The organism is Micromonospora peucetia, assembly GCF_900091625.1.
GTDB lineage: Bacteria > Actinomycetota > Actinomycetes > Mycobacteriales > Micromonosporaceae > Micromonospora > Micromonospora peucetia.
On record NZ_FMIC01000002.1, the window covers coordinates 2058927 to 2116383 of the forward strand.

Annotated in this window: 54 protein-coding genes (2 of these 54 only partly in view); 24 read left to right on the forward strand and 30 right to left on the reverse strand. The window is 70.9% G+C overall.

Annotation, left to right across the window (positions count from 1 at the left end):
* Both gyrA and gyrB read right to left on the reverse strand, forming a co-directional pair.
* Nucleotides 1-1711, reverse strand: the 5' portion of a protein-coding gene (gene gyrA, locus GA0070608_RS09655) for a DNA gyrase subunit A (RefSeq protein ID WP_091625363.1). The gene continues 809 nt to the left of window position 1, outside the view; the window shows 1711 of its 2520 coding nt (coding positions 1-1711); its start codon is at nt 1709-1711; its stop codon lies off the left edge, out of view.
* Nucleotides 1712-1841: 130 nt separating this feature from the next.
* Nucleotides 1842-3788 (reverse strand): DNA topoisomerase (ATP-hydrolyzing) subunit B, encoded by a 1947-nt coding sequence (gene gyrB, locus GA0070608_RS09660; protein ID WP_091625367.1) that lies wholly within the window; start codon nt 3786-3788, stop codon nt 1842-1844.
* 506 nt (nt 3789-4294) lie between these two features.
* Between gyrB and GA0070608_RS09665 the strand changes: the two genes are divergently transcribed.
* Nucleotides 4295-4849 (forward strand): hypothetical protein, encoded by a 555-nt coding sequence (locus tag GA0070608_RS09665; protein ID WP_091625371.1) that lies wholly within the window; start codon nt 4295-4297, stop codon nt 4847-4849.
* Here GA0070608_RS09665 and GA0070608_RS09670 read toward each other — a convergent pair.
* Nucleotides 4834-5310, reverse strand: a complete 477-nt coding sequence (locus tag GA0070608_RS09670) for a MarR family winged helix-turn-helix transcriptional regulator (protein WP_091625376.1) — start codon at nt 5308-5310, stop codon at nt 4834-4836. The two genes, GA0070608_RS09665 and GA0070608_RS09670, sit on opposite strands and share 16 nt — an antisense overlap.
* 81 nt (nt 5311-5391) lie before the next feature.
* Between GA0070608_RS09670 and GA0070608_RS09675 the strand changes: the two genes are divergently transcribed.
* A complete protein-coding gene (locus GA0070608_RS09675; protein ID WP_091625381.1) occupies nt 5392-5619 on the forward strand; it encodes a hypothetical protein in 228 nt (75 codons plus the stop codon).
* 3 nt (nt 5620-5622) lie between these two features.
* Here GA0070608_RS09675 and GA0070608_RS09680 read toward each other — a convergent pair whose 3' ends face one another.
* The 5 genes from GA0070608_RS09680 to dnaA form a co-directional block, all read right to left on the reverse strand.
* The gene (locus GA0070608_RS09680) at nt 5623-6261 is read right to left on the reverse strand and encodes a DciA family protein (RefSeq protein WP_091625384.1); all 639 of its coding nucleotides are present in this window, start codon (nt 6259-6261) and stop codon (nt 5623-5625) included.
* Nucleotides 6251-7384: a DNA replication/repair protein RecF gene (gene recF, locus GA0070608_RS09685; RefSeq protein ID WP_091625387.1), complete on the reverse strand. Its 1134-nt coding sequence runs from the start codon at nt 7382-7384 to the stop codon at nt 6251-6253. Before recF ends, GA0070608_RS09680 begins: the two co-directional genes overlap by 11 nt.
* A gap of 17 nt (nt 7385-7401) precedes the next feature.
* Nucleotides 7402-8274, reverse strand: coding sequence for a phosphogluconate dehydrogenase (NAD(+)-dependent, decarboxylating) (gnd, locus tag GA0070608_RS09690; RefSeq protein WP_091625390.1), 873 nt, complete (start codon nt 8272-8274; stop codon nt 7402-7404).
* Between the two features lie 40 nt (nt 8275-8314).
* Nucleotides 8315-9448: a DNA polymerase III subunit beta gene (gene dnaN, locus GA0070608_RS09695; RefSeq protein ID WP_091625393.1), complete on the reverse strand. Its 1134-nt coding sequence runs from the start codon at nt 9446-9448 to the stop codon at nt 8315-8317.
* A gap of 807 nt (nt 9449-10255) precedes the next feature.
* Entirely contained in the window at nt 10256-12091 is a 1836-nt protein-coding gene (gene dnaA, locus GA0070608_RS09700) for a chromosomal replication initiator protein DnaA (protein ID WP_091625398.1), read from the reverse strand.
* A 635-nt stretch (nt 12092-12726) separates the two neighbouring features.
* Here dnaA and rpmH point away from each other — a divergent pair.
* The 8 genes from rpmH (at nt 12727) to GA0070608_RS09740 (ending at nt 19013) form a co-directional block, all read left to right on the forward strand.
* Entirely contained in the window at nt 12727-12864 is a 138-nt protein-coding gene (gene rpmH, locus GA0070608_RS09705) for a 50S ribosomal protein L34 (protein ID WP_088959667.1), read from the forward strand.
* Between the two features lie 36 nt (nt 12865-12900).
* On the forward strand, nt 12901-13317 hold the full coding sequence (rnpA, locus tag GA0070608_RS09710; protein WP_091625403.1) for a ribonuclease P protein component: 417 nt from the start codon (nt 12901-12903) through the stop codon (nt 13315-13317).
* Between the two features lie 44 nt (nt 13318-13361).
* A complete protein-coding gene (gene yidD / locus GA0070608_RS09715; RefSeq protein WP_218107637.1) occupies nt 13362-13601 on the forward strand; it encodes a membrane protein insertion efficiency factor YidD in 240 nt (79 codons plus the stop codon).
* A gap of 3 nt (nt 13602-13604) precedes the next feature.
* Nucleotides 13605-14588 (forward strand): membrane protein insertase YidC, encoded by a 984-nt coding sequence (gene yidC / locus GA0070608_RS09720; RefSeq protein WP_091625410.1) that lies wholly within the window; start codon nt 13605-13607, stop codon nt 14586-14588.
* Between the two features lie 215 nt (nt 14589-14803).
* Nucleotides 14804-15394: a Jag family protein gene (locus tag GA0070608_RS09725; protein WP_091625413.1), complete on the forward strand. Its 591-nt coding sequence runs from the start codon at nt 14804-14806 to the stop codon at nt 15392-15394.
* Between the two features lie 166 nt (nt 15395-15560).
* Nucleotides 15561-16319 (forward strand): 16S rRNA (guanine(527)-N(7))-methyltransferase RsmG, encoded by a 759-nt coding sequence (rsmG, locus tag GA0070608_RS09730; protein WP_323135715.1) that lies wholly within the window; start codon nt 15561-15563, stop codon nt 16317-16319.
* 276 nt (nt 16320-16595) lie between these two features.
* A complete protein-coding gene (locus tag GA0070608_RS32560; protein WP_091625417.1) occupies nt 16596-17903 on the forward strand; it encodes a ParA family protein in 1308 nt (435 codons plus the stop codon).
* A gap of 27 nt (nt 17904-17930) precedes the next feature.
* Nucleotides 17931-19013, forward strand: a complete 1083-nt coding sequence (locus tag GA0070608_RS09740; RefSeq protein WP_091625420.1) for a ParB/RepB/Spo0J family partition protein — start codon at nt 17931-17933, stop codon at nt 19011-19013.
* 356 nt (nt 19014-19369) lie between these two features.
* Here the strand turns inward: GA0070608_RS09740 and GA0070608_RS09745 are convergent, their stop codons facing one another.
* Entirely contained in the window at nt 19370-19549 is a 180-nt protein-coding gene (locus GA0070608_RS09745; RefSeq protein ID WP_091625424.1) for a hypothetical protein, read from the reverse strand.
* Nucleotides 19550-20758: 1209 nt separating this feature from the next.
* Between GA0070608_RS09745 and GA0070608_RS09750 the strand changes: the two genes are divergently transcribed.
* Both GA0070608_RS09750 and GA0070608_RS09755 read left to right on the forward strand, forming a co-directional pair.
* Entirely contained in the window at nt 20759-21475 is a 717-nt protein-coding gene (locus GA0070608_RS09750) for a hypothetical protein (protein WP_091625429.1), read from the forward strand.
* A gap of 129 nt (nt 21476-21604) precedes the next feature.
* The gene (locus GA0070608_RS09755; RefSeq protein WP_091634743.1) at nt 21605-22342 is read left to right on the forward strand and encodes a VOC family protein; all 738 of its coding nucleotides are present in this window, start codon (nt 21605-21607) and stop codon (nt 22340-22342) included.
* A 221-nt stretch (nt 22343-22563) separates the two neighbouring features.
* Here the strand turns inward: GA0070608_RS09755 and GA0070608_RS09760 are convergent, their stop codons facing one another.
* Both GA0070608_RS09760 and GA0070608_RS09765 read right to left on the reverse strand, forming a co-directional pair.
* Entirely contained in the window at nt 22564-23562 is a 999-nt protein-coding gene (locus GA0070608_RS09760) for a D-alanine--D-alanine ligase family protein (protein WP_091625433.1), read from the reverse strand.
* Between the two features lie 7 nt (nt 23563-23569).
* A complete protein-coding gene (locus GA0070608_RS09765; protein ID WP_091625438.1) occupies nt 23570-24883 on the reverse strand; it encodes an aminotransferase-like domain-containing protein in 1314 nt (437 codons plus the stop codon).
* Nucleotides 24884-25177: 294 nt separating this feature from the next.
* Here GA0070608_RS09765 and GA0070608_RS09770 point away from each other — a divergent pair, with 294 nt between their 5' ends.
* Nucleotides 25178-25858, forward strand: coding sequence for a GNAT family N-acetyltransferase (locus tag GA0070608_RS09770; protein WP_091625441.1), 681 nt, complete (start codon nt 25178-25180; stop codon nt 25856-25858).
* Between the two features lie 34 nt (nt 25859-25892).
* Here the strand turns inward: GA0070608_RS09770 and GA0070608_RS09775 are convergent, their stop codons facing one another.
* The 7 genes from GA0070608_RS09775 to murJ form a co-directional block, all read right to left on the reverse strand.
* Nucleotides 25893-27056, reverse strand: a complete 1164-nt coding sequence (locus GA0070608_RS09775) for an N-acetylmuramoyl-L-alanine amidase (RefSeq protein ID WP_091625444.1) — start codon at nt 27054-27056, stop codon at nt 25893-25895.
* 150 nt (nt 27057-27206) lie between these two features.
* Nucleotides 27207-27530, reverse strand: coding sequence for a thioredoxin (gene trxA, locus GA0070608_RS09780; RefSeq protein ID WP_091625449.1), 324 nt, complete (start codon nt 27528-27530; stop codon nt 27207-27209).
* Between the two features lie 33 nt (nt 27531-27563).
* Nucleotides 27564-28517 carry a thioredoxin-disulfide reductase gene (gene trxB, locus GA0070608_RS09785; RefSeq protein ID WP_091625453.1) on the reverse strand — a complete coding sequence of 318 codons (954 nt, stop codon included), beginning with the start codon at nt 28515-28517 and terminating at the stop codon, nt 27564-27566.
* 180 nt (nt 28518-28697) lie between these two features.
* Entirely contained in the window at nt 28698-29822 is a 1125-nt protein-coding gene (locus tag GA0070608_RS09790; protein ID WP_091625458.1) for a hypothetical protein, read from the reverse strand.
* On the reverse strand, nt 29819-30622 hold the full coding sequence (sigM, locus tag GA0070608_RS09795) for an RNA polymerase sigma factor SigM (RefSeq protein WP_091625462.1): 804 nt from the start codon (nt 30620-30622) through the stop codon (nt 29819-29821). The genes GA0070608_RS09790 and sigM overlap by 4 nt, the downstream gene beginning before the upstream one ends.
* Before the next feature lie 43 nt (nt 30623-30665).
* Entirely contained in the window at nt 30666-32267 is a 1602-nt protein-coding gene (locus GA0070608_RS09800; RefSeq protein WP_091625466.1) for a protein kinase family protein, read from the reverse strand.
* A 461-nt stretch (nt 32268-32728) separates the two neighbouring features.
* The gene (murJ, locus tag GA0070608_RS09805; RefSeq protein ID WP_091625469.1) at nt 32729-34477 is read right to left on the reverse strand and encodes a murein biosynthesis integral membrane protein MurJ; all 1749 of its coding nucleotides are present in this window, start codon (nt 34475-34477) and stop codon (nt 32729-32731) included.
* A gap of 132 nt (nt 34478-34609) precedes the next feature.
* Between murJ and GA0070608_RS09810 the strand changes: the two genes are divergently transcribed.
* Complete coding sequence (locus tag GA0070608_RS09810; RefSeq protein WP_091625474.1) at nt 34610-36070, forward strand: CCA tRNA nucleotidyltransferase; 1461 nt, start codon at nt 34610-34612, stop codon at nt 36068-36070.
* Between the two features lie 114 nt (nt 36071-36184).
* Here GA0070608_RS09810 and GA0070608_RS09815 read toward each other — a convergent pair whose 3' ends face one another.
* The 4 genes from GA0070608_RS09815 to GA0070608_RS09830 are packed head-to-tail and all read right to left on the reverse strand — an operon-like array spanning nt 36185 to nt 39945.
* Nucleotides 36185-37702 carry a flotillin family protein gene (locus tag GA0070608_RS09815; RefSeq protein WP_091625477.1) on the reverse strand — a complete coding sequence of 506 codons (1518 nt, stop codon included), beginning with the start codon at nt 37700-37702 and terminating at the stop codon, nt 36185-36187.
* A gap of 29 nt (nt 37703-37731) precedes the next feature.
* A complete protein-coding gene (locus tag GA0070608_RS09820) occupies nt 37732-38253 on the reverse strand; it encodes a hypothetical protein (protein WP_176733674.1) in 522 nt (173 codons plus the stop codon).
* Nucleotides 38254-38293: 40 nt separating this feature from the next.
* Complete coding sequence (locus GA0070608_RS09825; RefSeq protein WP_091625485.1) at nt 38294-39433, reverse strand: TolB-like translocation protein; 1140 nt, start codon at nt 39431-39433, stop codon at nt 38294-38296.
* Nucleotides 39430-39945 carry a SigE family RNA polymerase sigma factor gene (locus GA0070608_RS09830; RefSeq protein ID WP_091625490.1) on the reverse strand — a complete coding sequence of 172 codons (516 nt, stop codon included), beginning with the start codon at nt 39943-39945 and terminating at the stop codon, nt 39430-39432. Before GA0070608_RS09830 ends, GA0070608_RS09825 begins: the two co-directional genes overlap by 4 nt.
* Before the next feature lie 156 nt (nt 39946-40101).
* Here GA0070608_RS09830 and GA0070608_RS09835 point away from each other — a divergent pair, with 156 nt between their 5' ends.
* The gene (locus tag GA0070608_RS09835; protein WP_091625494.1) at nt 40102-40581 is read left to right on the forward strand and encodes a methylated-DNA--[protein]-cysteine S-methyltransferase; all 480 of its coding nucleotides are present in this window, start codon (nt 40102-40104) and stop codon (nt 40579-40581) included.
* Between the two features lie 34 nt (nt 40582-40615).
* Here the strand turns inward: GA0070608_RS09835 and GA0070608_RS09840 are convergent, their stop codons facing one another.
* From GA0070608_RS09840 to GA0070608_RS09855, 4 genes are all read right to left on the reverse strand, one after another.
* A complete protein-coding gene (locus GA0070608_RS09840; protein WP_091625498.1) occupies nt 40616-41146 on the reverse strand; it encodes a hypothetical protein in 531 nt (176 codons plus the stop codon).
* Between the two features lie 56 nt (nt 41147-41202).
* Nucleotides 41203-41865 (reverse strand): hypothetical protein, encoded by a 663-nt coding sequence (locus tag GA0070608_RS09845; RefSeq protein WP_141719433.1) that lies wholly within the window; start codon nt 41863-41865, stop codon nt 41203-41205.
* Between the two features lie 144 nt (nt 41866-42009).
* Entirely contained in the window at nt 42010-43089 is a 1080-nt protein-coding gene (locus tag GA0070608_RS09850; protein ID WP_091625507.1) for an inositol-3-phosphate synthase, read from the reverse strand.
* Between the two features lie 23 nt (nt 43090-43112).
* Nucleotides 43113-43751 carry a PadR family transcriptional regulator gene (locus GA0070608_RS09855; RefSeq protein ID WP_091625510.1) on the reverse strand — a complete coding sequence of 213 codons (639 nt, stop codon included), beginning with the start codon at nt 43749-43751 and terminating at the stop codon, nt 43113-43115.
* Nucleotides 43752-43925: 174 nt separating this feature from the next.
* Between GA0070608_RS09855 and GA0070608_RS09860 the strand changes: the two genes are divergently transcribed.
* From GA0070608_RS09860 to GA0070608_RS09880, 5 genes are all read left to right on the forward strand, one after another.
* Nucleotides 43926-44393 (forward strand): DUF5318 domain-containing protein, encoded by a 468-nt coding sequence (locus GA0070608_RS09860; protein WP_091625514.1) that lies wholly within the window; start codon nt 43926-43928, stop codon nt 44391-44393.
* A 196-nt stretch (nt 44394-44589) separates the two neighbouring features.
* Nucleotides 44590-47490 (forward strand): transglycosylase domain-containing protein, encoded by a 2901-nt coding sequence (locus GA0070608_RS09865; protein WP_091625518.1) that lies wholly within the window; start codon nt 44590-44592, stop codon nt 47488-47490.
* A 129-nt stretch (nt 47491-47619) separates the two neighbouring features.
* Nucleotides 47620-49185, forward strand: coding sequence for a glycosyltransferase family 87 protein (locus tag GA0070608_RS09870; RefSeq protein WP_091625523.1), 1566 nt, complete (start codon nt 47620-47622; stop codon nt 49183-49185).
* 59 nt (nt 49186-49244) lie between these two features.
* On the forward strand, nt 49245-49469 hold the full coding sequence (locus GA0070608_RS09875) for a hypothetical protein (protein ID WP_091625527.1): 225 nt from the start codon (nt 49245-49247) through the stop codon (nt 49467-49469).
* Between the two features lie 583 nt (nt 49470-50052).
* Nucleotides 50053-50397, forward strand: a complete 345-nt coding sequence (locus GA0070608_RS09880; protein ID WP_091625531.1) for a hypothetical protein — start codon at nt 50053-50055, stop codon at nt 50395-50397.
* 145 nt (nt 50398-50542) lie between these two features.
* On the opposite strand, the gene GA0070608_RS09885 is transcribed toward GA0070608_RS09880, so the two are convergent.
* From GA0070608_RS09885 to GA0070608_RS09900, 3 genes are all read right to left on the reverse strand, one after another.
* Complete coding sequence (locus GA0070608_RS09885) at nt 50543-50956, reverse strand: BTAD domain-containing putative transcriptional regulator (protein ID WP_091625535.1); 414 nt, start codon at nt 50954-50956, stop codon at nt 50543-50545.
* A gap of 535 nt (nt 50957-51491) precedes the next feature.
* The gene (locus tag GA0070608_RS09895; protein ID WP_245715750.1) at nt 51492-53906 is read right to left on the reverse strand and encodes a poly-gamma-glutamate biosynthesis protein PgsC/CapC; all 2415 of its coding nucleotides are present in this window, start codon (nt 53904-53906) and stop codon (nt 51492-51494) included.
* Nucleotides 53903-54694, reverse strand: coding sequence for a deoxyribonuclease IV (locus tag GA0070608_RS09900; RefSeq protein WP_091625541.1), 792 nt, complete (start codon nt 54692-54694; stop codon nt 53903-53905). Before GA0070608_RS09900 ends, GA0070608_RS09895 begins: the two co-directional genes overlap by 4 nt.
* A 638-nt stretch (nt 54695-55332) precedes the next feature.
* On the opposite strand from GA0070608_RS09900, the gene rpsF reads away from it, so the two are divergent.
* The 4 genes from rpsF (at nt 55333) to rplI (ending at nt 56992) form a co-directional block, all read left to right on the forward strand.
* Nucleotides 55333-55623 (forward strand): 30S ribosomal protein S6, encoded by a 291-nt coding sequence (gene rpsF, locus GA0070608_RS09905; protein WP_091625544.1) that lies wholly within the window; start codon nt 55333-55335, stop codon nt 55621-55623.
* A gap of 81 nt (nt 55624-55704) precedes the next feature.
* Nucleotides 55705-56250, forward strand: coding sequence for a single-stranded DNA-binding protein (locus GA0070608_RS09910; protein ID WP_176733675.1), 546 nt, complete (start codon nt 55705-55707; stop codon nt 56248-56250).
* 41 nt (nt 56251-56291) lie between these two features.
* Nucleotides 56292-56531, forward strand: coding sequence for a 30S ribosomal protein S18 (gene rpsR, locus GA0070608_RS09915; RefSeq protein ID WP_007073789.1), 240 nt, complete (start codon nt 56292-56294; stop codon nt 56529-56531).
* A 14-nt stretch (nt 56532-56545) separates the two neighbouring features.
* Nucleotides 56546-56992, forward strand: coding sequence for a 50S ribosomal protein L9 (gene rplI, locus GA0070608_RS09920; protein WP_091625548.1), 447 nt, complete (start codon nt 56546-56548; stop codon nt 56990-56992).
* 93 nt (nt 56993-57085) lie between these two features.
* Here rplI and GA0070608_RS09925 read toward each other — a convergent pair whose 3' ends face one another.
* Nucleotides 57086-57457 carry the final stretch of a hypothetical protein gene (locus GA0070608_RS09925; RefSeq protein ID WP_091625551.1) on the reverse strand. 978 nt of this gene lie beyond the right edge of the window, so 372 of the gene's 1350 nt are visible here — the last part of the coding sequence; the start codon falls outside the window, past its right edge; the stop codon is at nt 57086-57088.

Here is a 57457-nt window from a genome sequence, read left to right on the forward strand (position 1 = left end):
AGAAGTGGCTGACGATGTCGTCCTGCCGTAGCGTGGCGCCGCTGACGCCCTTGCCACCGCGCCGCTGGGAACGGTAGAGGTCGACCTTGGTCCGCTTGGCGTAGCCCGTGCGGGTGATCGTGACGACCACGTCCTCGCGGGCGATGAGGTCCTCCATGGAGACCTCGCCCTCGAACGGCACGATCTTGGTCCGTCGCTCGTCGCCCCACTTGGCGATGATCTCGCCCAGCTCCTCGGAGACGATCCTGCGCTGCCGCTCGGGCTTGGCGAGGATGTCCTTGAGGTCGGCGATCTCCACCTCCAGCTTGGCCAGGTCGTCGAGGATCCGCTGCCGCTCCAGCGCGGCGAGCCGGCGCAGCTGCATGTCGAGGATCGCGGTCGCCTGGATCTCGTCGATCTCCAGCAGCCGGATCAGGCCCTGCCGGGCGTCATCCACCGTGGGCGAGCGCCGGATCAGGGCGATCACCTCGTCGAGGGCGTCCAGCGCCTTCGAGAGACCGCGCAGGATGTGCGCCCGCTCCTCCGCCTTGCGCAGCCGGTACGCCGTCCGCCGACGGATCACGTCGATCTGGTGCTCGACGTAGTAGCGGATGAACTGGGCCAGGTTGAGCGTGCGCGGCACCCCGTCGACCAGCGCCAGCATGTTGGCGCCGAAGGTCTCCTGGAGCTGGGTGTGCTTGTAGAGGTTGTTCAGCACCACCTTGGCGACCGCGTCGCGCTTGAGCACGAGCACGATCCGCATGCCGGTACGCCCGGAGGACTCGTCCCGGATGTCGGCGATGCCGGCGAGCTTGCCCTCCTTGATCAGCTCGGCGATCCGCTCGGCCAGGTTGTCCGGGTTGACCTGGTAGGGCAGCTCGCTGACGACCAGGCAGGGGCGGCCCCGCTTGTCCTCCTCGACCTCCACCACGGCCCGCATCCGGATCGACCCGCGCCCGGTGCGGTACGCGTCCTGGATCGCCTGGGTGCCCACGATCAGGCCGTGGGTGGGGAAGTCCGGCCCCTTGACGATCCCCAGCAGCGCCTCGAGGGTGGTGGCCTCGTCCTCCTCCGGGTGCTCCAGGCACCACTGCACCGCCGCGCCGATCTCGCGCAGGTTGTGCGGCGGGATCTTGGTGGCCATCCCGACCGCGATGCCCTCGGAGCCGTTGACCAGGAGGTTCGGGATCCGCGACGGCAGGATGGTGGGCTCCTTGGCCCGGCCGTCGTAGTTGTCCTGGAGGTCGACGGTGTCCTCGTCGATGTCCCGCAGCATCTCCATCGCCAGCGGGTCGAGCTTGCACTCCGTGTAGCGCATCGCGGCGGCCGGATCGTTGCCGGGCGAGCCGAAGTTGCCGTTGCCGTCGACCAGCGGGTAGCGCAGCGACCAGGTCTGCGCCATCCGGACCAGCGCGTCATAGATCGCCGAGTCGCCGTGCGGGTGGAACTGACCCATCACGTCGCCGACCACGCGGGAGCACTTCACGTAGCCCCGGTCCGGCCGGTAGCCGGAGTCGAACATGGCGTAGAGGATCTTGCGGTGGACCGGCTTGAGCCCGTCCCGGACGTCCGGCAGCGCCCGCCCGACGATGACGCTCATCGCGTAGTCGAGGTAGGAGCGCTGCATCTCCACCTCGAGCCCGACCGGTTGGATGCGGTCGTGCTCGACGACGGCGGCGACGGTCTCCGGGGCCTCGGGCTCGTTCGGTGTGGACTCGGGGATATCGGTCACTGTTAACCCTTATCAGACTCAGAGTCGTTTTCGTGCTGTGGATAACGGCTGTGGATACCGGCCATGCTGTGGATAACCCTGTGGATGGGCGGGCGGGCCGGTGGATGGCCGGCCAGCCCGCCGAGACCCGTCAGATGTCCAGGAACCGAACGTCCTTGGCGTTGCGCTGGATGAACGAGCGGCGCGCCTCGACGTTCTCACCCATCAGCACACTGAACAACTCGTCGGCGGTGGCCGCGTCGTCGAGCGTGACCTGACGCAGCGTACGCGTCGCCGGGTTCATCGTGGTCTCCCACAGTTCGGGGTAGTTCATCTCGCCGAGGCCCTTGAAGCGCTGGATGTCGTCCGGCTTCGCATTCGGCTTCTTCTGCTGGCGCAGCGCGATCAGGCCGTCCCGCTCCCGGTCCGAGTACGCGTACTGCGCGTCGTCGCCCTTCTTGTTCCACTTGATCTTGTAGAGCGGCGGGGCGGCCAGGTAGACGTGCCCCAACTCGACCAGCGGACGCATGAAACGGAAGAGCAGCGTGAGCAGCAGCGTCTGGATGTGCTGGCCGTCCACGTCGGCGTCGGCCATCAGCACGGTCTTGTGGTAGCGCAGCTTCTCGATGTCGAAGTCGTCGTGGATGCCGGTGCCCAGCGCGGTGATCAGCGCCTGGACCTCGGCGTTCTTCAGCACCCGGTCGATCCGGGCCTTCTCCACGTTGAGGATCTTGCCCCGGATCGGCAGGATCGCCTGGGTACGCGGGTCCCGGCCCTGCTTGGCCGAGCCGCCGGCCGAGTCGCCCTCGACGATGAACACCTCGGACTCGCGCGGGTCGGTGGACTGGCAGTCGGCCAGCTTGCCCGGCATCGAGCCGGACTCCAGCAGCGACTTGCGCCGGGCCAGCTTGCGCGCCTGCTGGGCGGCGATCCGGGCCCGGGCGGCCTGGGACGCCTTCTGGATGATGATCTTCGCCTCGGCCGGGTTGCGGTCGAACCAGTCGACCAGCCACTCGTTGCAGACCCGCTGCACGAAGCTCTTCACCGGGGTGTTGCCCAGCTTGGTCTTGGTCTGGCCCTCGAACTGCGGGTTGGCCAGCTTGACCGAGATGATCGCGGCCAGCCCCTCGCGAATGTCCTCGCCGGAGAGCTTCTCGTCGCCCTTGAGCACCTTCTTCTCGGTGCCGTAGCGGTTGACGACGCTGGTCAGCGCGGCGCGGAAGCCTTCCTCGTGGGTGCCGCCCTCGTGGGTGTTGATCGTGTTGGCGAAGGTGTAGACCGACTCGCCGTACGACTCGTTCCACTGCATGGCGATCTCGACCGACATGCCCTCCTCCTCGGCGCCGAACTCGACCACGGTCTTGTGGATCGGGTTCTTCGAGGCGTTGAGGTGCCGGACGAAGTCGGCGATACCGCCCTTGTAGCAGAAGGTGACCTCGCGCTGCCGGCCGTCCTCCTCCTCCGGGACCCGCTCGTCGAGCAGGTGGATGGTGAGGCCCCGGTTGAGGAAGGCCATCTCCTGAATCCGCCGGTAGATCGTCTGGAAGTCGAAGTCGACCGTCTCGAACACGTCCGGGTCGGGCCAGAAGGAGACCGCGGAGCCGGTCCGGTCGGTCGACTCGCCCTTGTCCAGCGGGCCCGGCTTGGAGTTGTGGTACTGCTGCCGCCAGACGAAGCCGTCCTTGTGGATCTCAACCGCCATCCTGCTGGAGAGGGCGTTCACCACGGAGACGCCGACGCCGTGCAGACCACCGGAGACCGCGTACGCCTTGCCGTCGAACTTGCCACCCGCGTGCAGCACGGTCAGCGCCACCTCGACACCCGGCTTCTTGAGCTTCGGGTGCAGGTCGACAGGGAAACCCCGGCCGTTGTCGGTGACCCGGACCCCGCCGTCGGCGAGCAGCACCACGTCGATGGTGTCGCAGTGGCCGGCCAGCGCCTCGTCCACGGCGTTGTCGACGACCTCCCACACCAGGTGGTGCAGACCGCGCTCACCGGTCGACCCGATGTACATACCGGGGCGCTTCCGAACCGCCTCCAGCCCCTCGAGGACGGTGATCGACCCGGCGCCGTACTCCTGCTTGTCCTGCGCTGCCACCTTCGGCCACTTTCTCGCTCCGTCCGCACCTGGTGGCGCGTCGGGCGCGGGTTCGGCGGACAGGACGCGACGTCGACGCGCAGACCGGCACCGGGCACAATCTCCGGGGTACGGGTCGAACGCGCCGGTCGCCGCGGTTGCCCGCGGATCGCGATCGGCTCAACCCGGCGTGGACAATGATCGCGGGCCCGCTCCGGGCCCGTGTCTCGTCGCTCCGCACCGGGTCTTCGTCTCAGTGTCAATCTTACTGTGCGCGGGCGACAGAACCACCACTCGGCACCCCTTGCGAGACGGCTGAGACCGACGTAGCCGGCCGAACCGCGCCGCCCACGACTCCCCCTACACGCCAGGGGACAATCGGGGGCGCCGCCGCCTGACGGTCGGTGCCGGTCGGGCAGCCGGAGACGACACCCGCCACGCCGCAGGCCCGGCCTTGATCTTTTCCGGCCGGAACCGGACGATCGAGCCGATACGAACTATCCGTGCTCTCGAAGAGGTGACGCCAGATGGGGCTGGACAACGTCGCGGTGCAGTGGCCGCGGACCGGCCGCTTCTACGATCCGGTCGCGCCGGCCGAGTTCGTCGACTTCGGCGACATCGTCGAAATGCCCCGCATCTCCGCGCCCACCGCGGCGCTCGCCGAGCTGATCGCCAAGACCGGCACCGTGCGGGCGACCGCGTACACCGAGTTGGTGGATCTGCTGCTCGGCCTCGAGGGTGTGCTCTACGCCACGGACGCGGCAGCCGAGGACGAGGACCCGGTGATCGACCCAGACGGGTGCGGCTGGGTCGCCGGCGGCATCGAGCGGTTCGTGACGGGCCACCGCCCGCACGGCGAGGAGGTCTCCTTCGACTCGGTGAGCCAGGTGCTGCGGTCGCTGCTCGCCGACGGGCGGCTGGCCGAGCAGCAGCTGCGCTGGCTCGACAGCCGGCTGGACGCGCTGCGCGACGAGAGCGGCGCGGCACCGCAGTGGAACTTCACCTGCGCCGAACTGGCCGTGCTGGCCGCCTTCTACCGGCGCTGCGCCGACCGCGGCTTCGCCGTCTACGCCGACGCCTGAGCGGGACCGGCCGCGCCGGCTCGGTTGGCGGCGGCGATGACCCGGGTCAGCACGGTGTGCAGGTGGCGCAGTTCCTCGACCGGCATGCCGAGCCGTTCGACGATCGCGGGCGGAATCTGCTCGGCGCGCTCCCGCAGCGCCTCGCCGGCGGCGGTCAGCGTCACCGCGAGGCTCCGCTCGTCGGCGGAGTCCCGCTCGCGCCGGACGTAGCCGGCCGCCTCCAGGCGCTTGAGCAGGGGCGACAGCGTGCCCGGATCGAGCTGGAGCAGGCGGCTGAGGTCGCGCACGGACAGCGGCGCGTGCTGCCAGAGCGCGAGCATCACCAGGTACTGCGGGTGGGTCAGCCCCATCGGCTCGAGCAGCGGCCGGTAGACGGCGACGACGCCGCGCGCGGCGACGGAGAGCGCGAAGCAGACCTGTTGTTCCAGCGCCAGGGGATCCCCGTCGATCGGGTCGGTCACGGGCGGCCTCCTCGTCGTCATTGCGAGCCTACCAACGATTGGTGTACTAATGATTTGTACACCAACAGAAAGGGCCGGGCGATGAGCGAGGACAAGCCGACCCCGAAGGCCCCCGGCGAGGGCGGACGCCTGATGGCCTTGGCCTTCCGACGCTTCGCCGGCCCGCCGGAGGTGCAGGGCGCGGTGCAGGGCGGCTCGAACCAGGCCCGCGAGGCCTGGAAGCAGGACCTGGAGCGGCGCAAACAGTGGAGCCGCGAGCAGCGGGAACGCAAACGCGCCGAGCGCGAGGCCCGACGCGACGGTCACTGACCGTCAGCCGTAGGTGTCCCGGGGCCCGCGGCCACGAACCCGGCGCGGCCCCTTTGACCAGGACGGCGCGGCAGGGCCGTGGATGTGCAACTTGCGCACCACGTTGTGGCCGACCTCGCTGGCGATCTGCTTCAGCAGCGAGCCGGCCAGCAGCCGCAACTGGGTGGCCCACGCGGTCGAGCGGGCCTCCACGGTCAGTTCGCCGTCCTCCAGCTTCACCGGCCGGCTGTGCTGGGCCACCTCCGAGCCGACCACCCGCTCCCAGGCGCCGAACACCGTAGCCTCGGCCGCCGGTTGCTGCCAGCCGCGCGCCTTGACGAGCCGGTTGAGCACCGCGCCGAGCGGCTGCGGATCGCGCGGGTCCGGCCCCGGGCCGGAGTATCCACGCAGGCGCCGCTGCTGGCCGCCCTCGCCGTCGCCGCCATCCCCGCCGGGGTTACGCCGACGCGTGCGGGCCGCCGCCTCCCGGCGGGACCTCGCCGCGTCCAGCACCGCCCGGGCCAGTTCCGGCCCGTTCGCCCCCGCCGCCTCGCCGCCCGCCGCGCCGTCGGAGTCCCCACCGGGCTTCCCGCCGGAGCCGCCGGGCTTCCCGCCACCGCGCCCCGGGCCGAGACGGGCCGGAGGAAGCTGCTCATCCGACACGGCGCACCGCCCCCTCGGCCACGGCGTACCGGGCACCGCGCAGGGAGACCGGCACGTCCTCGTCGACCGCACAGGTCACCAGCAGCTGACTCGCCCCGCCGACCAGCTCCGCCAGCCGCTCCCGCCGCCCGGCGTCCAGCTCGGCGAAGACGTCGTCAAGCACCAGCACCGGCTCGATGCCGTCGGCGCGGAGCAGGTCGTAGCCCGCCAGCCGAAGGGCCAGGGCGTACGACCAGGACTCGCCGTGGCTGGCGTACCCCTTGGCGGGCAGCGGGCCCAGGGTCAGCGCCAGCTCGTCGCGGTGCGGGCCGACCAGGGTGGTGCCCCGCTCGACCTCGGCGGAGCGGGACTCGACGAGCGCGGCGGTCAGCGCCTCCGTCAGCGCCTCCCGGTCGGTGGTGGGCTCCGCCAGCTCCACCGACGGCCGGTACGCCATCGCGGCGGCCCCCCGGCCCGCCGCCACCGCGTCGTACGCCTTCGTCACGTGCGGGCCCAGCGCGGCGACCAGCTCCAGCCGGCCGGCGAGCAGCTCCGCCCCATGCCGGGCCAGGTGGGTGTCCCAGACCGCCAGGGTCGACAGGTCCCCACCCCGCGACCCGCCCGTCTTGCGGGCCAGGTACGCGGTGCGCAGCAACGCGTTGCGCTGCTTGACCACCCGCTCGTAGTCGGCCCGCACCCCGGCGTACCGGGGCTGGCGGCTGACCAGCAGGTCGTCGAGGTAGCGGCGGCGCTCGGCCGGGTCGCCCCGGACGAGTTCCAGGTCCTCCGGGGCGAACAGCACGAGCCGAAGCGCGCCGAGCACGTCCCGGGCCCGGCGGGCCGGCGAACGCCCCAGCCGGGCCCGGTTGGCCTTGCCCGGGACGATCTCCAGCTCGACCAGCAGCTCACGTCCCTCGTGGGCCACCGCGCAGCGGATCACCGCCGAGAAGGCGCCCATCCGGACGAGGGGGGCGTCCGTGGCGACCCGGTGCGATTCCAGGGTCGCCACGTAGCCCAACGCCTCGACCAGGTTCGTCTTGCCGACGCCGTTGGCGCCGGTCAGGACGTTCGCCCCCGGCTCCAGGTCCACGCCGACCCGCTCGTACGAGCGGAAGTCGACCAGTTCGAGCCGGCGGACGTACACAGGTGTGTGGATTCCCGTCAGCGCTTGTGGACGGCGTGCCCGCCGAACTGCTGGCGCAGCGCGGCGACGGCCTTCATGGCCGGCGAGTCGTCCTGGCGGGAGGCGAAGCGGGCGAAGAGCGAAGCGGTGATCACGTTCAGCGGCACGGCCAGCCGGACCGCCTCGTCGACCGTCCACCGGCCCTCGCCGGTGTCCTCCGTGTAGCCGCTCAGCTCGGCCAGCTCCGGATCCTCGTCGAGGGCCCGGTCCAGCAGGTCGAGCAGCCAGGAGCGGACCACGGTGCCCTCGCGCCAGGACTTGAACACCCCGGGCACGTTGGTTACCAGCTCGGAGGCGGCCAGCAGCTCGTAGCCCTCGGCGTAGGCGTGCATCAGGCCGTACTCGATGCCGTTGTGCACCATCTTGGCGTAGTGCCCGGCGCCGACCGGCCCGGCGTGCACGAAGCCGAACTCGCCTTCCGGCTTCAGCGACTCGAAGATCGGCATGAGCCGGTCGACATGCTCCTGGGCGCCACCCACCATCAGCGCGTAGCCGTTCTGCCGGCCCCAGACGCCGCCGGAGACGCCGGCGTCGAGGTAGCCGATGCCGCGCTCGTTCAGCCGCTCGGCGCGGGGCGCGTCGTCGCTGAACCGGGAGTTGCCACCGTCGATGATGATGTCGCCCTCACCGAGGACGTCGGCGAGCTCGTCGATGGTCGCGTCAGTGACGCCGGCGGGAACCATGACCCAGATCGCCCGGGGAGACTCCAGCTTTTCCGCAAGCTCCGCCAGGGTCGCGACATCGCTCAGCTCCGCGTTGTGGTCGAAGCCGACCACCTCGTGCCCGGCGGCGCGCAACCGCTCACGCATGTTGCCGCCCATCCGGCCGAGCCCTACCAGGCCGAGCTGCATGTGTTCCTACCTCCGTGCGTCGGGGTCTTCTCGGGTGCGATCAGCGGGAGACGCGGATCGGCATGATGAGGTACCGGTACCCGGGGATGACCTCGCCATCCTCGCCGGAGGGCGAAATCACCGCGGGCTTGAAGGCATCGACGAACGAGAGCACGGCGAACTGGGCCCCCAGGTTGGTGAGGCCGTCGATCAGGTACTGCGGGTTGAAGCCGATGGTCAGCGGGTCACCGGTGAAGGTGGCCTCCATCGCCTCGCTGGCCCGCGCCTCCTCGGTGCCGCCGGCCTCGACCACCAGGCCGTCGGCGCTGAAGCTGAGCAGCACCGGGGTGGCCCGCTCGGCCACCAGGGCAACGCGCTTGACGACCTCGATCAGGGTGCTGACCGGCACCCGCGCCTCGGCGTTGTGGCTGGTCGGGAAGAGCGAGCGCACCGGCGGGTAGTTCGCTCCGTCGAGCAGCCGGCTGGTGGTGCGCCGGGTGCCGCCGGCGAAGCCGATCATCCCCTCGCCGGCCGCGCCCTGGGAGAGCGCCATGGTGACCTGGCCACCGATCGGGCCCAGCGCCTTTGCGGTGTCGTTCAGGGTCCGGGCCGGCACGAGGGCGTTGACGCTCACCTCGGGGTCGTCCGGGTTCCACTGCATCTCGCGCAGGGCCAGCCGGTAGCGGTCGGTGGCGAGCATGGCCAGCGTGCCGCCGGAGATCTCGACGCGTACGCCGGTCATCATCGGCAGCGTCTCGTCGCGGCCGGCGGCGATGGCGACCTGGGCGACGGCCGCCGCGAAGGCGACGGCGTCGACGGTGCCGGCACTCTCCGGCATCTCCGGCAGGGACGGGTAGTCCTCGACCGGCATGGTGGGCAGGGTGAACCGGGCGCTGCCGCAGACCAGTTCGAGGTGGGCGCCGACAGCGGCGATGTCCACCGGCTTGGCGGGCAGTGCCTTGGTGATCTCGGCCAGCAGCCGACCGGAGACCAGGGCTGCGCCGTCGGCGTCGCCCTGCACCTCGACGGTGACCTGGCTGGAGACCTCGTAGTCGAAGCCCGAGACCTGCAGGTTGCCGTCGGTCACCCGCATCATCACGCCGGCGAGCACCGGCACGGACGGCCGGCTGGGCAGGCTCTTCGCGGTCCAGGCCACGGCCTCGGCGAGCGCGTCGCGCTCCACTCGGAACTTCATCAATGCCTCCGCGTCGACGTCAGCGACAACTCTCTCATGCCGACCGCTGCCTACCGACCCGCCTGTCCGTGCGGGTACCCATCGCACCTTAGGGCGCGTGGGCATCGGCTGTGCGCCCGACCCCGTGCTCTTCCCCGGTGCCGGAGAGCCGTCCACGACGGCGTTCCGGCCGATCCACAGGAAGTCCAACGGTGATGATTGGTTTTTGTTGTCTTAGAAGAGATAACTCGTCATCTTCATCGCACCTGTGCAAACTGTGGAAAACCGGCGTCTGCGCAGCTCAGACAGCTTATCCACCGGTGGTTTAGCTGTGGATAAGCAGGGGTATAACTCGGGCCCCCATCCACAGGCTGTCGTCGTCCACAGGCTGTCCACCGTTGTCCACAGGCTGTCCACCGGTTGTCCACCGACTTTCTCCCCAGTTCTGTGGACAGCCGGAAGCCGCGCAAACGGCGTTATCCCCAGAACCTTCAACAGGTCTCCCACAGGCGAACCGTCGCCTGTGGACAACCACCCGGTTTCCCACAGGCGTCCACAGCCTGTCCCCAGGGTTTTTCCACAAGCTGTGGGTAACCGAGAGGTGGGCAGACGGTAGTTTTCCACAGGTTGTGGACGACGAGTTGTGGACAACGATCCGGGCGGTGGACGGACACGGCTCAGATGTTGTGGTCTCCACCATGTCGAGGGTCAAGCGCCGGGCCGTCGGGAACGCCAGAAACGCTTCCGTGGCGGACGAAAAAACGCCCGGCCGATGGTCCGGCCGGGCGCGTCGGTCGCCCCTCTCCGCCGTGGGCGCGGGCGTACGCGTCAGGTGTTCTGCTTGATCCGGTTGGTCAGCTCGGCGATCTGGTTGTAGAGCGACCGGCGTTCGGCCATCTGCTGACGGATCTTGCGGTCGGCGTGCATGACGGTGGTGTGGTCCCGGCCGCCGAAGGCCTGCCCGATCCGGGGCAGTGACAGGTCGGTCAGCTCCCGGCACAGGTACATGGCCACCTGGCGGGCGTTCACCAGCACCCGGGAGCGGGAGTGGCCGCGCAGGTCCTCCAGGCTGACCCCGAAGTAGTCGGCGGTGGAGACCATGATCTGGTCGGCGGTGATCTCCGGCCCGGTGCCGTCCGGGATGAAGTCCCGCAGCACCTCCTCCGCCAGCGACAACTCGACCGTGGCGCGGGTCAGGCTGGCGAACGCCGTCACCCGGATCAGCGCACCCTCCAGCTCCCGGATCGAGTTCGACACCCGCGAGGCGATGAACTCCAGCACGTCCGGCGGGGCGTAGAGGCGCTCCTGCGCCGCCTTCTTCTGGAGGATGGCGATCCGGGTCTCCAGGTCCGGCGGCTGGATGTCGGCCAGCAACCCCCACTCGAAGCGGGTACGCAGCCGGTCCTCCAGGGTAGCGAGCTGCTTCGGCGACCGGTCGGAGGTGATCACGATCTGCTTGTTGGCGTTGTGCAGCGTGTTGAACGTGTGGAAGAACTCCTCCTGCGTGCGCTCACGGTTCTCCAGGAACTGGATGTCGTCGATCAGCAGGATGTCGACGTCGCGGTAGCGCCGCTGGAACGCACTGGTCTTGTCGTCCCGGAGCGAGTTGATGAAGTCGTTGGTGAATTCCTCGGTCGAGACGTACCGGACCGAGCGCGCGTTTCCCAGCGTCGTGGCGTAGTGCCCGATGGCGTGCAGCAGGTGCGTCTTGCCCAGCCCGGAGCTGCCGTAGATGAACAGCGGGTTGTACGCCTTCGCCGGCGACTCGGCGACCGCGACGCTCGCCGCGTGGGCGAAGCGGTTGGACGAGCCGATGACGAACGTCTCGAACATGTACTTGGGGTTGAGCCGGTTGCCACCGCTGTCGGCGCCGGGCATCCGGCGGTCGTCCCGGCCACCTGTCCGGTGATCCGCGCCACCCCGGCCGGGGCCGCTGTCGGTGCCGGTGTCGCGGGGCATGGCCCGGATCACGTGCTGGTCCCGTGGAGAGTCGGCGTCCTCGCGGTAGCGGGGCTCGTACCCCCGGGCGTCGGCCGGCGGGTCCAGCCGGGAGGCATGCTCGTCGTAGCCCCGACGCTCGGCCGGGTGCCGGACCGGCGCCGACCGGTCACCCCGCGGCGGCTCGGCGAAGGCCGTGCTGAAGAGGGCCTCCTGCCCGCCCCGATCGCCCGGCCGGTGCCCGTCGTCGTCCGGCGACGAGGCGTCGGGCCGCCGCTGGGGGTGCGCCTGCTCGGGGATGTGTGGCGGCTGCCCCGCGTCGAGGGCCGCGCCGTCCCGGTGCCCGACCATCCCGTCGAAGCCCGGCGGTGCGTCGGTGTAGTCGAGCGGCCCGCCGTCGTGGTTGGCCGGCCCGGTCTCGGGCCCGCTGCGATAGACGGTGCCCGCCGGGCGGCCGGAGCCGCCCTCGGGCAGGCGTACGGTCACCGCTACCTGGATCGGCCGACCCAGCCGGCGGGTGAGCGCCTCCGTGATCGCCGGGCGCAGCCGGGACTCGATCACGTCCCGGGTGAAGGCGTCGGGAACGGAGAGCAGCGCGGTGTCCTCGACGATGGCCCGTAGCCGGGTCAGCCGCAGGTACGCCCGCTGCTGCGCGGAGATGATCTCGTCGGCGAGTTCGTCGGTCGTCGCTGTCCACACCGCGGCAAGGTCGGTCGTACCGGTCACCGTCGTGCCACCCCCTCGCCTCTGCTCCGCCGACGCCGCTGTCTTCTCCGGTCGGCCGTCCCGGGCCCGGCGCGTTCGCGCGGGTGGAAACGACACCCACCGGGCGACCGACCGGTCCTCGTCCACAAGTTATCCACAGCCTGTGTACGCACCGATTGTGGCCGCCCGCCGGACGCGGGTCGGACCTGCCCCCTGCCTGAACGGGCGCTGAAGCGGGTTCATCGTGCCGAACGATTCACTACCTTGTCCGGTCTTGGCCGCCGGCGACGACCGGACTTTTCGACGCTGACCGCAATCGGGCACGGTAACAGCGTTGTCCGCGCGCCATCAACCGGTGACGCGCGGCGACCCTTGTCAACATCAGCGAAAACCGCCGCTTCGGTCGCCGGTGGGGCCCGGCGTACCGCCCTGCTGGGGGTGTTTGACGGTGGTTGTCGCCCTGCGTAGGCTGAAATGGCTGCTCTCTCGCCCTCTGCTAGGGTGATGGGTGCTTGCTGTCCGCGGTCGCTTCCCTGCATCGCCGAGGTCCCGCTCCGCCGGGCAGCACCGATCGGGGGCCACCGCCGAGGTGGCCTGGACCACCACACGATCCCGGCGACCCCTCGCCCGGGGCGTACGAAAACGGAGAGCCTGACGTGAGCAAGCGCACCTACCAGCCGAACAACCGCCGCCGCGCGAAGACCCACGGCTTCCGGCTGCGCATGCGCACCCGTGCCGGCCGCGCCATCCTTTCGACCCGTCGCTCCAAGGGCCGCACCCGCCTGTCGGCCTGAGGCCGACACGGTCAGGTCCGGGGGACGTGGACAGTCGTGCTGGCGGCCGCACAGCGACTGCGGCGTAGCACTGACTTCGCCGCAGCGGTCCGGGGTGGTCGACGTGCCGGCCGTGGTGCCGTCGTTGTCCACCTGAGCCTGCCGACGACCCCCGACGCCACGACAGCAACCTCGCCGGAGCCGGCGCGGAGCACCGGGACGGAGCAACCCTCCGGACCGGCCCGCGCCGGCTTCGTCGTGTCCAAGGCCGTCGGGAACGCCGTGGTCCGCAACCGGGTCCGGCGTCGCCTGCGACACCTGGTCCGTGAGCGGCTGACCGGTCTGCCCGCGGGAAGCACCCTGGTCGTACGGGCGTTGCCCGCCGCGGCCGACGCGTCGTACCCGCGACTCGGCACCGATCTCGATGCGGCTATCGCCGCGGCGACGGCGCCCCGCGGACGGCGGTCCCGGTGACCGCCGGACCGACCGGGCCACGGCCGACGACGATCGGTGCCCGGGTGCTGAGCGGGCCCATCGTCGCGTACCGTCGGTGGATAAGTCCGGCTCTGCCGGCCCGCTGCCGGTTCTACCCGTCGTGCAGTGCCTACGCCCTGGAGGCGGTGGCGGTGCACGGCGCGATCCGGGGAGCGGGCCTGACGGCCCGGCGGCTGTTGCGCTGCCACCCCTTCCACCCAGGTGGACACGACCCGGTGCCTGAGCCGGGCGACCGCCGCCGTGCCGATGCGACTGGAGCCTGAGAATTGAGTCTCGACTGGATCTACTACGCGATTTCGTGGATCCTGCTGGCCTGGCATGGGGCCTGGGACGCCATCCGGGTGCCGGACACGGCGGTAATCGGCACGAACTGGGCCTGGATCCTCGCCATCGTCTTCCTGGTGGTCACCGTCCGGGTGATCCTGTTCCCCGTCTTCGTCAAGCAGATCAAGTCGCAGCGCGCGATGCAGGCGCTCCAGCCGCAGGTGAAGGCGCTGCAGGAGAAGCACAAGGGTGACCGGGAGACGCTCCAGAAAGAGATGATGGAGCTCTACCGGAAGGAAAAGGCCAACCCGCTCATGGGCTGCCTTCCGATGTTCCTCCAGATCCCCGTCTTCCTGGGCCTCTTCCACGTGCTCCGCCGGCTCGACCCGGCCAACGGGGGCAAGACCCTCTACGGCTGGACGGTCACCCAGTTCGAGAGCGCCTCGGCCGCGAAGCTCTTCACCGCACCGATCGCCGGCAAGTTCGGCTCGACCGCCGACGAACTGGCCCGGCTCGGTGCCAACGGCACCACCGTGAAGGTCATCGCCGGCATTCTGGTGCTGATGATGATGGGCACCACCTACCTCACCAGCCGTCAGATGATCCTCAAGACCGGCTGGGCCGAGGACCCGCAGCAGCGGATGATCCAGAAGCTGATGCTCTACGGCATCCCGCTGTCGCTGCTCATCTCCGGCGCCATCTTCCCCATCGGTGTGATCATCTACTGGGTCACGAACAACCTCTTCACCCTCGGCCAGCAGCAGTGGGTGCTGCGTAAGTTCCCGCCGCCGCCGACCGCCACCAGCAAGCCGGTCACCTCGACCCGCAACCCCGTGCAGCCGGCGAAGTTGGGCGGCCTGCTGGGCCGCGGCAAGCCGGCCCCCCAGGCCCCGGCCAAGCCGGTCGCGCCGAAGATCGCCGGCCCCAAGCCGGGCGCCAAGCCGGCCAACCCCAAGAAGGGCCGCCCCGCCAAGCGGCAGGGCTGAGAACCTCCGGGCCGCCGTCGGGACACCGGCGGCGGCCCGTTCCGCACTGTGCAGCCGCCGTACGGCCGGCGCCGGGCGGAACCGCCGCGTGCGACGCGGCCCACGGGCGAGACTGCCCGTACGACAGACGTGCCCGTGGGTACCGGCGACCTCCCGCCGGCCCCGGGGAACCAGCGGACCCGACGGTCCGGCCGAGCGAGTACGGAGATGAGACCGTGACCGACACCAGCACCCCCCAAGCCGACCAGTCCCTGGACGACGAGGGGACCGAGCCGACCGCGGTGAACGGCGACACCGCGGAGACCGACGAGGAGTCGGGCATCCGGGAGAAGAAGACGGTCGGCGAGAGCGAACTGTTCCGGCAGAGCGAGATCGCGGCCGACTACGTCGAGGGCCTGCTCGACATCCTCGACTACGACGGCGACATCGACGAGCTGGTCTCCGGCGGTCGCCCCGTCGTCGAGGTGGTCGGCGCTCGGCTGCAGAACCTGGTCGGTCAGCGCGGCGCCACCCTGGAGGCGCTCCAGGAACTCGCCCGGCTGGCCGTCTTTCGGCAGACCGGTACCCCGAGCCGGCTGCTGCTCGACGTCGGCGGCTACCGGGCCACCCGCCGCAAGGAACTCGCCGCAGTCGCCAAGAACGCCGTGGAGAAGGTCAAGGAGCACGGTGAGCCCGTGCGCCTGGAGCCGATGTCCGCGTTCGAGCGCAAGTGCGTACACGACGTGGTCAACGCGATGAGTGGCGTGGAGAGCGAGTCCGAGGGCGTCGAGCCGACCCGGCGCATCATCGTCCGGCCGGCGGACTGACCGGGTGACCCACGACGACACCACGGCCGGTGCCGTGGACGGCCCGGGTGGCACGCCGCCCGGGCCGTCCCCTGTCCGGCCCGAGCCGAACGTGACCCCCGCCGCGCCGTCGCCGGCCGCGGATTCTGACGCCGCGCCGTCGCCGGCTGCGGATGCCGACGCCCGGCTGGCGCCGGCCGTCACCGAAGCCACGCCCCCGCCGGCTGTTGCGGTGCTGCCGCCGGAGCTGGCAGGTGCGGCACGCACCCTCTTCGGCGACCGGATCGAGTTGGCTGCCGCGTACGCCGAACTGCTCGCCACCGACGGCGTGCTCCGTGGCTTGATCGGCCCGCGCGAGGCGCCGCGGATCTGGGATCGCCACCTGCTCAACTGCGCGGCGGTGGCCGAGCGGATCCCGGAGGGCGCGACGGTGCTCGACGTCGGTTCCGGGGCCGGGCTGCCCGGCCTGGTGCTGGCCATCGCGCGCCCCGACCTGACGGTGACCCTGATCGAACCGCTCGCCCGGCGCACCTCCTTCCTCATCGAGGCGGTGCAGCACCTCGGGCTGACAAAGATGGTCCGGGTGTTCCGGGGGCGGGCCGACGAGGCGGCGAACGGGTCGACAGGCGTCGGCCCGTTGAGCGGTGACGTGGTGACCGCGCGTGCCGTCGCACCGCTGGACCGGCTCTCGACGTGGTGCCTGCCGCTGGCCGTGCGCGGCGGTCGGCTGATCGCCCTCAAGGGCGCGTCCGCCGCCGACGAGGTCGCCGAGCACGCGCAGACCGTGGCCCGGCTGGGCGGCGGTGAGCCCGAGGTGCACCGCTGCGGCGAGGGAGTGATCGATCCGCCGACGACGGTGGTGGAGATCGTGCGGGAGCGGATGGTCGGGCCGGGTCGACCCAAGGCCGCCAAACGGTCGGGTGGCGGCCGGCCCCGGCGGCGCTGAGTCCCTGTCGGAGTCCACGCCGGATGTCCGGGTGCCGGCTTCCCGTCCGGCGGTTGTGTCGTTGAACCGGTGCGGGTGGGCGGAAGGATGAGAACCCGACGTGGACCGGCTGCGCCCGTGAGCCGTAGGCTGGCTGCGCGTCGATAGTGTGGAGCGGGCGGCAACGGACGTTCACCGGTCCCGCCGCTCCCGCCGGGCCGCACGCTCCGCGGTGCGATCGCGTGCGGCCAGTTGACGCGGTGCGGACCGACCATCCGAAGCGGGCAGGGATGACAGGTGCATGACGACGGCAGGTACGACGATCCACGCGTGACCGGGTCGACGGGCGACCCGGTTTCACGTGAAACCGACTACCCGAGCTGGGCGCCCGACGGGCCGCCCCGCGGCCGGTCGACCCGACCGCCGGATCGTGATGCGGCAGCCCGGCCGGACGGTGTTGCGCCGGAGCCTCCGGCGCCGCGCGTCACGTTCGACGGGCCGCGCCCCGGCAATTCGCCCGGCGGTCGGGCGACCCCCATCCGGCGCAACGCCTCGACCTTGGCCCGGTTCGAGTCTCCCGTGCCGCAGCAGCCCATCCCCGACTCGGTGCCGGGCTCGACCCCCGAATCCGTTCCCGTCACGGACACGTCCGCGTCCCCGGCCGGCTCCCATGGGGCCGCCGCCGCCAAGGCCGCGTACGTTTCACGTGAAACCCCGACGCGCGAAGAGGATGACCCACCGTTGGCTATGGAGGCGATGCGCGCCGTGCAGATCCTGAATCCGAGTGGCGAGGTGACAATGCCTCGGCCGGAACGGACCCGGGTCATGTGCGTCGCGAACCAGAAGGGCGGCGTGGGAAAGACCACGACCACCGTGAACCTTGCGGTGGCGCTCGCCCTGCACGGCAACCGCGTGCTCGTGGTCGACCTGGACCCGCAGGGCAACGCTTCGACCGGGCTGAACGTCCCGCACCACACCGGCGTGCCGGACGTCTACGACTGCCTCATCAACAGCGTTCCGCTGGAGGAGGTCGCCCAGGGCGTCGAGGGCATCCCCAACCTCTGGTGCGTACCGGCGACGATCGACCTTGCCGGCGCGGAGATCGAGCTGGTGTCGGTGGTCGCGCGCGAGTCCCGGCTGTCCCGGGCGATCGACGCCTACCCCGGCCAATTCGACTACGTCTTCATCGACTGCCCGCCCTCGCTCGGCCTGCTCACGGTCAACGCGCTCGTGGCCGCGCAGGAGGTGCTCATTCCGATCCAGTGCGAGTACTACGCGCTGGAAGGGCTGAACCAGCTGATCAACAACATCAACCTGGTCCGTCAGCACCTCAACCCCAAGCTCGACGTCTCCACCATCCTGCTCACCATGTACGACCGGCGTACCCGGCTGGCCGACGCCGTCGAGCAGGACGTGCGGAACCACTTCGGCGACAAGGTTCTCCAGGCGGTCATCCCCCGCAACGTCCGTGTTTCGGAGGCACCCAGCTACGGCCAGTCGGTGATGACCTACGATCCGGGATCGCGGGGGGCGACGAGCTATTTCGAAGCCGCCCAGGAGATCGCCGAGCGTGGCGTCAAGGAGCCGGTGAACCGGAATGCGTAGTGCGGAACAGTCGCTGGGAGGCGTGGCATGAAGAACCGTCCTCGGGGCGGTCTGGGACGGGGCCTTGGGGCGCTCATCCCGACCGGGCCGGCGCCGACCGCCGTGATCGAGCCGATCACCCCCGCCGAACCGATCAGCACGGCTGAGACGTTGGCGGCCGACGTCGTCGCCGGCGCGCAGACGGCCGCCGACGACGGCGCCGGCGCGCAGACCGAGGCGGCGGCAACGGCCGTGGTGAGCCCGGCCGTTGCGGCGCAGCCCGAGCCTCAGCCCGTGCTCAGCCCGGTGCCGGGTGCCAGGTTCGCTGAGATCCCGGTCGACGCGATCGTGCCGAACCCGAAACAGCCCCGCCAGGTCTTCGACGAGGACGCCCTGGAGGAGCTGAAGACCTCGATCCAGGAGGTCGGCTTTCTCCAGCCGATCGTCGTACGGCAGCTCGACGACGAGAAGTACGAGCTGGTCATGGGCGAACGGCGCTGGCGGGCCGCAGAGGCCGTCGGGCGGGAGAACATTCCGGCGATCATCCGGGACACCCGCGACGACGCCATGCTCCGCGACGCGTTGCTGGAGAACATCCATCGGGCGAACCTGAACCCGCTGGAAGAGGCAGCCGCCTACCAGCAGCTGCTGGACGAGTTCGGCGCCACCCACGAGGAGCTCGCCCGACGCATCGGGCGGAGCCGGCCGCAGATCTCGAACACCATTCGCCTGCTCAACCTGCCGGCGCCGGTGCAGACGCGGGTCGCCGCAGGCATCCTCTCTGCCGGGCACGCTCGCGCGCTGCTGAGCCTCGACGATTCCGAGGCGCAGGAACAGCTCGCACTCCGCATCGTCGCCGAGGGGATCTCGGTCCGCGCGACCGAGGAGATCGTCGCGCTGGCCCTGAGCGATGGTACGAGCACGAAGGAGGCGGCCAAGCGCCGTCCGAGGCCGCACGCCCCCGCGCTCACGGATCTGGCCGACCGGCTCTCCGACCGGTTCGACACCCGCGTGAAGGTGGACATCGGCCGGAGTAAGGGCAAGATCACGATTGAGTTCGCGACGGTCGACGACCTGGAGCGGATCGTCGACCTCATCGGCGTCGGCCAGGAGGAGGAGCCGGAGGCCTGACCTCCGTCGGCCCGGTCGGCTGTACGACCGGGTTCGGTGCCGATGTGAACGGCAGTATCGCCGGCCGCGTGACCCCTCAGGTCACGCGGCCGCTTCGTGTGCTGCGGGTCGAGGCGCCGGTAGCTCATCAGGTGAGGCGACTCGTCCGAGCCCCGCTGGTGATTATCGTCCAGTTGACTCTGATGCGTCATGACTGTCCAACGCGGGTGGTGTGCCGGTGGCCGAGGGCCGCCGCAGCGAGATTGGCCGCTCGCACAGGGCAACCGAGTTGCGACCCGGCACGTCGACCGTTCTGACGTGCCGGAAGCCTTGACCGAGGTAGTAGCGGTGCAGGGCGGCGTTGGCCTTCCAGGCGTTCAGTCGCAGGTAGGCCTCCTCGCCTGGGCGGCCCGCCAGGCCGCCTCGTGCAGCATCCGGGCACCGAGTCCCTGACCGTTGTAGGACCGGCCCACGGCGAGGTGGCGGACGTGCAGCGGTACGTCCAGGCCGCCGGAGGCCGTCCAGAATTCCTCGTCCGGGTGTACTTGCGGAGCCATGGGAAGCAATCCGGTGTTTCACGTGAAACCCAAGGCGTGGATCAGGGGAATTCGGGAGCCCTCGCCGCCGTTTCCCGGTCGCCAGGTGCAGGGCGGCCGGTTTCACGTGAAACCCGTCCCGCCTGTGCACCCGCCGGTCTGTGCGGTCCTGATCGCGGCGTGGGTCGTTCGACCCGCGGGTGAACCCACGCCGGCCTCCCTCCCGGCGAACAGGGGCCCGCAGGGCGTCGGAGTGGAGGCCGGCCTCGGCGAGTTGGAGCCGAGCGCCGTCATGGCCCCCTCCGGTATCACGGCACCGCCGCGACACCGCCGCCGTTCTCGGAAGCCGGGGCTGGGCGGGCGCCCCGCACGTCCCACCGTTAGACGCCCTCAGAACGTCGTGCCGGCGCGTTGACGTCCCAGCCGTGACGGCACCACGGTCGTTGGCGTCCAGCGTGCCCAGGGCCGTACCGCCGGGCTTCTGATTCGCTTGGCGCCCTGGCGCCGTGAGAGAACCTGGTTCGTCTGGGGTCCCACCGCCTCGACGGCGGCCGTCCCCGGTGGTCGGGCGCTCTCTCCGCAGGTGCGCGGTTGGTGCCAGCCGGACGCGTGCGTCGCGGTGAGGGTGACCCCGAACAGGTCGGCGACACGAAGATGCGGAACCCGCTGTCGCCCGGCGCGACTGGCACCGCCCCGTGACCAGGGTGCAACTTCGGTGCCCGACGGCGTGAGTGCAACTCTGGCGAAGATGCTCCGCCACCGCTACCCGTCGGTGGCGGAGCGACATGCGGCCAACCGTCGTCGCTGGCCCGCCTGTCCGGTCTCACCCCTGCCCCGACTTGCAGGCGCCGACCCGCAGGTTTCGCCGACCCGACCTCCAACGATTCCCGAGCTGCGGGGCATCAGCGGTGGCTGGCTGGCGAGGGCGAAGCCTGTCGGTCGCGCCTCTGGTTTCACGTGAAACCGGCGCCTCCGACTCGACAGAGAATTTGGGAGGCGGGCCCGAAAGTTATCCACAGGGGTTATCCACAGGGTCACCCCGTTTCACGTGAAACCCCGCGTGGAACGGGGTGCCAGCCTGTGGATGACGGCATGTGTTCGGGGTCTCATCGGCCTGTGGATACCTGTGGACAGAGTTGCTCTCCGCCCCGTATCGCGGCCGGAGTGACACCGCTCCGTCGATCGTTCGGGGTAGGGACAGCGGTGCCGGAACCGGTTAGTGTCAGCGTCGTGCACGACACCCCTCCGTTAGTTCCGGACTTCACCCAGTGGCCGTCCTTTCCCTTCGAGGGCGACCTTCGTGTAAGGCAACTCGATGACCCGGTCCCGGTCGAACCGCCGCGTAAGGGCGAGGGGCACCGGGAATGCACGGCCTGCAAGGCCCCCGACGACGCCTACATCTGGGTGGGTGAGCGATGGCGGGTACGCGCCATGGACCGCCCCACCGGGCTGCCGATGGTGCTGATCCTGGAATCCCGTTCGCATCTGGATCTCGGAGACCTGCCGAATCTCCTCGCCGCCGAGTTGGGCGTGATGACCGTACGGCTGGAGCGGGCCATCCGGTCCCTCGACGGGGTCGCCCGGGTGCACGTCAACCGCTGGGGTGACGGCTCGGCGCACCTGCACATGTGGTTCCTCGCCCGCCCCTACGGACAGCTCCAGCTACGGGGGACCTTCCTCTCCCTGTGGGACTCCATCCTGCCGCCCATCTCGGAGGCGCGGTGGCGGGAGAACCTCGCCATGGTCGCCGCCTGGCTGGCGGAGTTCGGGGGGCGCCCGCTGGCTGAGCCCCCGCGTATCCAGTGGCAGGCGCCGTCCAGCTTCACCGGGCAGCCCCCGGCCGACGAAGAGCCTCCGGAGGGCGAGCCGGTGTCCGTGATCGGGTCCGCCGAGGAGACTCCGCCAACAGAGGAGCCGGAGGTCGAGGCACCCACCAGGGACGCCTAAGGCCCGTGTCGAAGTCGGTCACAGCCACTCGTTGATGGCGCGAGGTGAATGGTGGCCGCCTGCTCCACGCCGAACGGTCACTCCGGTTCGGGCACCACCGCAGACTCGACGGGCCCTAGCATCGGCGGCATGGCAACGCGGCTGGTTCAAATCAACATGAAGGCTCGGGACGACTCCGCGCTGGGCGGTTTCTGGGCGGAGGCGCTCGGCTGGAGAGTCTCCAGCGAGGGACCCGGCGTGACCAACCTCGAACCCGAGGGCTTCGTCTACCCCGACCCCGTCGCTGTCTGTCTCGACCTCATCGTCTCCCCGGAACCCAAGACGGTGAAGAACCGCGTGCACGTCGACCTCGCCACCACCTCGGCGGCCCATCAGGCGGAGGTGGTCACGCGCCTGAAGGATCTCGGCGCAACACCTGCCGACGTAGGCCAGGGCGACGTCCCATGGACGGTCATGGCCGATCCAGAGGGCAACGAGTTCTGCGTGCTGGACTGGCACGACCCGAACCGAGACACCGGACCGATCGCCACGGTAGTGGTCGACTGCGCGAATCCGCGAGCCATGGCCCGCTTCTGGGGCAAGGCCATGGACTGGACCCTGCACAAGGTGACCGACCACAACGCGGTACTGCGCTCCGCCAAGGGCGTCGGCCCATATCTGCAGTTCCTCCGCACACCCGACGTGAAGACCGTGTGGAACCGCGTCCATCTCGACCTCCGCCCATACCCAGGTGACGACCTGGAGGCCGAGGCGGCCAGACTGCGGACTCTCGGCGCCACCGCCATCGACCTAGGCCAAAACGATGTCCCGTGGACCGTCCTCGCAGACCCGGAAGGCAACGAGTTCTGCCTCCTCACCCCAGGCTGACCTGAGCCCCCGTCAGCCGCTCACTACGGCCACCAGCCCGGACTTTGCGACACGCTCTGGACGCGCGACGGGCGGCCACTCGGAGGAACTTCCTCCGAGTGGCCGCCCGTCGCAGGTCGGAACGGGGTGTGGCTGACCGTGGCAGATCGGGACCGGTGCGGCTGGCCAGTGCGGGTCGGACCGCGGTGCGGCTGACCTGTGGGGTGTGGCAGACCGGTCGGTCAGGGGTGTCGGGCTGCGGCGCGGGCCACCAGGGTCCCGACCATCCTGCCGAAGTCCAGGCCGGCTGCCTGGACCGCGAGCGGCAGCAGCGAGGTCTCGGTCATCCCCGGCGAGACGTTGACCTCCAGCACGTGCGGCTGCCCGGCGGAGTCCACGATGAGGTCGACGCGGCTCAGATCGCGTAGGCCCAGCGCGGTGTGTGCGGCCAGCGCGACGTCGGCCACCGCGTTGGCCACCTCCGGCTCCAGTCGTGCGGGCGTGTGCCAGGTCGTCCGGCCGGCGGTGTAGCGGGCGGCGTAGTCGTACACCCCGTTGCGGGGGACGATCTCCACCGCCGGCAGGGCGCGCGGCCCGTTGCCCAGGTCGACCACGGAGACCGCAACGTCCATGCCGGGCACGTACCGCTCGACCAGCGCCGTCGAGTCGTACGCGAAGCAGCCGACCATCGCGGCCGGCAGGGATGCCGCGTCCCGGACCACGGCGGCGCCCAGCCCCGAACCGCCCTGGGTGGGCTTCACCATGAGCGGCAGCCCCAGCCGCTCGACGATCCGGTCCAGCACCGCCACAGCGCCCAACTCGGAGAACCGGTCGTGCGGAAGGGCGACCCAGTCGGGGGTCGGGATGCCGGCCTCGCGGAGCACCGCCTTTGCCGAGGGCTTGTCCCAGGCGAGCCGCGACGCGCGGGCGTCGCACCCCACGTACGGGATGCCGCAGAGGTCGAGTACTCCGCGCAGCGATCCGTCCTCGCCGGTGGCACCGTGCAGGGCGATCACGACGGCGTCCGGTGGATCGGCGGTGAGGGCGGGCAGCAGCGCCACGTCGGCGTCCCGCAACTCGGCGTCCATCCCGACCGCGCGCAGCGCGTCGAGCACCCGGCGCCCGGACCGGAGCGAGACGTCACGTTCGTAGGAGAGGCCGCCGGCGAGCACCAGCACCCGCAGGTCGGCGGTGACGGCCGGGTCGGTCACGAGAGCACGGTCGGCAGCGGTGGGAGCCATGCCGGAATCATGCCAAGTCGGGTCCCGGCGTGTCCGCGCCGGCCTGCCCGCGCCGCGCACCGGGGCGGCCGACCGCGCCGAACACCCGCCGCATGGCGATGTCCTGCTCCATCACGCCGGCCAGCCGACGCACACCCTCGCGGATCCGCTCGGGGGACGGGAACGAGAAGTTGAGCCGCATGTTGCCGGTGCCGGTGCCGTCGGCGTAGAAGCCGGTGCCCGGCACGTATGCCACCCGGGCGGCGATGGCCCGCGGCATCATCGCCTTCGAGTCGAGGCCGTCGGGCAGGGTCGCCCAGACGAAGAGGCCGCCGCCCGGCGTCGTCCAGGTCGTGCCGGCGGGCATCAGGTCGTCCAGTGCGGCGAGCATCGCGTCTCGGCGTTCCCGGTAGACCTCGCGGTAGACCTTGAGCTGCTCCCGCCAGGGCATGGTGCCGAGGTAGGTGGAGACGGCGGCCTGCGCGTAGCCGCTCGGGCAGAGGATCTGCGCCTCGCTGGCGATGACCAGCTTGTCGCGGACGGCGTGCGGCGCGAGGATCCAGCCGACCCGCAGACCGGGGGCGAAGGTCTTGGAGAAGGTGCTGAGGTAGAAGACCCCGTCGCGGCGCCGCGCGCGCAGCGGCGCCGGCGCGTCCCCCTCGAAACCCAGCTGACCGTACGGGTCGTCCTCGACCACCAGCAGGCCGGCGCGCTCGCAGATGTCGAGCACCCGCTCCCGCCGCTCCTCGGTCAGCGTCACGCCGGTCGGGTTCTGGTAGGTGGGGATGGTGTAGAGGAACTTGACCCGCCGGCCGGCGCGCGCCTGCTCGGCGATGACCGCTTCCAGCGCCTCCGGAATCAGCCCGTCGTCGTCCATCGGCACGTGCGCGACCTGCGCCTGGGCGGCCTGGAACACCCCGAGCGCGCCGACGTAGGTCGGCCCCTCGGCGAGCACCACGTCCCCCGGGTCGAGGAAGAGCCGGGCCACCAGGTCGAGGGCCTGCTGCCCGCCAACGGTGACCACCACGTCGTCCGGGGAAGCGCCGCAGGCGGCGTCGATGCCGGAGAGGGCCATCACCTCGCAGATCCGCTCGCGCAGCTCAAGGGTGCCCTGGCCGATGCCGTACTGGAGGGTGGTGGCGCCGTGCTCGGCGCCGAGCCGGCCGAGCATCTCGCCGACCGCGTCGAGCGGCAGGGCCGCGATGTAGGGAGCGCCGCCAGCGAGCGAGACCACCTCCGGCCGGCTGGCCACCGCGAAGAGCGCGCGGATCTCCGAGGCGGTCATGCCCCGCACCCGGCGGGCGTACCGGTCGGTGTAGTCGTCGAGCGTCGTGCCGGTCATGACATCACCTCGATGGCTGCTCGGGTGGCTCCCACCCCGGCGTACCCGGGACACCGACGACCATGGCGACGCGGGACGCCGGTGTCGATCCTAGCCGCCACCTGGCAGGACGTCACCGGGACGTGACGGGCGTCCACATCGCGGACCCCGGTCGGCAACCTCGGAAGGAGGGGCATTCGCGCGTCCCCTCCCACGGCGTCCGTTCGCGGCGTACGATCGCTCGTCGGGGGCAGGAAGGCGGCGTTGTCATTCCGGTGCCGCTCTCGCCCCTGAGCCTAGTGTGGGGATGCGTCAATGTCGCGACGTCTGGTCAGCTTGACCCTCGACACCCTGGAGGACCTGCCCCGTCCGTGCCGGCAGTGCGTCTACTGGGAGCTTGATCCGGTTTCGGCGGACCGGGCCTGTGCCGCGGGCGACCCGGGGCTGGAGAAGGAGGCCTGGGTCTCGCAGACGCTGCTGGAGTGGGGATCCTGCGGAAAGCTCGTCTACGTCGACGGGATGCCAGCCGGCTTCGTCCTGTACGCCCCGCCGGCCTACGTGCCCCGCTCGATGGCGTTCCCCACCTCCCCGGTCTCCGCCGACGCCGCGCTGCTGATGACGGCCAACGTCGTGCCCGCCTTCGCCGGCGGCGGGCTGGGCCGGATGCTGGTCCAGGGCGTCGCCCGGGACCTCACCAAGCGCGGCATCAAGGCGATCGAGGCGTTCGGCGACGCCAAGTTCGGCGACGCCAAGTTCGGCGACGCGGCCGACCCCACCGGCGCCTGCGTCGCCCCGGCCGACTTCTTTCTCTCCGTGGGCTTCAAGACGGTCCGCCCGCACCCGCGCTTTCCCCGCCTGAGGCTGGAGCTGCGGACCGCGCTGAGCTGGAAGTCCGACGTCGAGTACGCGTTGGAGAAGCTGCTCGGCTCGATGAGCCCCGAGACGCTGCTCCGGCCGGTCCGTCCGGCTCCGGCCACCCGTTCGACGGCCGGCTGACACCGGGCCCCGACGCGTCCGGAGGGCCGGCGGTTCAGTCGACCACCGTTCCGGCGGCCACCACCGCCCGCAGCTCGCTCACGTTGATCGAGCCGGTGGGGACGTCCCGCTCGACGGGGAAGTACATCCGCTGCACGGCGGCCACGATGGCCTCCACCACCCGGTCCCGGAACCGGGGGTCGACCAGCCGGGCCCGGTCGGTGGGCGAGGTGAGGTAGCCGACCTCGACGCGTACGGCCGGCATCCGGGTCAGCCGGAGCAGGTCCCACGCCTTCGCGTGCGTACGGCAGTCACGTAGCCCGGTGCGGGCGACGATCTCTCGCTGCACCAGCCCGGCCAGCCGCTCCCCGGTCGCCGAGGTGACCCCGTTGTCGGTGCCGTAGTGGTAGGTCGCCACCCCCTCGGCCTCCGGGTTGTCGTGCCCGTCGAGGTGTAGCGAGATGAACACGTCGGCGCCGAGCGAGTTGGCCAGCTCCGCCCGCCCGACGTCCGGCAGGCAGTCCTCCGGGGCCGGCCCGCGGGTGAGCAGCACCCGGACGCCGGAGGCGGCGAGCCTGCCCTCCAGCCGGCTTGCCAGGTCGTGCACCAGGTCCGCCTCGGTCCACCGCAGTGGCCCGGACAGCACCACCACGCCCGGGTCGGTGCCCCCGTGGCCGGGGTCGACGACGACGGTCCGGCCCACCAGCGTCGGGCCGGACTGCCGGATGGCGTCGGACTCGCGCAGCCACTGCGGCCGGCCGCCGACGACCTTGCGGCCGAGCCGGCGCAGCGCGTTCATGGTGTGTGGCCCGCACGAGCCGTCGGGCGTCAGCCCGACCTCGCGCTGGAACTGGGCGACCGCCCGGGAGGTCCGTACGCCGTAGATGGCGTCCGCGCGTCCGACGTCGTACCCCATCTCCAGCAGTCGTTCCTGAAGTGAACGGACATCCTCACCGGTGAGTGGCTCCGGGACGGCGTGGTAGAGCGTGCGGGCGCCGAGCCGCCAGCGGGCGGCGTCCAGGGCCCGCCAGGTCTCCGCGCCGACCCGACCGTCCACGCTGAGCCCCCGGGACTGCTGGAAGGCCCGCACCGCCCGTTCGGTGTGCGTGTCGAACTCGTCGGCGTCCGGCGCCGTCGGCGCGAGCAGGTCGAGGCCGGTCAACACCGTACGGATCTCGGTCACCGCCGGTCCACGGTCACCGGGTCGGATCGGACGCACGCACGACCCCCTCTGCGCGGACGGTTGCTGGCCGGGCGGCCCCGGGTTGAGGCTATGCGGTCCGGGGGGCCGGGTGCGGCCCGTCGGGGAAAACCCGTCGGCCCCGTACCTGGTCCGACCGGGTACGGGGCCGACGTGCGTCGGTGCTGCTCAGAGCGCTGATTCGATGAGCTTGACGAGCTCGCCCTTCGGCTTTGCACCGGCGATCGACTGCACCGGCTCGCCGTGCTTGAAGACGGTGAGGGTCGGGACCGACATGATCCGGTAGGCGCGCGCGGTCTCCGGGTTCTCGTCGATGTTGAGCTTGACGATGGTGACCTGGTCGCCCATCTCGCCGGCGATCTCCTCCAGCAGCGGCGACACCTTGCGGCACGGGCCGCACCACTCGGCCCAGAAGTCCACCAGGACCGGCTTGTCGGACTTCAGTACGTCGGCGGCGAAACTCGCGTCGGTGACCGACTTCGTTGCTCCCACTATGACCCCTCCTCCGGGACGTGTTTTGGTTGTTCAGCCCTGCAGCGTGGCGATGAAGCGTTCGGCGTCCAGCGCGGCGGCACAGCCCGTGCCGGCGGCGGTGATCGCCTGGCGGTAGGTGTGGTCCACCAGGTCGCCGGCGGCGAAGACACCGGGCACGCTGGTCCGGGTGCTGGGCGCCTCGACCTTCACGTAGCCCTCGTCGTCCAGCTCCACCTGCCCCCGGAAGAGCTCGCTGCGCGGGTCGTGACCGATGGCCACGAAGACGCCGGTGACGTCCAGGACCTTGGCCTCGCCGGTGTGCGTGTTGCGTACCCGCACACCGCACACCTTTCCGTCGTCGCCGAGGATCTCCTCGACCACGGTGTTCCACTCGACCTTGATCTTGTCGTTGCTCAGCGCCCGCTCGGCCATGATCTTGCTGGCCCGGAAGGAGTCCCGGCGGTGGAGGATGGTGACCGACTCGGCGAACCGGGTGAGGAAGCTGGCCTCCTCCATCGCCGAGTCACCGCCGCCGACGACCACGATGTGCTGGTTGCGGAAGAAGAAGCCGTCACAGGTCGCGCAGGACGAGACGCCGTGGCCCAGGTATTCCTGCTCACCGGGCACGCCGAGCGGGCGCCACGCGGAGCCGGTGGTGAGGATGACCGCCCTGGCCCGGTACGCGGTCTGGCCCACCCAGACGGTGCTGACGGCGTCGGAGCCCAGGCTGCCGGTGTCCTTCAGCTCGACCCGTGTCACGTCGTCGGTGAGGAACTCCGCGCCGAACCGCTCGGCCTGCTTGCGCATGTTGTCCATCAGCTCGGGGCCGAGAATGCCGTCGGCAAAACCGGGGAAGTTCTCCACCTCGGTGGTCGTCATCAGCGCGCCGCCGGACTGCACGCCCTCGATGATGAGCGGCTTGAGGTTGGCGCGCGCCGCGTAGACCGCAGCCGTGTAACCGGCCGGCCCGGAGCCGATGATGATCAGGTTGCGGACCTCGTCCACTGCCGTCTCCCGATTGTGTTGTTCGCCATCGGCGCGCACCGATGCCGATCCGATGCCGACGCCCCTCGCGGGCGCCGGCAGCCTGATGTGCAGAACGTCATCGTACGAATCGGGGATTCCCGAGCCGGCCTTCCGGTGGGTCAGGTCACGTATACGGTCAAACGTCCGGTGGCCGCGAATTCACCCTACCCGCGTGCGGTAGCGGCTGTCCGAGCCGGATCCGGGCACACCACATTCCGGCCCGCTCGCCCAGGCCCAGTGCGCGCCCGTGGCGTCGGTGAAGCGCACGATCAGCGCCGGGCGGCCCTGGAACCGGGCATAGTCGACCACTTCGACCACCAGCGGACCGTTGCCGTGCTCGGCCTTGATCTCGCCGATGCAGGTGCCCAGCGCGGCGGGGTCGGTGAGTCGGTCGAGCCCGGTGGCGGAGCCGGGCAGCCGCCCGCCCTCCGCCTGGACGCCGGGCTTTTCTCCGCCCGGACCTCCGGTGAACGGCTGCGACAGCGGCGATGACCGAAGGACGGCCAGGGACTCCGGCGTGTAGTCCGTCCCGCTGCGCACCGACGGTTCGCCGGTGATCCGGAACGGTGTGGCGGCGGGGCCGCCGCTCTCGCGGCTCGCTGTGCCCGGCAACGCCGTGTCCGCGGCTCCGTCCATCTGCTGGTTCCTGGTGAGCTGGCTGATGCCGAACCCGACCGCCGCGATCGACACGGCGGCCAGCGCGACCGGCCCGGCCAACCGGTTCCAGCGGCGCCCCCGCCGGCCCGGCCCGGTGATCCCGCCAGGTCCCGGCTCCGACCGGGGTGCGCCGGCAGGACGTCTCCCGGACCCGCCGAGCGGCTGTGCCGGCACCGCACCGGCTGCGCCCACCCTGACTGCCGGCCGTCCATCGGCCGGCGTCACGTCGTGCCTCACCGTCCGCTCGCTCGGTTCGGAGCGACTCGGTTCGGACTGGCCCGGCTCGGAGCGGTCCGGCTCGGAGCGGTCCGGCTCGGAGCGGTCCGGCTCGGAGCGACTCGGAGTGGGGCTTGTGGCGCCGAGGCCGGCTGTGGTGGCGTTGGCCAGCGCGGCGACGATCCGGTCGGTCACGTCAGTCGGCATCTCGGGGGCGGGTGCGCCCCAGGCGGCCAGGTCCGCGCGGACGTCCGCCACGGCTGGGGCCAGCAGCGCGTACGCCTGCGCCCAGTCCTCGTCCTCGTCGACCAGTCGGGCGACCAACTCCTCGTCCGGGGTGCCGTCCAGCGCCCCGCCGAGGTAGTCGGCGAGCAGGTCGTGGTCGACCTCCCTGAACCCCCCGGCAGTCACGATTCCTCCTGGTGGGCATCCCGCCGAGACCGTCCCGACCCCGATCGGACGCCCCCGGGCGACCGTGGGTTCCCTCGGGTGACGGCCGGCACGTTCGGACCTGTCGCCGGGCCCGGCTCCGGCTGCTGCTCGGTCTGCTGCGGGGCGGGCTGGGGCTTCGCCTGCTGCGGCGCGGGGCGGGGGCGCAGGTGCCCGAGCTGGACCGCCAGGCGGGCCCGGCCCCGGGCGCACCGGCTCTTGACCGTTCCCTCGGCCACGTCGAGGATCCGGGCCACCTCGGCGACGGGGTAGCCCTGGAGGTCGACCAGGATCAGCGCCGCCCGCTGCTCGGGCGGCAACTCGGCGAGCGCCTGACGGACCACGAGCGCCGTGTCGTGGTCCTGGACGGGTGCCGCCGGTTCAACTCCCCCGGTGCCGGAGTCGGCGTCCCGGACGCCGTCCGGCAGCGGCACCGTGGGGTGCGCCTGGCGGCGGCGGATCCGGTCCAGGCAGGCGTTCACCACGATCCGGTGCAGCCAGGTGGTGACTGCCGAGTCGCCCCGGAACCGGCCGGCGGCCCGGTGGGCGGACAGCAGCGCGTCCTGGAGGGCGTCGGCAGCCTCCTCACGGTCGCCGAGCGTGCGCAGGGCCACCGCCCAGAGCCGGTCCCGGTGCCGGTGGAAGATCTCGGTAAAGGCGTGCCGGTCGCCGGCGACGTGGGCGTGCAGCAGGTCGAGGTCCGTCGCCCCGGACGGCTGCGCCGACGACGCGACCGGTGGGTCCACCGGCCCACCGGCCGTTCGTTCCCCGCGTACGCCCATCACCACGTCCGGCGGAGGCGGTGCCCGGCGTGCGGCGGCCGGCTCACGACCCCTGGACCGTGATCTCCTGGACGCCGAGCTTGTAGCCGCCGTCGTTCGACGGCAGCTCGGTGATCCAGAACAGCAGGTAGCGGTACTTCTCGTCGGCGTTGAAGCCGTTGAAGGTCATCTTGGTGCCATCGTGCTCCTCGAACGGCTGGCCGATCGCCGTCTTCTTGTAGTCCGCGAAGAGCTGGGCGTCGCCGGAGGACGACGACGGTCGGTCGGTGGCACCGGCGTACAGCTGGGCGGACGCGCCCCGGGCGGAGAGGATGACCTGCACGGACTTGACCGTGTGTTCGCCGCCGAGGTCGACCCAGACCCCCATGCCCTGCTTGAGGTTGCCGAAGTTGGCCCGCCCTTTGTAGGTCTGGGTCTCCCAGCCCTCGTCCACATCCCCGTCGAACACCTTGTCGGCGTTCCTGACCTCGGTCCGGTCGCCCTGCGGGTCGATGATCCGGGCAGCACTGATCTTCAGGGGCCCGGCTGTGACGGCGGCCGGGGTGGCCTCGTCGGTGGGTGCGCTCGACGACGGCGCGGCGACCGGGTTGGTCTGCGGGCTGTCGTCGCCGCCCAGGGTGCTGATGCCGATCAGCAAACCGACCAGGGCGACCGCCAGCAGGCCGGCGATGCCGATCGCGACCTTGCGTCCACCGGCGGCGGCCAGCGGTGACGGCTCCTCGCCGGTGTCGGCCGTGAAGCGCAACGGGCCGCCGTTGTCGAGGAACTGCTCGTCGGCTGACACGTCCAGCCGGGCCAGTTCGGCCGCGAGCACGTCCGACGAGGGCGGCTCGATCTCGGCGTCGAGCAGGTCCATGGTGAGGTCGTCGAGGTATGCCGGCACGCCCGCCCGGACCTGCCGGGGTGCGGCGAGCGCGCCGCTTGCGTCGCGTACGGCGTCGGGGATGGCTGCCCGGCCGTGCCCGGCGGTGGCGCCGCGCAGCGGGGCCTCGGCGTGCGGCCAGTGCCCGGTCAGGGCGAAGTAGAGGATCCCGCCGACCGCGCGGACGTCGCTCTGCTGGCTGTCGGCGCCGTCGGTACGCGCGTCGGCCAGCACGACCCGGCCGTCGTCGCTGATCATCACCGTGCCGGGGTGGACGTTGCCGTGCACCATCTCGGTGGCGTGCACCGCGGCGAGAGCGCTGGCCACCGCGTTGCCGATGGTGGTGGCGCGGGCCGGGTCCAACGGGCCGGCGGCGGTCAGCTCGCGCAGCGACTGCCCGTCGACCCACTCCCGCACCACGTACGCCCGCTCGGCCTCGTCGATCGCGTCGTAGACGCCGACCAGGTTGGGGTGGATAACGCGGCTGGCGGCGACGGCGCCCTGAAGCATCTCGGTGGCAGAGCCGCCACCCGGGTAGCGCAGCACGACCGCGACGGGACGGCGCAGGATGACGTCGACTCCGCGCCAGACCAGCCGACCCGCGCTGTCGTTGTTGATGTGCTCGACCAGCTCGTAACGCTCGGCGAGGATCTCACCGGCCGTGGGAGCACCGAAGGTCATGACCTGAGGAGCGCTCTCCTCCGCCTCCTGACCTTCGCCGACCTGGGTCACCCGTCCTCCCTCGGTGATCGTGTCGATCGATGGACCCGCACTGCTGGGCATGTGGCTTCCCGCTCTGCCTTCGAAGGAACCGGCCAGCCGGTGTCGACGCGGAGCGCCGGCGCCTGCCGTACCCGTCGAGAGCGACCTTACCCGGGTTGGCCGTCTCCCCGACATGTCATCTTCGCGCCGCTCCCGGGCCGAGCTGCCGGCAGGCGGCCGGCTTGTCCGGTTGCGCCCGTTGTCAGCCACGTTGCTGGCACATGTACTGGCCAATCTAGAGGTTGACCGCAAGCGCCCCACCGGGAGGGGCCAGCCGGTACGGCGATCGTGCCGACGTCGCCCGGGTTCCCTCCGACCGGCCCGTCATGCTCAGCCGTACGGCTGGTTATCCACAGGCCGATCTGGTGGCTGAGCGGTCAATCACGGAGTTATCCACAGGCGCATCCCCAGGCTGGTGATCCTCGTTCACAGAGAGTGCAGTCCGCCCGAAGGGTGCCCGCCGCCCGGAGAACGCGTCTCGGTCAGCGACCCAGCCGCCGACGGATCATGCCCACGACCTCGGTGATCTCGCCGATCCGCAGGACCATGGCCAGCCCGAGGTAGGTCCCGCCGATCACCGCGCCGCCGACCACGAGTTGGACGATCGCCTCCAGCCGGGTCGGCGTGTCGTCGCCCGGCAGCAGCTTGACCACGATCAGGCCGACCACCGCCGCGCCGAGCGCCGCGACCGCGACCCGGGCCAGGGTCCGCAGGATCCCGCCGAGGCCGATCCGGCCGATCCGTGGGCGGAGCAGCCAGGCGGAGGCTATCGCAGCGGCCAGGTACGAGACGGCGTTTCCGATCATCATTCCGGCGGCGGCGAAGTGGGCGGCGAAGGCTGCGAAGAGGACGATCTGCACGCCGATCCGTAGCGCCACCACCGGGATGTTGATCAGCGCTGGGGTGCGGGTGTCAGGAAGCGCGTAGAAGGCGAAGTTGAAGAGCTGGCTGACCGCGAACGGAACCAGCGCGAGCGCGGCGACCAGCAGCACCACCGAGGTGTCGGCCGCGTTGTCGTCGCTGAACGCGCCATAGCGGAACAGCATCACCGACAGCGGCGTGGCCAGCACGGCGTAGCAGACGGCGATCGGGGCCAGCACGGCAGAAACCGTCCGGGTGCCCCGGGACAGGTCGGCGGCGACGTCGGCGTACCGGCCGTCCGCGGCAGCGGCGCTCATCCGAGGCATCAGTGCGGTGATGATCGAGACGGCGATGATGCCGTGCGCCATCATCAACAGCAGGAAGACGTTGTTGTAGATCAGCGCGCCAGCGTCCCCGTCGCCTGCCCTGTTCAGCAGGTTGAACAGCACGATCAGTCCGACCTGGCTGACCGCGACGTAGCAGAACATCCAGGCGCCGAGCCGGCCCAGTTCACTCAGGCCCAGGGCGCGGAAATCGAAGCGGAGCCTCCAGCGGAAGCCGACCTTGCGCAGCGCCGGCAGCAGGCCGATGACCTGGATGGCCACGCCGAGCAGCGTGCCGCCGCTGATCAGGATGATCCGCCCGGCGGTCATCTGCTCCGGCCGGATGATCTCCGCGCCGAAGATCGCGATGTAGAGGCCGGCGGTGGCGATCACCACCAGGTTGTTCAGGATCGGCGCCCACATCGGGGCGGCGAAGTGACCCCGGGTGTTCAGCACCGCGCTGATCAGCGCGCTGAGGCCGGCGAAGAAGATCATCGGCAGCATCAGGTACGACAGGTAGGTGACCAGTTCCCGGTAATCGTCGCCCCGGGTGTCGCTGGTGTAGAGCGCGGTCAGCAGCGGCGCGGCGGCCACCGCGAGCAGCGCGGCCCCGGCCAGTGTGACCACCGCCAGAGTGAGCAGCCGCTGGGCGTACGCCTGGCCGCCGTCGGCATCGGCCTTGCGCCGGCGCACCAGCACCGGGATCAGGACACTGGTGAGGATGCCGCCGAGCAGGAACTCGTAGACCATTCCCGGCAGGATCTGCGCGGTGGTGTAGGCGTCACCGACCAGCGCGCCGCCCAGCGCCGCGGTCAGCACCAGGGTGCGCAGGAAACCCGTACCGCGGCTGACCAGGCTGCCGATCGCCATCACCGCGCTGTTGGTCGCGGCGCTGGCCTCGCCCACCTGCTCCTGCGGTGGCGCGACCGACTCCATCGCCGGCTGGTTGAGCGGCTCGGCGGAGATGAACGTGGCGTCGTCCGACGGCCGGCCGGACGCGGCGCCGCCCTGGGCGGCGTTCGCGCTGCGGTAGAGACCGCCGCTCATCTTGTCGCCTCCAAGGCAGGGGTACGTCGGAGCCGGGCCCGGGCCCGCACGTCACAGACGATAGTCAACGGCCACCCGTTACCCGCGCCCGGCGGACCACATCCCTGCCGGGACCGATAGTCTGGCGCTCCCATGTCCGAAGCCTCCGCTCCCCACGCCGCCGACCGCCGCGAACTCACCGCCGCACAGCGCAACGCCGTCGCCGAACTGCTCCGGGTCTCCCCGGTCGCCGACGAGTTGGGCCGCCGGTTCGCGCGGGCCGGCCACGAGCTGCACCTGGTGGGCGGTTCGGTACGCGACGCCCTGCTCGGCCGACTCGGTGACGATCTCGACTTCTGCACCGACGCGCACCCCGACGAGACCCTGGGCATCGTGCGCGGCTGGGCCGAGTCGATCTGGGAGACCGGCCGGGAGTTCGGCACCATCGGGTGCCAGCGTGACGGGCTGCGGCTGGAGATCACCACCTACCGCGCCGAGTCCTACGACCAGGTCAGCCGCAACCCGGTGGTCGAGTACGGCACCGACCTCGCCGAGGACCTGAGGCGGCGCGACTTCACCATCAACGCGATGGCGGTCAGCCTGCCCGAGCACCGGTTCACCGACCCGCACGGCGGGCTGGACGACCTGGCCGCCAAGGTGATCCGCACCCCGGGCACCCCGGCGGAGTCCTTCGGCGACGACCCGCTGCGGATGCTGCGCGCGGCCCGGTTCGCCGCCCAACTGCGCTTCGCGGTGCACCCCGACGCGTACGCGGCGATGACCCGGATGGCCGCCGACCTGGACCGGATCACCGCCGAGCGGATCCGCGACGAGTTCACCAAGCTGCTCTGCGGCGCGGACCCGATCACCGGGCTGCGGCTGCTGGTCGACACGGGGCTCGCCGAGCACTTCCTGCCGGAGCTGACCGGGCTGAAGCTGGAGATCGACGAGCACGCCCAGCACAAGGACGTCTACGAGCACACCCTCACCGTGGTGAGCAACGCCGTCTCGTACGAGACCGAGGGCCCGGACTTCATCCTGCGGATGGCCGCGCTGATGCACGACGTCGGAAAGCCGGCGACGAAGGCGGTGGGCCCGGACGCCCGGGTCAGCTTCCACCACCACGAGGTGGTCGGTGCCCGGCTCACCAAGGCCCGGATGAAGGCGCTGCGCTACCCGAAGGAGATCATCGCCAAGGTCACCACGCTGGTGGCGCTGCACCTGCGCTTCTACGGCTACGGGCGGGGCGAGTGGACCGACTCGGCGGTGCGCCGCTACGTCGCGGACGCCGGCGACCTGCTGCCGCGCCTGCACAAGCTGACCCGGTCGGACTGCACCACCCGCAACCGGCGCAAGGCGGCCCAGCTCGCCGCCGACTACGACGCGCTGGAGGAGCGGATCGCCCGGATCTCCGCCGAGGAGGACCTGGCCCGGGTCCGGCCCGACCTGGACGGCAACGCGATCATGGAGCTGCTGGGCGTGCCGCCGGGGCCCGTCGTCGGGCAGGCCTGGAAGCACCTGAAGGAGCTGCGCCTGGAGCGTGGCCCGCTGGACCGCGACGAGGCCGAGGCGGAGCTGCTGCGCTGGGCCCGCGACGAGGGCATCATCGACTAGTCCGTGGCTGCGGCCCGGCGCGGGCCGGGCACGACGTACACGAACAGGGCGCCGCCCCCAGCCGGGGACGGCGCCCTGTGTGGCGTCAGTGGGTTCGACCGCTGCCGGGTCGCGTCAGCGGGCTTCGACCGCCGTGCCGTCGACCGGCGGCTTGCCGTTGCCGGCGGTCGTCGACGCGGAGCCGAGCTTCGCGAGCAGGCCCGCCAGGTCGATGCCGGTCAGGTCGCTGCCGAGTTGGAGCCCCTGGGCGACGTTGCCAGCCACCGACTTGGTCAGGGACGAGGCGCCGTCGGTGGAGATGACGGTCAGCTTGTCGATCGCACCGATCGGGGCGCTGGCCGCCTCGACCACCTGCGGCAGCATCTTGACCAGCAGGTCCAGCACCGCGGCCTCGCCGTACGCCGCGAACGCCTCGGCCTTGCGGGCCATCGCGTCGGCCTCGGCCTGCCCCTTGGCCAGGATGGCCGCGGCCTCGGCCGTGCCCTCCCGCTCGACCGCCTCGGCGATGGCGGAGCGGCGGCGCTGTTCGGCCTCGCCCTCCTTGGCGCCCTCGATCGCGTTGGCCTCGGCCAGGGCGGCCCGGCGGGCCCGCTCGCCCTCACCGGTGAGCCGGGCCTGCTCGGCGGAGGCCTGGGCGGCGGCGATGACGGCCTGACGCTGCGCGTCGGCGTTCAACACAGCCGCGTTGCGGGAGGCCTCGGCCTCCTGTTCCACCTTGTAGCGGGCGGCGTCGGCCGGCTTGCGTACCTCGGTGTCGAGTTGCCGCTGCTTGAGCTCCGCGTTGCGCTCGGCGACCTTCTGCTGCTCGGAGAGGATCGCCTGGTCCCGTTCGGCCTGGGCCAGCGGTCCGGCGGCGGCGGCCTTCGCCTTGGCCGCGTCGATCTCCGCCTGGATGGCAGCCTGCTTCAGCGACAGGTTCCGGTTGGCCACGGCGATCGCCTCCTCGGCGAGCAGCCGTTCCTGCTCGGCCTGCTGCCGGGCACGCGCCTCGGCGATGGCCGCGTCCTTGAGTACCCGGGCCGCCTCCGGCCGACCCAGGTCCTGCAGGTAGGAGCCCTCGGCCAGGATGTCCTGGAGCTGGAAGGTGTCCAGCACGAGGCCCTGGTTGGTCATCGAGTGCTCGGCCTCCTCGGCGACCGCGCTGGCGAACGCCGCCCGGTCCCGGATGACCTCCTCGACGGTGAGCCGGCCGACGATCGAGCGCAGCGCGCCGGCCAGCACCTCCCGGGTGAAGTCCTCGATCTCGTCCTGCTGGTGCAGGAAGCGCTGCGCGGCGGCGCGGATGGCGTCCTCGGTGCCGCCGACCTTGACGATCGCGACGCCGTGCAGGTCGGCGCGGATGCCCTGCTTGCTGACCGCGCCCTTGATACCGACGTCGATCCGCCGGCTGGACAGGTCGAGGGACTGGAGCTTCTGCACCACGGGCAGGACGAAGACGGACGCGCCGAGCACGACCTTCTGCCCGGAGTTGTCGGTCGACCGGCCGCCGTCGGCGGTCTGCGTGGTGCGGCCCTTGCGGCCGGTGACGATGAAGGCCTCGTTCGGCCCGGCGACCTTGATCCGGGAGAGCACGAAGAGCACGAGCACGAGGACGAGGAGGAACGCGCCGCCGATGGCGATGAGAAGGGGCATGTGACCGTCCTGTTTCTTCTTGAGGGGGTTCAGTAGGTCTCGACGTACACGCTGGTCTCGCTGAGCGCCTCGACCACGAAGATCTGGGCGCCGACCGGGATCGGTCGGTCGGCGCGAGCGTTGAGCTTGACCGGCTGGCCGGCCACCCGGACCCGGACCTCGCCGTAGCCGTCGGCGGGCACCGGGGTGACCACCAGGCCGAGTGCGCCGACCAGGTGGTGGCGGGTGGGGGTGGGATCGGTGCGCATGTCACGGGCCGCCCGGCTCAGCCGGGCCGCGGCCCAGGCGGTGGGCACGGCCGCGACGACGCCGCCGGCCAGGGCCAGCGCGATCATGCCGGGGGTACGCCCACCGAGCAGTTCGTTGACGATCGCGGCGCCGAAACCGAGGGCCCCGGTGAACCCGGCGACCGCCTCCACCGACACCGGACCGTCGAAGTCCGGGTTGCCGAAATGGAGCAGCTCGGCACCGAGCAGGGCGAGCGCCAGCACCGCGACGCCCGTGCCGCCGATGATGAGGAAGATCAGGGTCCCCGTGGCCACGGCCTGCACGATATCGGTGCCTCGCAACGCGGACCGGGGCGCCGGCCGCTCAGCGGGGCGCGACCGCCAGGGTCAGATTGACACCCAGCGAAGCGGGGAGGGCCTGCCGCGCCAGTTCCCGTCCGTCGAGGTCGACCAGCACCATCTCGGCCGTCCCTCCGACGCGGTGCAGCAGCCGGTCGTCGGCCACCCACACCGCGTTCTCGGCGGGAGCCGGGCCGATCACCCGCCCGGTCGCCACCTCGGCCAGCTGCGGTCCGTCCTGGCCCTTGATCACCACGAGCCGTCCGTCCGGTGACCACGACCAGGGGCCGGCGGGGTCGCCCGGGACGGGCACGAACCGGCTCGGTCGGCCGTCCGCGACGGAGAAGAACTGCACGCCCCGGCGCGGGTGCGGCCGTCCCTCCGACCGGGGTGAGTCGGGATCGGTCTGCTGGAGCGCGACCTCCCGGCCGTCTCGGCCCCAGGTGAAGAAGCAATAGTCGGTGCAGAAGTACCGGTCGGTGTCCACCGGGAAGGTGCGGTAGGCGCCGGTGGCCGCGTCGAGCACGCCGAGGGAGAACCCGCCGCTCTCCTTGTCCGACACGGTCAGCGCCAGCTGCCGTCCGTCCGGCGACCAGTGCGGGGTCATGATGTGGGTGCCGGTGCGGATCCAGCGGACCATCCCGTCGCGCAGGCCGAGCAGGCCGATCTGGCCGGCGCGTTCGTAGTCGACCACGGCGGCGACGCCGCCTCGGGGCGCGGCCCACACCTCCTCGTACCGGCGGTCGGCGGCGACGTACCGGCCGCGGTCGCGGTCCAGGGCGTACCCCTGCTCGGCGGGGGTGCCGGTGGAGCTGGCGCCGGTGAGCACCCAGCCGCCGGGCAGCGTCACGGTCGCCTGCGTCCAGTCGCCGGCCGGGGCGGGTGCGACGGGCACCGTGGGCGGGGCGGCCGACGCCGACGCCGCCGGGGCGTCGACCGGCGCCCAGGTGGCTGTGTCCTGGGCTGCGTCGGGTCGCAGCCAGACGTACGGCCCGACGAGGGCGACCAGCGCCGCGAGGGCGCCGCCGGCCGCAGCCGTGCGACGTCGGCGACGCAGCCGTCGGCCCTGCCGCAGGGCCCGGCCGGCGAGGTCGGGCGCCGTCCGGGCCTCGGCCGCCATCTCCCGTACGGCGGAACGCAGCACGTCCTCCCCGGAGCCGCTCATCGGACCTCCTCAGTGACGCTGTCGTCGAGGGCGGGCACCAGTTGCCGCAGTCTGGCCAGTGCTTTCGACGTCTGGCTGGCGACCGTGCCGGCCCGACAGCCGAGCAGCGCGGCGGTCTGTTCGACGCTGAGGTCCTCCAGGTAGCGCAGGGTCAGCACGGCCCGCTGCCGGGGCGGCAGCGACAGCAGCGCGTCGCGCAGCAGCATCCGCAGGTCGGCGTCCTGCCCGCTGTCCCGGCTGACGACCCGCTCGGGCAGCACCGCGACCGGCACCTCCGGCCGCCGGGACCGGCGCCGCCATCCCGACACCTGGTCGTGGTAGAGGATCCGTCGTACGTACGGCTCGGCGTCGCCGCGGATCCGGGACCACCGGGCGTACGCCTTGGCCAGCGCATTCTGCAACAGGTCCTCGGCGCTGTGCTGGTCGCCGGCCAGGACGTACGCGATGCGTAGCAGGATGTCCCCCCGTTCGTTGACGAACGCGGTGAACTCCCCGTCGGTCCCTTCAGTCACGGGCACCTCCGGTAGTTCTGACGCCGGCCGGCGTCCGAACTTTGCCACCGTCCGCAATCTGGCTGTTGACGAGATTTCGGCGGGCCCGGGGCGGGCGACCCGGACCGCCCGGCGGCTCGGACGGAACGACGTCGGGCCACCGGGGACAATGGGCGGATGCGTTGGACCGTGCTCGACTCACCCATCGGCGAGTTCTCCGTGGCCACCGACGGAGCCCATGTGTGCCGGGCCCACTTCGGTCGGGTCGACAAGGCCGCCGAGGAGCCGGGCGACGAGGCGGCCCGGCAGGCCGTGGCGGAGCTGAGGGCCTACTTCGCCGGCGAGCTGACCGAGTTCGCCGTGCCGCTGGCGGTGCCGGGCGGTTCCGACTTCGAACGGGGCGTCTGGCGGGAGATGACCGGCATCCCGTACGGGGAGACGCTCACCTACGGCGAGGTGGCCCGGCGGTTGGGTGACCGGGGCGCCGCCCGCGCGGTCGGGGTGGCCTGCAACCGGAACCCGATCCCGGTGCTCGTGCCGTGTCACCGGATCGTCGGCGCCGGCGGCAAGCTGGTCGGCTTCGGCGGCGGCCTGGACCGCAAGGTGAAGCTGCTGGAGCTGGAGGCCGGGATCGCCCTGCGCCGCGCCTGGTCGTGACCGATGCGCTCGCGGGGGTCGTAGCGTCGGCGGTTCAGCCCGCGACGAGGAACGCGATGCCCAGGCCGATCAGGGTCAGCACCGCGATCCCGCCACCCGCGATCGCCCCGATCAGCCCGATCTTGGTGTTCCGGTCCATGGCCCGCCGCCAGCCGGACGGGACCAGCACCGAGTCCACCAGCGCGGTCAGCTCGCGGGAGTCGAACCGGTAGCCGCGCGCCAGGCTGCCGTCGTCGTGGAGGCCTGCGACCACACCGCGCTGGAGGCTCAGTTGGGTGCCCTTGAAGACGTCCTTGCGGAACGAGGCACCGACCACCTGCCCGTCGAAGCCGAACCGGTAGCTCATCCGCCGGCTCTCCTGATGCCGGGTGTAGATCCGTTTCGCGTCGTCGAAGCGCAGCACGACGGCGTGGTCGATGGTGAGCCCACTGCGGTGGAACAGGGTGGTCCAGCGCAGGTCGGCCACGTTCAGCCCGATCCGCGCGCCGCCGGGGAGGGGCGTCACCGCGTACGGGGTGTCGCGGGTCCGTTCCACGAGCCGGGCGACGATCTGCGAAGAGTCCACGGTCTGCTCCCGAAGGATGAGGGGCGGTGAGCTGCTCCGTGCGCACCCCGGCCGGATCAGCTGGGGGCGGGGAGGCAGCCGCCGTCGGCGATGCGGGTGCCGATCTCCACCACGACGTCGCCCGCCCGGACGTTGCCGAAGACACACGCCTGGCCGGTCCAGCCCGCGAAGACCAGTCCGTCGACGGGGCCGAGGTCGAGCCGGCCCGGCGGCCGCACGTTGACGCCGGTCAGCCCGGTCGCCACGATCGCCCGCCGGACGGCCTCCTGCCCGGGGTCGTCCTGACCGCCGGCGGTCAGGAGGTTGAGGCTCCTCCGGACTTCCGCAGCGCAGGATCGGGCACCGCTGGCCGCCTCCGGGCTGAGCGTGCCGCGCTGCCGGAAGCCGTCGTTGGCCGCCTGCTGGCGGCGGAACTCCTCCGCGCGACGCTGCTCGTCGGTCAGCGGTCCGGGGGGAGGCGATGTGGTGGCCGGAGCGCCGGCACCGGGCCGGCTGGCCTCCCCGGGGCGCGCGGTTGGCGTACCCGCGCTGACGCAGTCGGCCTCGGCCGGTGCGGAGGTGGCCGGGAGGGCCGATGCCGTGCTGCCTGCCGGTGTGGTCGGACCGGTGCCCGGCGCCGCGCAGCCGGCGAGGACCGGAAGGAACACCACCGTGCCGGCGACCGCCCCGATCACCCGTCGTGCCGCGCCGCCGAGGCCGGGGCGGGGAAGGGACGTCACGGCGACCAGCCTAACGGCACATCTCCGACCGCTCGACCCCGTGTGACCTCGGGTGGTTGGTGCGCCTACAACGGTGAAGGGCCGGACGCGGCGAGGGCCGGGCCCGCACGGGCCCGGCCCTCGATGGTGCTGGTGGTCGGCGCGTCAGCTCTTGATGTCGCCGGCGATGAACGCCTCGACGGCGGCGTGCGCGTCGTGGTCGGCGTACTGCACCGGGGGGGACTTCATGAAGTAAGACGAGGCCGACATGATCGGGCCGCCGATCTTCCGGTCCAGCGCGATCTTCGCGGCGCGGACGGCGTCGATGATGACACCGGCCGAGTTCGGCGAGTCCCACACCTCGAGCTTGAGCTCGGCGTTCAACGGGGTGTCGCCGAAGGAACGACCCTCCAGGCGGATGTACGCCCACTTGCGGTCGTCGAGCCACGGCACGTGGTCCGACGGGCCGATGTGCACGTCGCTCTTGCTCATCTCGTGCGGGATCTGGGACGTCACCGACTGGGTCTTCGAGATCTTCTTCGAGACCAGCCGCTTGCGCTCCAGCATGTTCATGAAGTCCATGTTGCCGCCGAAGTTGAGCTGGTACGTGCGCAGCAGCTCGACGCCGCGGTCCTCGAACAGCTTCGCCAGCGCGCGGTGCACGATGGTGGCGCCGACCTGGCTCTTGATGTCGTCACCGACGATCGGCAGGCCAGCGTCCTCGAACTTCTTGGCCCACTCCGGGTCGGAGGCGATGAAGACCGGCAGGGCGTTGACGAACGCGCAGCCGGCGTCGATCGCCGCCGCGGCGTAGAACTTGGCGGCCTCCTCGGAGCCGACCGGCAGGTAGCAGACGACGACGTCGACCTGCGCGTCGCGCAGCGCCTGCGCCACGTCGACCGCCGTGGCGTCGGACTCCTCGACGATCTCGCGGTAGTACTGGCCCAGACCGTCGAAGGTCGGACCGCGCTGCACGGTGACGCCGGTCGGCGGCACGTCACAGAGCTTGATGGTGTTGTTCTCGCTGGCAACGATCGCCTCGGCGAGGTCCATGCCCACCTTCTTGGCGTCCACGTCGAACGCCGAGACGAACTGCACGTCCGAGACGTGGTAGTCGCCGAAGGTGACGTGCATGAGACCCGGGACGCGGTCGTTCGGGTCGGCGTTCCGGTAGTACTCCACGCCCTGCACGAGGGACGAGGCGCAGTTACCCACACCGACGATGGCGACGCGGACGGAGCCCATAGCGTCTGCCTCCTTCTTCTTCATCACGGCCGCTCTTTCCTGGACTCTCCAGGCGGAGGCGGGCTGTTGTCTTCTCGTGGGCCGCCGGCCGTCCCGGTTGACGGGACCGCCGGGGCACGGCCGGAGCGCTCGTTGGCGATGAGCTCCTCCAGCCAGCGGACCTCGCGCTCACAGGCGTCCAGGCCGTGGCGCTGTAGTTCCAGCGTGTAGGCGTCGAGGCGCTCGGCCGCCCGGCCGAGCACATCGCGAAGCCCCTCGCGGCGTTCCTCGATCTTTCGCCGGCGACCCTCCAGGATGCGGAGTCGGGTCGCCTGGTCGGTCCGGGCGAAGAACGCGAAGTGCACGCCGAATCCCGTGTCGTCGTACGTCTCGGGCCCGGTCTGTGCGATCAGTTGGGCGAAGCGTTCCTTGCCCTCCGCGGTGATTTCGTAGACCACCCGACCTCGTCGGCTGGTCAGCGCGGGGACCTCCTCGGCGGTGGTGGGTGGGTCGGCGGCTTCGGTGATCCACCCGGCCGCCTGCAACCTGCGCAGGGTCGGGTAGAGCGAGCCGTAGCTGATCGCCGCCCTGATCGCGCCGAGCTTGGCGGTCAGCTCCTTGCGCAGCTCATAGCCGTGCATCGGAGACTCCTGCAGGAGGCCGAGGATGGCGAGCTCGAGCACGGGCCATCCTCTCTGTACCCTCTACGCGGAGCGGCAACCGCCGCGATGTATCGGACCGATACATCGCACGCTAGCGGATCGCTGTTATCACGGCAAACCACCGCTCCGGGGTTCTTTGGTCACGCATCGTCACCGTGGTCGCCTCGTCCCGCGTGACCGCGTACCCTTCTCCGCATGCGTACGCAGCGCCAGGTGGTCGACTACTCGCTCCGGAAGCGAGCGGTGCTGCGTGAGCTCCTCGCCGGCAGGGTCGGCACGTACGACGTCTGTGACGCCTCGCCCTACCTGAAGAACGCGGCCCACTTCCACGGCGAGCCCACCGACGAGCGGTGTCCGATCTGCCGGAGCGAGAACCTCACCCACGTCCACTACATTTACGGCGACGAACTCAAGCAGTCCGCCGGCCAGGCCCGGACACTGGCCGAGTTGCCGGTGCTGGCGATGACGGTGCGTGAGTTCCAGGTCTTCGTGGTGGAGGTGTGCCTCGGCTGTGACTGGAACCATCTGGTCGAGCAGTACCTGCTCGGTCGGGACGGACTGGCCGGCAGCCCGGAGGGCGGGCCGGATCAGGACGCGGTGGGTGGCGCGGCTGTTTCGGGCACCGGTGCGGGCGGCCGACGGAGGCGAGAGGCGCAACGGTGATCTTCGCTCGATCGGCCGACCCCGGCCAGCACGCGCACGCCCGGGGAGACCGACGGATCGTTGGTCTGATTAGCCCGATTGATTCGCAAGTGGCACCGGTCAACCGGCACGCACGTGCCGCTCTCGACGGGTGTCCCATCTCACGGCAACCGGTGGCGGCGCAGCAGCGCTCCACCGCGACGGCAGGGTGTGAGGAATGAACTCGTACGGCGATTCCAGTTCCACGCGCGGGCGGGCCCAAATTCCGGGCCAGCACGGCGACCCCGGCGGTGACGCCTCCGGGGACGGCTGGTCGGCTGCACAGGAGGGTACGGCACCGGGTGGTCGCGCCCCGGTCGCGCCCTGGGCCGCCGCTGGCGGACGGGCCTCGGTCGGCGGCTCGGCGGCCGTGCCACCACGCGGTGGTTCCGCCTCCGGTTCGGCGTCGGCGGCCGTTCCGCCGCGTGCGGGCTCAGCCGCCGGTTCGGCCTCGGTGGGTTCCGCCTCCGTCGGCCGGGCCGGGCCGGGCCGGGCCTCGGTGCCGGTCCCGCCGGCGCCCGGCGTGGGCCGGGCGGGCGCGGGCCGCGCGTCGGTGCCGGTCTCCCCGGCGGCCGGCGGGTCGGCCGGGCGTGCCTCGGTGGGTTCCGCCTCCGTCGGCGCAGCCCCGGCCGGGCGGGCCAGCGTCGGGTCGGCGGCCGTCAGCGGCCGGGCCACGGCGCGAGCGAGCGTCTCGCCGGTCTCGGGCGGCCCGGGAGGTGGGCCTGGCGGTCCCGGAGGGCCGACCGGCCCCGGCCGTGGTGGCCGCGGTGCGGGTGGCCCGGCCGGAGCAGGGCGGTCGAAGAAGCGCAAGCGGGTGAATATGCTGATCGCCAGCTTCGCGGTCTTCATCATGCTCGCCGGGCTCGGCGTGGTCGGCTTCACCTACTACTCGACCAACGTCGTCCTTCCCGACGAGGTTCCGCTGCCGCTCTCCACCACGATTTTCGCCAGCGACAAGAAGACGTCGGTGGCCCGGCTGGGCAACGAGAACCGCACCTTCGTCACGATCAAGGACATTCCCGAGCACGTCCAGTACGCCGTGGCGGCGGCCGAGGACCGGAACTTCTACAAGCACTCCGGCGTGGACTACAAGGGCATCGCCCGGGCTGCCTGGAACAACCTCAGTGGCGGCGACAAGCAGGGCGCCTCGACGATCACCCAGCAGTACGCCCGCAACGCGATCGAGAACCTCAAGGACGACAGCTACGCCCGGAAGGTCAAGGAGGCGATCTTCGCCTCCAAGCTGAACGAGAAGTACGAAAAGCCAGAGATCATGCAGCACTACCTGAACGTGATCTACTTCGGGCGGGGCGCGTACGGCATCGAGGCGGCGGCGCAGACCTACTTCGCGAAGCCGGTGAGCAAGCTCACCCCCGCCGAGGGGGCCGTACTCGCATCCCTGATCAAGCAGCCGGTAGCCAGCACGACCCACAAGGGCTACGACCCCGCCGTCAATCTCCCCGCAGCCAAGGACCGGTGGGATTACGTGCTCGGCGGCATGGTCGAGGAGGGGTGGCTGAACGCCGCGGAGCGGCCGACCGCGTACCCGAAGGTGCAGCCGGTGGCCAAGGACGGCAACGGCTTCGGGGTGAAGAGCCCCCGGGGCAACGTCGTCAACTACGTCCGCCAGGAGATGGAGCAGTGGGGGGTTTGCTCCGACTCGGGCGCGGCGGGCAAGCCGACCTGCGTCGACGTGCTGCGGACCGGCGGTTACCGGATCACGACCACCATCAACGCCAAGATGCAGGACGCGCTGGAGAAGGCTGCCCAGCCGGACCGGAAGGGCTCGGTGCTCAACGGGCAGCCGAAGAACCTGATGGCGGCGGCGGTCTCCATCGACCCGAAGTCCGGCCGGGTGCTCGCCTACTACGGCGGCGACAGCGGCGCCGACTTCGACTACGCGGGCAAGAACACCAACCTCAACGGCGACATCGTCGGTGGTCATCCGCCGGGCTCGTCGTTCAAGGTCTACACCCTGGCGGCTGCCATCGAGGCCGGCATCTCGGTCAAGTCACGCTGGGACGCCACCCCGTTCAAGCCGGAAGGCTTCAAGGACAAGGTGCAGAACGCCGGCCGCACCGCGGCCTGCGGCGAGTCCTGCACGCTGGAGGAATCGACCCTCAAGTCGTACAACGTGCCGTTCTTCCACCTGACGGAAAAGATCGGTCCCGACAAGGTGGTCAAGATGGCGAAGCAGGCCGGCGTCAGCACGATGTGGACGGTCGACCCGCCCCAGCCGTTCGACCTGGTCAAGGAGAAGCCGGAGGACCTCGCGCCGAGCAAGTTCGACCGGGTCGTCGGCTACGGCCAGTACCCGATCACCGTGCTCGACCACGCCAACGGGCTCGCCACCCTCGCCAACGACGGCGTGTACAACAAGGCGCACTTCGTCCTCACGGTGGAGAAGCAGAACAAGGCCACCGGCAAGTGGGAGAAGGTTCCCGGGACCGGTGAGCAGCGCAAGCCGCAGCAGCGCATCAAGCGGGAGGTCGCCCAGGAGGTGACCGCCGTGCTGAAGGAGATCCCGGAGAAGAACAACGCCGGACTGGGCAACGGGCGGGACGCGGCCGGCAAGACCGGCACCTGGGAGCACAACGGCACCCCGCGTAACGCCCACGCCTGGATGGTCGGCTACGACGACAACCTCGCCACCGCGGTCTGGATCGGCAGCCGCGACACCAAGAGGCCGACGATCGTCGACAAGAACAAGAAGGACATCGGCGGTAGCAGCTTCCCGGCCGAGCTCTGGAAGCGGTACATGGACGACGCGCTGAAGGGCAAGGACAAGTCGGACCTGCCGAGTGTCACCGGCATCGGTGACGACAAGGCCGGCAACGGCAAAGAGCCCCCGCCGCCTCCGCCTCCGACGAGCCCGCCGGACTGCGGTCCGCTCGGCCTGCTCTGCCCGCCTGGCGGTGGCAACAACGGCGGTGGCAACAACGGTGGTGGGAACAACGGCGGTGGCAACCCTCCGGGCGGCCCGACGGCACCCACCAACCCGATCGAACCGCGGCCGGGGGGTGGCAACGGTGGTGGCGGTCTGCTACCGACCACCAGCCCCAGACCAGGCGACGACTGATCGAGGACTGAACGACGAACGCCGCCGGCGGCCGGAGCATGTCTCCGGCCGCAGGCGGCGTTTCGCGTACCGACTTTGTCGTGGTCGGGAGGGGACGCGGAGGCCCGAAGTACGGCAGGATGCACCTTCATGAGCACGCAGTCGACGCCAGGCATCGACGACGCCGGTGCCCCTGACCACCCGTCCCGCTCCGACGGCTTCGTCCGGGGTGTCTCCGGCACCATCGGCGGCCCGCTGGGCGACCACGCCGTCGCGCTGGACCGGCCCGCCGGGCGGGAGAGCCGGTTCTGGACGGCGGCCCGCATCGTCCTGGCCCTGGTCTGCCTGACCCTGGCGTTGCACTGGGTGCAGAAGTCGCCGTGCCAGGACGGCGCCTGGCAGGACAACGAGCAGTACACCCGGTTCTGCTACACCGACGTGCTGGCGCTCTACTACGCCGAGCGGCTCAACGAGGGCGCCGTCCCCTACCAGGACCACCCCGTCGAGTATCCGGTGCTCACCGGGTACTTCATGGGCGCGCTCGGCCTGCCCGTGCACGCCCTCGGCCAGAACGACCCGGGGCTCAACCAGGGCATGTGGTTCTACAACCTCAACGCGCTGGTGCTCGGCGCGCTGGCGGTCGCCACGGTGGCGGTGATCCTCGCCCTGCGCCGCCGCAGACCCTGGGATGCCGCGCTCTTCGCGCTCGCCCCCGCGCTGATGCTCACCGCCACGGTCAACTGGGACCTGCTCGCCATCGGCCTGGCCGCGTTCGGCCTGCTCGCCTGGGCCCGCAGTCGACCTCTCGTGGCCGGCCTGCTGCTCGGTCTCGCCGGGGCGGCCAAGATGTGGCCGCTGTTCATCCTCGGCCCGATCCTGGTGCTGGGGCTGCGTGCCGGACGGCTACGCGCCGCCCTCACCGCCCTCGGCGCGGCCCTGGTGGCCCTGGTCGCCGTGAACCTGCCGGTCGCCATTCCGTACCGGGAGAACTGGGACCGCTTCTTCGAGCTGAACTCGACCCGTCCCATCGACTGGGGCACCCTCTGGTACATCGGGCGCTACCTGGACGGCAAGTTCGGCAGCAGCAACCCCGCCGATCTCGGGCCGTTCGAGTGGTTGAACATCAACATCCCGACGCTGAACACCCTGTCGTACGCCCTCTTCGGGCTGGCCTGCCTCGGGGTGGCCGCGCTGGGGCTGCTGGCCCCGCGCCGGCCCCGGCTCGCCCAGCTCGCGTTCCTGGTGGTCGCCGCGTTCCTGATCTTCAGCAAGGTGTGGTCGCAGCAGTTCGTGCTCTGGCTGCTGCCGCTGGTGGTGCTCGCCCGCCCCAAGTGGGGTGCCTTCCTGGCCTGGCAGCTGGCCGAGGTCTGCTACTTCGTGGCCTTCTATGGGGAACTGCTCGGCGCGGCGACCAGCCGGCCGGTCTTTCCGGAGGGGGTCTTCGTGCTGGCGTCGACGCTGCGCCTGGCCACCGTGGTGCTGCTCTGCGTGCTGGTCGTCCGGGAAATCCTGAACCCCGAACTGGACGCGGTCCGCAACACCTATCCGGACGATCCGGACGGTGGCCTGTTCGATGGAACCAGGGACGCACCCTGGATGGCCCGCTGGCGTCGACCCGACCTGGCCTCGCCGCAGCCGAAGGAGCCGGTGACTGTCACGGCGCCACCAGCCTCGGCCAGCAACAGCGAGGATGGGCGGACGGTGGACGGCGGATGACGTTCTGATGGCGGCCTGTCGGATCCTTCGGGCATCCGACAGGAGCCGGAGGGATCCTCATGTTGAGGAAGAAGATCGCCCACCTGGGCGGTGCGCTGGCGTTCTGCCTGGCTGGCGTCGTTGCCCCGCAGACAGCGTTGGCTGCCCCGCCAACGGTGCCGGCTGCTCCGAGTGCGGTGGAGGAGCAATCGGCCACGGTGAGTGCCGAGGAGTTGGACCCGCAGACCGCCACCATGATTCCGGAAGCCGAAACTGGCGGCCACCGGCTGTGGATCGGTGTGTGACGGCAAAACCCGGCGACGTACAAGATCTACCACAGTGGGTGCTCAACCTGTTACCACTACTGCGCCGACGACGCGCAGACCGTCGCGAGTAACACCGACGGCATAAACCTGGAACTGCGGTACAGCCCCTCGCTGCCGGACGGCCTGGACCCGGGTCTCGTCGGACTTCTACTACCCGACCGTCCGCAGTTACTACCTGGACGGCGGGGTCCGGACCTCGTACAGCGGCTTCGCGGGCGCCTACTACACGCCGATGGTCAACGATGCGGGTTTACTCGCCCGGGCGGAGGCGAGCGCCGGCCCCACGACCTGGTGGACGTCGAAGTACTGAGACCCGGACCAACGGCGGTACTGACAGGGAGGCACCCTGCCCGCTCCTGGATGTCGCGTTCCGGGCGTCCACGTTGACGCCGGTCGGCTCGTTGAGCACTATCAAACATCCGGTGGTCGAGCTGCTTTCCCGCACCGCTGGGGCAGCTCAACGGCGTACCGGTCGGGAATCCCTGACCCGTCTGGACGCAATCTGGGAATGACCCGGGATTACCTGCCAGACCGGGCGAGGCGGCTGTGACGGAAGGCTGACATGGAGTTGACCGGTGCGAGCGCCGTCGATGTAATCCTGCCCGCATTGCTCGGCACGGCCTGGCTCGGCCTGACCCTCGCCCGTCGGATGTCCGGGTGGTTCTTCGGCCTGGGCGGATGCGTCGCACTGCTCTGCTTTCCCGCCGGAATTATGGCTGGCCGGTTCGAGCTCGGCGACACCGACTGCACACCGGGCAACCTGTGTTTCTCCGCCAACATGGTCGACTGGTGGCTAAACGGGCTGTTCGGTCTGTTGACGGTCGCGGTGTTGGCGATCCTTTCCGGGGTTCGCAAGATCTTCGCCGGCGTGGACGACGGGGAGGTGGCGCCGGAAGAACGAGGATGACGTGGTGCGGGAGGAGGTTCTGACACATCAGGAGTTTTCTCCGGCATCCATCGGACCGGTCCGGGGTCGGCTCGTTACCAGGTGAATCCCCAACGGCCCGTCTCGGCTCACGGGATGCCTGTTCGTTACCCCAGCGGATACGTCGTCAGCCGAGCGTGGCATGCGTTCCCTTCACCGCGAGGATCTCCGCCGGCCCTTGGGCATCCGCATCGTTGATCAGAGTCTGTACTGCCTGGGACAGATCGACGAGCGCGGTCTGGATTGCCTTGAGTGTCGGCAGGTTGGTCGTCTCGCCTGGCTGGGTAGCATTTGCCGGCCCCCGCAACTGCGTCTCCAGCCGGAGCAGGGCAGGGCCCAGGCCGAGCCCCAGTTCCCGGTCCAACCGCTGGCGGAGTCGTCGGAGCACCTCCAGCGCGTCGGCCGTACGGAACGCGTGGTGTAGTGCCTGGGCCAGACAGGCGTGCAGGAACTCGTTGTACGGATAAATCTGCGTCCACAGGCTCAGGTCGGGGACCCAGGGCCCCGGCAAAGTCGCGGCGTGTCCGATACCGCACCGCATCGGAGCCGCATGCGTCGCTGCCGTGCGTATCCGGAGCCCCGCCAGCCTCGGTGATCATGAAGTTGACTGGCGGGAACCGGGCATTTTGCACCGCTAGCTTCATGATCAACACGGTGGGAAGAGGCGCTCCTGGCCACGCGCTGCTCCAGAATGTATTGGGACCCGCGCCTCAACACGGTCTGTGGGTGTCCGTGTTCAACTAATCGGGAATTGAGGGAGCCGACGCAGCTTTGCACCTGTTGACGGGCCGTGGCCGGCGGATTGCCTGGCCAGGTGGCGTCGATCAGCCGGTCCACCGATACGGCGGCGTTGTTGCTTATCAGCAGTGCGGCCAGTAGGTTTCGTTGGCGTGGACTGGAAAGCGGGAAAAAGAAGTCTCCGCTGGAAATCATCAGTGGCCCGAGAATCTTGAACCGCACCATACGTACCCCGTGCTGGCGTAGTCACGCGACTATGTCATTAAAGCATCAGAAAGTCAGGAGACTTCGATGTCTATGGCCGGGCGTACTTCGAGGCGCTATGTCGGTGGTGAATGTCACAAGCGGTAAATCGCCATGTTCCCTATTTCCTCGCGGGTGATGCCGAGCCCGTCGACCGGTGCGTCGATGGTGATCTCCCACGGTGTCCCGGCGATCTGGTCGCGCATCAGCAGCACGTTGCGGACCCCGAGGACGCGAAGGTAGTCGACGCTGGTCTGGTCGGGGAAGGAGAGCGTCACCCGGCGTACGTCGTCGAGTTGGCTCGGTGTGAAACCGCTCCCTCCGTTCACCACGTCCTGGAACTTGGTCGTGGACCAGAGCATCACCGGCTGGTCGAGGCTCTGGTTGCTCGGCAGCACCAGCATCGGCCCGTTCACGGTCCGCATCGCGGCCGGCTGGGACGGCACGATCGGGTGCGGCGTGGAGTTCAGCCCTTCGCCGATCACCAGCACGAGCGGCAGCAGGGTGGCCAGCCGCAGCCACGGGCCCGGCCAGGAGGGGATCCGCTCGGCGGAGATCTCCCGGACCCGGGCCGCGAACGCGCTGACCGCGCCCGCCGCCAGCAACCCGAGCAGCAGCGTCGTCCAGAGCATCAACCGGCCCGGCGTACGCAGGCCGTTCCACCCGGGCAGGTGCTCGAACAATGGCACATAGGTGAAGGCGCCGTCGAAGAACCGGGTGCCCATGGCGAACACCATGGTCACCACCACTCCGGCGAGCAGCAGCAGCCGGTGACGCAGTTTCCAGACCGAGAAGAAGAGCCCGCCGGCAGCGAGCGCGTAGAGCACGAAGCCAGGCAGCAGGGTCATCTCCGGGTGCCAGGGCAGCGAGGCCCTCGCTCCCTCGTGCAACGCGCCCCAGATCCGCGACTCGGCGGGCGCGGTGAAGAAGCCGCTCGCCGGTGGGGAGTAGACGGCGATGTCGCCGATGGAGCGCTCCGCGTTCGGGTGGGCCTTCGCCACCGTGAAGAACGGGATGGCCAGCAGCACGCCGACGCCGGCGAAGAGCAGGCCGCCGACCAGGTCCGCGATCAGCAGCCGGCGGCCGAACGGGCGCTTGACCGGCCGGATCACCCACCGCCGCAGGAACCAGGTGACGGCCGCCACCAGCACGGTGCCACCCAGGAAGTACGCGAACGGCAGCCCGATTCCGAAGCCGAGACTGAGTTGCCAGGCCGCGACCAACCAGCCCGTGTAGACCCAGCCGTCGTGCCGGCGCTCGGGACGGTATCCGTGCCGCAGCGACCAGCCGTGCCCCCGGGCGAGCATGGCCAGCGCGAGCGGAATGCCGCCGTTGGAGATCACGTGCAGGTGCCCGGCCTGGGCCAGCAGCCAGGGCGCGTAGGCGAAGCTCGCCCCGGCCACCGCGGAGCCGATCCGGCCCGCACCGAGCTGCCGGGCCAGCGCGTACGCCCCGAGCGTGGCGAGCGCGTGGGCCAGCACGAACATGATGTTGTAGCGGAGCACGGCGGCCTCGGGGCCGGTGCCGATCATGCCCGCCGGGGCGTACCCGAGCAGGGTGTCGGAGAAGGCGAAGCTCCAGTTCTCCGGGAAGAACGCGTTCGACTGCCACAGCTGGGCCGGGTTCGTCAGCAGGATGTGCCCCGACCAGGCCATCTGCCACGCCTGGAGGCTGGGATCCCAATAGTCCTGCGGCAGCGTGTGCAGGGGGTAGCGCAGGGTGGGCCAGGTCAGCAGCACGGCCAATGCCAGCGAGGCGAGCGTCGCGAGCGTCCACTCGTGGACCAGCAGTCGGCCGACCGCCCGGGTGGTGGCCCGTGCGGCGCGTCCGAGCAGGGAGGGCACCGGCTCGGGGGCGGACGCGAAGGCCTCCCACCGGTCGGGCTTCTCCTCCTTGGTGCTTCCGTCCTCGCCCTTTCCGGCGGCAGTCTTCTCGTCGCCTTTACCCGCGCCCTCGGTGCCGCTCCTGGCCCCGGCCTTGCCGGCCTTGTCGGCCGCGTCAGCCTCGGCATCGGCCTTGCCGGCACTGGTCTTGACCGGTCCGGCCTTGTCTGCCGGGTCGGCCGCGCCGCTCCCGGTCCCGGCGGTGCCGGCCGTGCCGGCCTTGGATCCGGCCGCACCGGCTTTGTCGGCTGCGTCAGCCTTCGTGTCGGTCTTGCCGTTCCTGGCCGCCGTGCCGGGCGTGGCGGCGGGTGTGCTGACCTTCTCGACGGGGTCAGCCTTCGTGGCGGGGCGGGCGGCGTCGGGCGGGTCCCCGGTGGGCTTCGCACCACCGGTGCCAGCCCGTTCCCCGGTGTCGGTGGTGCCGGCCGTGGTGCCCGTACCGCCGGTCGTGCGGGCCCGGTCGGAGGCCTTCCGGTCCGCGGAGTCGCCCGACGTGCTCGGGCGGGGCCCGCCGCCGGCCGCTGCAGCCTCGCCGTCGTCCGGTGCGGCCTCGCCGCTGGCCGGTGCGAACCGCGCGGCGGCATTGTCGGGACGGGAGCTGCCGGCGGCGGACTGCTCGGTCGTCATGCCTTCGGGCTCCCCGCGCCCAGCCGGTCCCGCAGGAAGGCGATGTCGGCGCCCTGACCGTCGACCCCGCCCGGGGTCTCGACGATGACCGGTGCGTCGGCCGCACGGATCAGCGCCACCACCAGCTCCGGATCGATCGTGCCGCCGTCGAGGTTGTCGTGCCGGTCCTGGCCCGAGTTGAACGCGCCCTTGGAGTTGTTGGCGTGCACCAGGTCGATCCGCCCGGTGATCGCCTTGACCCGGTCGACCAGCCCGAGCAGTTCCTCGCCGCCGGCGTGGGCGTGGCAGGTGTCCAGGCAGAAGCCCACCTCGTGGTCGCCCACGGCGTCCCAGAGCCGGGCGAGCGCGTCGAGCCGCCGGGCGCACGCGTTGTCGCCGCCGGCGGTGTTCTCGATCAGGACCGGCACGCCGAAGCCGCCGGAGTCCGCCGCGTACGCGAAGGTCTTGCGCCAGTTGTCGAAGCCGACGGCCAGGTCGTCGCCGGCGTTGACGTGCCCGCCGTGCACGATCAGCCCCTTCGCGCCGATGGCGGCGGCTGCCTGGGCGTGCCCGAGCAGCAGCTTGCGGCTGGGGATCCGGATCCGGTTGTTCAGGGTCGCGACGTTGATGACGTACGGCGCGTGCACGTAGAGGTCGACGTCGGCGGCCCGCAGCCGCTCCGCGTCCTCCCGCGGCTTCGGTGCCTTCCACCCCTGCGGGTCGGAGAGAAAGAACTGCACGGCCTCGGCCCCGCGGGCGGTCGCCTCCGCCATCGGGTCGGTCGAATCGACGTGGGCTCCGATACGCATGCACGGGAGCCTACGTCGCGTCGCTGACAGCCGGCATGACGGCGGTGGCGGTGTCGCCGGCCCACGCGTCACCTCCCGGCGTCGGTGGTCGTTGATGCGAGTGGGATCCATGGTGCCGCCGTCGGCCCCGGGACGGCCGTCGGTGGGCCTGCCAGGGACGCGTCGAACCGCCCGAGAGCAGGGGCACCCCCGCCGCGCGGCCCGGCGTGGCGGGGGCCACCCTGGCCCGACCGGGATCATTGGGAAATTTGTCAGTGAATTCTGCTATTTCCTCCGACAAGGTGTAAGAGCCGTTGTAACGTCGGTAACAACACGATAAAGCTCCGCGGGGCGTCCCCGGTCCAACCTCATCGGTGTGGTCGTTCCTCCCCAGGTCCCACCCAAGGAATGCGGACGGGACGCCCCGCGGCCTCGTGTACGGGGGCTCGCATCGACACCGAAGTCGACGCGGGCCCCCGTCGCTCTGGCCCGGTGGGAAGGGTCCCGCCGACCACCCCGAACATGATCGTCCGGACCGGGTATCCTGGTCAGGTTGTCCGCGTCCGGCCGGGTTCCCCCGGAACCGGCGTGGGCCACGACGCACGACCTCCTGCCACGGAAGGACCGTGGCCGCTTAGCCCACAGGAGGTGAGCACGTCTTGCGTCATTACGAAATCATGGTGATCCTCGACTCCAGCCTCGAGGAACGCACCGTCGCACCGTCGCTCGACACGTACCTGAACGTGATCCGGACTGCGGGTGGCTCGGTGGAGAAGACCGACGTGTGGGGCCGTAGGCGCCTCGCGTACGAGATCAACAAGAAGGCCGAAGGCATCTACGCCGTCATCGACCTGCAGGCGACGCCCGCAGCGGTGGCCGAGCTTGAGCGTCAGCTGCGGCTCAACGAGTCCGTGCTGCGCACCAAGGTCATCCGGCCGGAGATGCGCTAAGCATTCAATCCCCGATTCACCCGGATCAGCCTCATCGGTCCTGTCGGAGGGCTCTGAGAGCCTGTACGGCAGAACTGATGAGTGCGCGAGGAGATGGTCATGGCAGGAGACACCACCATCACGGTCATCGGCAACCTGACCGATGACCCCGAGTTGCGGTTCACCCCGTCCGGTGCGGCGGTCGCCAAGTTCCGGGTCGCTTCGACGCCCCGATTCATGGACAAGGCCTCCGGCGAGTGGAAGGACGGCGAGCCGCTCTTCCTGGCGTGCACCGTGTGGCGGCAGGCGGCGGAGCACGTCGCCGAGTCGCTCCAGCGGGGCGCCCGCGTGATCGTCTCGGGCCGGCTGCGTCAGCGGTCGTACGAGACGCGCGAGGGCGAGAAGCGCACCGTCATCGAGCTTGAGGTCGACGAGATCGGCCCGTCGCTGCGCTACGCCACGGCGAAGGTGCAGAAGATGTCCCGCTCCGGCGGTGGCGGCGGCGGCTTCGGTGGCGGCGGTGGTGGTGGAGGCAGCCAGGGCGGCGGCGGAGGCAACTTCGACGACCCCTGGGCCTCGGCTGCACCGGCAGCACCCTCGCGCGGTGGTTCGGGTGGCGGCAACTTTGACGAGGAGCCCCCGTTCTAATGGCGCCGAGCGCCCGCGATCGCAAACCAGGAGCACGAGCAATGGCCAAGGCCGCTGCACTTCGCAAACCGAAGAAGAAGGTGAACCCGCTAGACAAGGACGGGATCACCTACATCGATTACAAGGACACCGCGCTGCTGCGCAAGTTCATCTCCGACCGCGGCAAGATCCGCGCTCGGCGGGTGACCGGCGTGACCTCGCAGCAGCAGCGGCAGATCGCCCGTGCGGTCAAGAACGCCCGCGAGATGGCGCTCCTGCCGTACACGGCCACGGCCCGCTGAGAGGAGGCACCGATATGAAGATCATCCTGACTCAGGAGGTGTCCGGCCTCGGTGCCCCGGGTGACATCGTCGAGGTCAAGAACGGCTACGGCCGTAACTACCTGCTGCCGCAGGGCTTCGCGATCACCTGGACCAAGGGTGCGGAGAAGCAGGTCACGGTCATCAAGCGGGCCCGCTCGGCCCGTGAGATCCGCGACCTCGGCCACGCCAACGAGGTCAAGGGCCAGCTTGAGGGCCTCAAGATCAACCTGAAGGCCCGCGCCGGCGACGGTGGTCGGCTCTTCGGCTCGGTCACCCCGACCGAGATCGTCGAAGCCGTCAAGGCCGCCGGTGGTCCGGCCCTCGACCGTCGTCGGCTGGAGCTGACCGGCGCCATCAAGTCGACCGGTTCCTACCCGGTGCGGATCAAGCTGCACCCCGAGGTGACCGCCAAGTTCGACCTCAACGTCGTCCAGGGCTGACACCTCACCCCAGCACCACGACAGGGCCCGCACCGACCGGTGCGGGCCCTGTTCGCTGCCCGGTCGACGCCGGCCCTCAGGGGCGGCACCGAATCAGCCGATCGGCTGGCCGGTGACGACACTGATCAGCACCGTCGAGAGGCCGCCACCGACCACGGCCGCCGCCAGCGCCACGCTGACCGAACGCCACATCGTCCCGACCCGACGCAACAGCAGCGCCACGACCAGGCTGCTGGCCAGCGCCAGCCCGAAGCGTGGCAGGCCGGACGCCAGCGAGCCCGACGCCCGCGACCGGGACGAGTCGCAACCCCCTCCGCTAATGTCCGTGACGCACCCCGCCGGCACCTGCCCGTCCAGGGTCAGCAACCAGACGAAGATCAACACTGCCGGCACCAGATAGCAGGCAAGGGTGTAGAGCAGTGGCCGCCACGGCCCACCCGGATCGGGATCGAGCAGGTCATCCTC

Excerpts from the sequence above, each read along its gene's own strand:
- GA0070608_RS09665 (WP_091625371.1), top strand. The coding sequence starts at position 4,295 with ATGGGGCTGGACAACGTCGCGGTGCAGTGGCCGCGGACCGGCCGCTTC.
- GA0070608_RS09675 (WP_091625381.1), top strand. The coding sequence starts at position 5,392 with ATGAGCGAGGACAAGCCGACCCCGAAGGCCCCCGGCGAGGGCGGACGC.
- gnd (WP_091625390.1), bottom strand. The coding sequence starts at position 8,274 with ATGCAGCTCGGCCTGGTAGGGCTCGGCCGGATGGGCGGCAACATGCGT.
- dnaN (WP_091625393.1), bottom strand. The coding sequence starts at position 9,448 with ATGAAGTTCCGAGTGGAGCGCGACGCGCTCGCCGAGGCCGTGGCCTGG.
- GA0070608_RS09740 (WP_091625420.1), top strand. The coding sequence starts at position 17,931 with ATGAAGAACCGTCCTCGGGGCGGTCTGGGACGGGGCCTTGGGGCGCTC.
- GA0070608_RS09745 (WP_091625424.1), bottom strand. The coding sequence starts at position 19,549 with ATGGCTCCGCAAGTACACCCGGACGAGGAATTCTGGACGGCCTCCGGC.
- GA0070608_RS09755 (WP_091634743.1), top strand. The coding sequence starts at position 21,605 with ATGGCAACGCGGCTGGTTCAAATCAACATGAAGGCTCGGGACGACTCC.
- GA0070608_RS09760 (WP_091625433.1), bottom strand. The coding sequence starts at position 23,562 with ATGGCTCCCACCGCTGCCGACCGTGCTCTCGTGACCGACCCGGCCGTC.
- GA0070608_RS09765 (WP_091625438.1), bottom strand. The coding sequence starts at position 24,883 with ATGACCGGCACGACGCTCGACGACTACACCGACCGGTACGCCCGCCGG.
- GA0070608_RS09770 (WP_091625441.1), top strand. The coding sequence starts at position 25,178 with ATGTCGCGACGTCTGGTCAGCTTGACCCTCGACACCCTGGAGGACCTG.
- sigM (WP_091625462.1), bottom strand. The coding sequence starts at position 30,622 with ATGGGCGTACGCGGGGAACGAACGGCCGGTGGGCCGGTGGACCCACCG.
- GA0070608_RS09800 (WP_091625466.1), bottom strand. The coding sequence starts at position 32,267 with ATGCCCAGCAGTGCGGGTCCATCGATCGACACGATCACCGAGGGAGGA.
- murJ (WP_091625469.1), bottom strand. The coding sequence starts at position 34,477 with ATGAGCGGCGGTCTCTACCGCAGCGCGAACGCCGCCCAGGGCGGCGCC.
- GA0070608_RS09810 (WP_091625474.1), top strand. The coding sequence starts at position 34,610 with ATGTCCGAAGCCTCCGCTCCCCACGCCGCCGACCGCCGCGAACTCACC.
- GA0070608_RS09815 (WP_091625477.1), bottom strand. The coding sequence starts at position 37,702 with ATGCCCCTTCTCATCGCCATCGGCGGCGCGTTCCTCCTCGTCCTCGTG.
- GA0070608_RS09825 (WP_091625485.1), bottom strand. The coding sequence starts at position 39,433 with ATGAGCGGCTCCGGGGAGGACGTGCTGCGTTCCGCCGTACGGGAGATG.
- GA0070608_RS09835 (WP_091625494.1), top strand. The coding sequence starts at position 40,102 with ATGCGTTGGACCGTGCTCGACTCACCCATCGGCGAGTTCTCCGTGGCC.
- GA0070608_RS09850 (WP_091625507.1), bottom strand. The coding sequence starts at position 43,089 with ATGGGCTCCGTCCGCGTCGCCATCGTCGGTGTGGGTAACTGCGCCTCG.
- GA0070608_RS09860 (WP_091625514.1), top strand. The coding sequence starts at position 43,926 with ATGCGTACGCAGCGCCAGGTGGTCGACTACTCGCTCCGGAAGCGAGCG.
- GA0070608_RS09865 (WP_091625518.1), top strand. The coding sequence starts at position 44,590 with ATGAACTCGTACGGCGATTCCAGTTCCACGCGCGGGCGGGCCCAAATT.
- GA0070608_RS09870 (WP_091625523.1), top strand. The coding sequence starts at position 47,620 with ATGAGCACGCAGTCGACGCCAGGCATCGACGACGCCGGTGCCCCTGAC.
- GA0070608_RS09875 (WP_091625527.1), top strand. The coding sequence starts at position 49,245 with ATGTTGAGGAAGAAGATCGCCCACCTGGGCGGTGCGCTGGCGTTCTGC.
- GA0070608_RS09880 (WP_091625531.1), top strand. The coding sequence starts at position 50,053 with ATGGAGTTGACCGGTGCGAGCGCCGTCGATGTAATCCTGCCCGCATTG.
- GA0070608_RS09885 (WP_091625535.1), bottom strand. The coding sequence starts at position 50,956 with ATGCGGTGCGGTATCGGACACGCCGCGACTTTGCCGGGGCCCTGGGTC.
- GA0070608_RS09895 (WP_245715750.1), bottom strand. The coding sequence starts at position 53,906 with ATGACGACCGAGCAGTCCGCCGCCGGCAGCTCCCGTCCCGACAATGCC.
- GA0070608_RS09900 (WP_091625541.1), bottom strand. The coding sequence starts at position 54,694 with ATGCGTATCGGAGCCCACGTCGATTCGACCGACCCGATGGCGGAGGCG.
- rpsR (WP_007073789.1), top strand. The coding sequence starts at position 56,292 with ATGGCCAAGGCCGCTGCACTTCGCAAACCGAAGAAGAAGGTGAACCCG.
- rplI (WP_091625548.1), top strand. The coding sequence starts at position 56,546 with ATGAAGATCATCCTGACTCAGGAGGTGTCCGGCCTCGGTGCCCCGGGT.